General features: G+C 67.1%; 54 protein-coding genes, 1 tRNA gene and 3 pseudogenes (2 of these 58 only partly in view). 36 read left to right on the top strand and 22 right to left on the bottom strand.

The genetic code is table 11. The features are described from left to right. From LPH33_RS14395 to LPH33_RS14330, 14 genes are all read left to right on the top strand, one after another. A protein-coding gene (locus tag LPH33_RS14395) for an NADH-quinone oxidoreductase subunit C (protein WP_160875876.1) crosses the window boundary here: on the top strand, window positions 1-446 show its 3' portion. The gene continues 271 nt to the left of window position 1, outside the view; only the last 446 of its 717 coding nucleotides appear in the window; its start codon lies off the left edge, out of view; the stop codon is at window positions 444-446. Next, a complete protein-coding gene (locus tag LPH33_RS14390) occupies window positions 443-1747 on the top strand; it encodes an NADH-quinone oxidoreductase subunit D (protein WP_229565006.1) in 1305 nt (434 codons plus the stop codon). The genes LPH33_RS14395 and LPH33_RS14390 overlap by 4 nt, the downstream gene beginning before the upstream one ends. Then, complete coding sequence (gene nuoF / locus LPH33_RS14385) at window positions 1744-3930, top strand: NADH-quinone oxidoreductase subunit NuoF (protein WP_229565005.1); 2187 nt, start codon at window positions 1744-1746, stop codon at window positions 3928-3930. The genes LPH33_RS14390 and nuoF overlap by 4 nt, the downstream gene beginning before the upstream one ends. Further along, entirely contained in the window at window positions 3927-6395 is a 2469-nt protein-coding gene (locus LPH33_RS14380) for an NADH-quinone oxidoreductase subunit G (RefSeq protein WP_229565004.1), read from the top strand. Before nuoF ends, LPH33_RS14380 begins: the two co-directional genes overlap by 4 nt. Next, window positions 6392-7696, top strand: a complete 1305-nt coding sequence (gene nuoH, locus LPH33_RS14375; RefSeq protein WP_229565003.1) for an NADH-quinone oxidoreductase subunit NuoH — start codon at window positions 6392-6394, stop codon at window positions 7694-7696. The genes LPH33_RS14380 and nuoH overlap by 4 nt, the downstream gene beginning before the upstream one ends. After that, window positions 7696-8241 (top strand): NADH-quinone oxidoreductase subunit NuoI, encoded by a 546-nt coding sequence (nuoI, locus tag LPH33_RS14370; RefSeq protein WP_016696064.1) that lies wholly within the window; start codon window positions 7696-7698, stop codon window positions 8239-8241. Before nuoH ends, nuoI begins: the two co-directional genes overlap by 1 nt. Then, window positions 8238-9029 (top strand): NADH-quinone oxidoreductase subunit J, encoded by a 792-nt coding sequence (locus LPH33_RS14365; protein WP_229565002.1) that lies wholly within the window; start codon window positions 8238-8240, stop codon window positions 9027-9029. The genes nuoI and LPH33_RS14365 overlap by 4 nt, the downstream gene beginning before the upstream one ends. Next, window positions 9026-9325 carry an NADH-quinone oxidoreductase subunit NuoK gene (gene nuoK, locus LPH33_RS14360; RefSeq protein WP_006554035.1) on the top strand — a complete coding sequence of 100 codons (300 nt, stop codon included), beginning with the start codon at window positions 9026-9028 and terminating at the stop codon, window positions 9323-9325. Before LPH33_RS14365 ends, nuoK begins: the two co-directional genes overlap by 4 nt. Before the next feature lie 57 nt (window positions 9326-9382). Continuing rightward, a complete protein-coding gene (nuoL, locus tag LPH33_RS14355) occupies window positions 9383-11275 on the top strand; it encodes an NADH-quinone oxidoreductase subunit L (RefSeq protein ID WP_229565001.1) in 1893 nt (630 codons plus the stop codon). Window positions 11276-11288: 13 nt separating this feature from the next. Beyond that, a complete protein-coding gene (locus tag LPH33_RS14350) occupies window positions 11289-12989 on the top strand; it encodes an NADH-quinone oxidoreductase subunit M (protein ID WP_229565000.1) in 1701 nt (566 codons plus the stop codon). After that, on the top strand, window positions 12986-14590 hold the full coding sequence (gene nuoN, locus LPH33_RS14345) for an NADH-quinone oxidoreductase subunit NuoN (protein WP_229564999.1): 1605 nt from the start codon (window positions 12986-12988) through the stop codon (window positions 14588-14590). The genes LPH33_RS14350 and nuoN overlap by 4 nt, the downstream gene beginning before the upstream one ends. Window positions 14591-14656: 66 nt before the next feature. Further along, window positions 14657-15178, top strand: coding sequence for a peptide-methionine (S)-S-oxide reductase MsrA (gene msrA, locus LPH33_RS14340; RefSeq protein WP_229564998.1), 522 nt, complete (start codon window positions 14657-14659; stop codon window positions 15176-15178). Between the two features lie 121 nt (window positions 15179-15299). Further along, window positions 15300-15446 (top strand): hypothetical protein, encoded by a 147-nt coding sequence (locus LPH33_RS14335; protein WP_186455093.1) that lies wholly within the window; start codon window positions 15300-15302, stop codon window positions 15444-15446. Window positions 15447-15524: 78 nt separating this feature from the next. Further along, window positions 15525-17120, top strand: coding sequence for an FMN-binding glutamate synthase family protein (locus tag LPH33_RS14330; RefSeq protein ID WP_229564997.1), 1596 nt, complete (start codon window positions 15525-15527; stop codon window positions 17118-17120). A gap of 37 nt (window positions 17121-17157) precedes the next feature. Here LPH33_RS14330 and LPH33_RS14325 read toward each other — a convergent pair whose 3' ends face one another. Together LPH33_RS14325 and LPH33_RS14320 are read right to left on the bottom strand one after the other, a co-directional pair. Then, the gene (locus LPH33_RS14325; protein ID WP_229564996.1) at window positions 17158-18033 is read right to left on the bottom strand and encodes a cyclopropane mycolic acid synthase family methyltransferase; all 876 of its coding nucleotides are present in this window, start codon (window positions 18031-18033) and stop codon (window positions 17158-17160) included. 181 nt (window positions 18034-18214) lie between these two features. Next, a complete protein-coding gene (locus tag LPH33_RS14320) occupies window positions 18215-19627 on the bottom strand; it encodes a WS/DGAT/MGAT family O-acyltransferase (RefSeq protein ID WP_229564995.1) in 1413 nt (470 codons plus the stop codon). Window positions 19628-19971: 344 nt separating this feature from the next. Here LPH33_RS14320 and LPH33_RS14315 point away from each other — a divergent pair. Then, window positions 19972-20712: pseudogene (locus tag LPH33_RS14315) on the top strand (MBL fold metallo-hydrolase); the annotation flags it as partial. Window positions 20713-20716: 4 nt separating this feature from the next. Here LPH33_RS14315 and LPH33_RS14310 read toward each other — a convergent pair. Next, window positions 20717-20863 carry a hypothetical protein gene (locus LPH33_RS14310; protein ID WP_229568531.1) on the bottom strand — a complete coding sequence of 49 codons (147 nt, stop codon included), beginning with the start codon at window positions 20861-20863 and terminating at the stop codon, window positions 20717-20719. A 75-nt stretch (window positions 20864-20938) separates the two neighbouring features. On the opposite strand from LPH33_RS14310, the gene LPH33_RS14305 reads away from it, so the two are divergent. Continuing rightward, window positions 20939-21925, top strand: coding sequence for a helicase-related protein (locus LPH33_RS14305; RefSeq protein WP_324256239.1), 987 nt, complete (start codon window positions 20939-20941; stop codon window positions 21923-21925). A gap of 75 nt (window positions 21926-22000) precedes the next feature. On the opposite strand, the gene LPH33_RS14300 is transcribed toward LPH33_RS14305, so the two are convergent. Beyond that, window positions 22001-22492 carry a hypothetical protein gene (locus tag LPH33_RS14300; protein WP_024100481.1) on the bottom strand — a complete coding sequence of 164 codons (492 nt, stop codon included), beginning with the start codon at window positions 22490-22492 and terminating at the stop codon, window positions 22001-22003. Between the two features lie 858 nt (window positions 22493-23350). Between LPH33_RS14300 and LPH33_RS14295 the strand changes: the two genes are divergently transcribed. From LPH33_RS14295 to LPH33_RS14265, 7 genes are all read left to right on the top strand, one after another. Beyond that, window positions 23351-24154, top strand: a complete 804-nt coding sequence (locus tag LPH33_RS14295; RefSeq protein ID WP_229564993.1) for an IS5 family transposase — start codon at window positions 23351-23353, stop codon at window positions 24152-24154. A 128-nt stretch (window positions 24155-24282) separates the two neighbouring features. Beyond that, complete coding sequence (locus LPH33_RS14290) at window positions 24283-24957, top strand: hypothetical protein (protein ID WP_229564992.1); 675 nt, start codon at window positions 24283-24285, stop codon at window positions 24955-24957. After that, window positions 24954-25799, top strand: coding sequence for a hypothetical protein (locus tag LPH33_RS14285; protein WP_229564991.1), 846 nt, complete (start codon window positions 24954-24956; stop codon window positions 25797-25799). The genes LPH33_RS14290 and LPH33_RS14285 overlap by 4 nt, the downstream gene beginning before the upstream one ends. Window positions 25800-25905: 106 nt before the next feature. Continuing rightward, window positions 25906-26799, top strand: coding sequence for a hypothetical protein (locus tag LPH33_RS14280; protein WP_229564990.1), 894 nt, complete (start codon window positions 25906-25908; stop codon window positions 26797-26799). A gap of 332 nt (window positions 26800-27131) precedes the next feature. Further along, window positions 27132-27338 carry a helix-turn-helix domain-containing protein gene (locus tag LPH33_RS14275; protein WP_229564989.1) on the top strand — a complete coding sequence of 69 codons (207 nt, stop codon included), beginning with the start codon at window positions 27132-27134 and terminating at the stop codon, window positions 27336-27338. Next, window positions 27305-27598: a hypothetical protein gene (locus LPH33_RS14270; RefSeq protein ID WP_229564988.1), complete on the top strand. Its 294-nt coding sequence runs from the start codon at window positions 27305-27307 to the stop codon at window positions 27596-27598. The genes LPH33_RS14275 and LPH33_RS14270 overlap by 34 nt, the downstream gene beginning before the upstream one ends. 128 nt (window positions 27599-27726) lie before the next feature. After that, complete coding sequence (locus LPH33_RS14265) at window positions 27727-28827, top strand: DUF4238 domain-containing protein (RefSeq protein WP_229564987.1); 1101 nt, start codon at window positions 27727-27729, stop codon at window positions 28825-28827. Window positions 28828-28872: 45 nt separating this feature from the next. Here LPH33_RS14265 and LPH33_RS14260 read toward each other — a convergent pair whose 3' ends face one another. Then, the gene (locus LPH33_RS14260; protein ID WP_229568346.1) at window positions 28873-30294 is read right to left on the bottom strand and encodes a HEPN domain-containing protein; all 1422 of its coding nucleotides are present in this window, start codon (window positions 30292-30294) and stop codon (window positions 28873-28875) included. Window positions 30295-30353: 59 nt separating this feature from the next. Between LPH33_RS14260 and LPH33_RS14255 the strand changes: the two genes are divergently transcribed. The 4 genes from LPH33_RS14255 to LPH33_RS14245 all read left to right on the top strand — a co-directional run bounded on the left by LPH33_RS14255 (window position 30354) and on the right by LPH33_RS14245 (window position 33137). Beyond that, window positions 30354-31519 (top strand): IS3 family transposase gene (locus LPH33_RS14255; RefSeq protein ID WP_229564986.1). Its coding sequence is split into 2 segments (ribosomal slippage): window positions 30354-30626 and window positions 30629-31519, totalling 1164 coding nucleotides; the frame shifts between segments, so codons are not numbered across the junction. A gap of 92 nt (window positions 31520-31611) precedes the next feature. Then, on the top strand, window positions 31612-31734 hold the full coding sequence (locus tag LPH33_RS26835) for a hypothetical protein (protein WP_267499165.1): 123 nt from the start codon (window positions 31612-31614) through the stop codon (window positions 31732-31734). After that, the gene (locus LPH33_RS14250) at window positions 31731-31913 is read left to right on the top strand and encodes a hypothetical protein (RefSeq protein WP_229564985.1); all 183 of its coding nucleotides are present in this window, start codon (window positions 31731-31733) and stop codon (window positions 31911-31913) included. The genes LPH33_RS26835 and LPH33_RS14250 overlap by 4 nt, the downstream gene beginning before the upstream one ends. Then, window positions 31882-33137, top strand: a protein-coding gene (locus LPH33_RS14245; protein WP_228287126.1) for an IS3 family transposase whose coding sequence is annotated in 2 segments (ribosomal slippage) — window positions 31882-32155 and window positions 32155-33137 — 1257 coding nt in all. Because the reading frame shifts where the segments join, the coding sequence is not laid out codon by codon here. The genes LPH33_RS14250 and LPH33_RS14245 overlap by 32 nt, the downstream gene beginning before the upstream one ends. Here the strand turns inward: LPH33_RS14245 and LPH33_RS14240 are convergent. Beyond that, window positions 33124-33528 (bottom strand): annotated as a pseudogene (locus LPH33_RS14240) (alpha-hydroxy acid oxidase); the annotation flags it as partial. The gene LPH33_RS14245 and the pseudogene LPH33_RS14240 overlap by 14 nt on opposite strands. A gap of 31 nt (window positions 33529-33559) precedes the next feature. Beyond that, a complete protein-coding gene (locus tag LPH33_RS14235) occupies window positions 33560-33778 on the bottom strand; it encodes a PucR family transcriptional regulator (protein WP_267499164.1) in 219 nt (72 codons plus the stop codon). On the opposite strand from LPH33_RS14235, the pseudogene LPH33_RS14230 reads away from it, so the two are divergent. Further along, a pseudogene (locus LPH33_RS14230) lies at window positions 33771-34073 on the top strand (transposase); the annotation flags it as partial. The gene LPH33_RS14235 and the pseudogene LPH33_RS14230 sit on opposite strands and share 8 nt — an antisense overlap. Window positions 34074-34243: 170 nt before the next feature. Here the strand turns inward: LPH33_RS14230 and LPH33_RS14225 are convergent. Then, window positions 34244-34657: a winged helix-turn-helix transcriptional regulator gene (locus LPH33_RS14225; RefSeq protein ID WP_129976805.1), complete on the bottom strand. Its 414-nt coding sequence runs from the start codon at window positions 34655-34657 to the stop codon at window positions 34244-34246. 189 nt (window positions 34658-34846) lie between these two features. Here LPH33_RS14225 and LPH33_RS14220 point away from each other — a divergent pair, with 189 nt between their 5' ends. After that, window positions 34847-35740, top strand: a complete 894-nt coding sequence (locus LPH33_RS14220; RefSeq protein ID WP_129976806.1) for an NADP-dependent oxidoreductase — start codon at window positions 34847-34849, stop codon at window positions 35738-35740. Window positions 35741-36696: 956 nt separating this feature from the next. Then, entirely contained in the window at window positions 36697-37179 is a 483-nt protein-coding gene (locus tag LPH33_RS14215) for an alkyl sulfatase C-terminal domain-containing protein (protein WP_229564984.1), read from the top strand. An 8-nt stretch (window positions 37180-37187) separates the two neighbouring features. On the opposite strand, the gene LPH33_RS14210 is transcribed toward LPH33_RS14215, so the two are convergent. The 3 genes from LPH33_RS14210 to LPH33_RS14200 all read right to left on the bottom strand — a co-directional run bounded on the left by LPH33_RS14210 (window position 37188) and on the right by LPH33_RS14200 (window position 39582). Next, a complete protein-coding gene (locus LPH33_RS14210; protein WP_016696076.1) occupies window positions 37188-38171 on the bottom strand; it encodes a TIGR00341 family protein in 984 nt (327 codons plus the stop codon). A gap of 73 nt (window positions 38172-38244) precedes the next feature. Beyond that, window positions 38245-38898 (bottom strand): ATP-binding cassette domain-containing protein, encoded by a 654-nt coding sequence (locus tag LPH33_RS14205; RefSeq protein WP_229564983.1) that lies wholly within the window; start codon window positions 38896-38898, stop codon window positions 38245-38247. Window positions 38899-39033: 135 nt separating this feature from the next. Next, window positions 39034-39582 (bottom strand): potassium channel family protein, encoded by a 549-nt coding sequence (locus LPH33_RS14200; protein WP_016696077.1) that lies wholly within the window; start codon window positions 39580-39582, stop codon window positions 39034-39036. A 129-nt stretch (window positions 39583-39711) separates the two neighbouring features. Between LPH33_RS14200 and ppsA the strand changes: the two genes are divergently transcribed. Further along, a complete protein-coding gene (gene ppsA, locus LPH33_RS14195; RefSeq protein WP_229564982.1) occupies window positions 39712-41997 on the top strand; it encodes a phosphoenolpyruvate synthase in 2286 nt (761 codons plus the stop codon). A 34-nt stretch (window positions 41998-42031) separates the two neighbouring features. Here the strand turns inward: ppsA and LPH33_RS14190 are convergent, their stop codons facing one another. Next, window positions 42032-42904, bottom strand: coding sequence for a universal stress protein (locus LPH33_RS14190; RefSeq protein ID WP_174247028.1), 873 nt, complete (start codon window positions 42902-42904; stop codon window positions 42032-42034). A 238-nt stretch (window positions 42905-43142) separates the two neighbouring features. On the opposite strand from LPH33_RS14190, the gene LPH33_RS14185 reads away from it, so the two are divergent. After that, the gene (locus LPH33_RS14185) at window positions 43143-43682 is read left to right on the top strand and encodes a flavodoxin domain-containing protein (RefSeq protein WP_088898391.1); all 540 of its coding nucleotides are present in this window, start codon (window positions 43143-43145) and stop codon (window positions 43680-43682) included. A 199-nt stretch (window positions 43683-43881) separates the two neighbouring features. Here the strand turns inward: LPH33_RS14185 and LPH33_RS14180 are convergent, their stop codons facing one another. Then, window positions 43882-44508 carry a hypothetical protein gene (locus LPH33_RS14180; protein WP_229564981.1) on the bottom strand — a complete coding sequence of 209 codons (627 nt, stop codon included), beginning with the start codon at window positions 44506-44508 and terminating at the stop codon, window positions 43882-43884. Window positions 44509-44640: 132 nt separating this feature from the next. Here LPH33_RS14180 and LPH33_RS14175 point away from each other — a divergent pair, with 132 nt between their 5' ends. Continuing rightward, entirely contained in the window at window positions 44641-45474 is an 834-nt protein-coding gene (locus tag LPH33_RS14175; RefSeq protein WP_229564980.1) for a hypothetical protein, read from the top strand. Window positions 45475-45486: 12 nt separating this feature from the next. On the opposite strand, the gene lexA is transcribed toward LPH33_RS14175, so the two are convergent. From lexA to LPH33_RS14160, 3 genes are all read right to left on the bottom strand, one after another. Further along, complete coding sequence (gene lexA / locus LPH33_RS14170; RefSeq protein WP_229564979.1) at window positions 45487-46149, bottom strand: transcriptional repressor LexA; 663 nt, start codon at window positions 46147-46149, stop codon at window positions 45487-45489. A 14-nt stretch (window positions 46150-46163) separates the two neighbouring features. Then, window positions 46164-46697, bottom strand: a complete 534-nt coding sequence (locus LPH33_RS14165) for a hypothetical protein (RefSeq protein WP_088898388.1) — start codon at window positions 46695-46697, stop codon at window positions 46164-46166. 79 nt (window positions 46698-46776) lie between these two features. Beyond that, window positions 46777-46853 (bottom strand) — tRNA-Leu (locus tag LPH33_RS14160). 107 nt (window positions 46854-46960) lie between these two features. Between LPH33_RS14160 and LPH33_RS14155 the strand changes: the two genes are divergently transcribed. Beyond that, window positions 46961-47575: an ANTAR domain-containing response regulator gene (locus LPH33_RS14155; protein WP_016691452.1), complete on the top strand. Its 615-nt coding sequence runs from the start codon at window positions 46961-46963 to the stop codon at window positions 47573-47575. 186 nt (window positions 47576-47761) lie between these two features. After that, window positions 47762-49093, top strand: coding sequence for an ABC transporter substrate-binding protein (locus LPH33_RS14150; protein ID WP_016691451.1), 1332 nt, complete (start codon window positions 47762-47764; stop codon window positions 49091-49093). Between the two features lie 40 nt (window positions 49094-49133). Here the strand turns inward: LPH33_RS14150 and LPH33_RS14145 are convergent, their stop codons facing one another. From LPH33_RS14145 to LPH33_RS14130, 4 genes are read right to left on the bottom strand one after another with little or no spacing between them, the layout of a single operon-like run. Continuing rightward, window positions 49134-49970: an ABC transporter ATP-binding protein gene (locus tag LPH33_RS14145; RefSeq protein ID WP_160876871.1), complete on the bottom strand. Its 837-nt coding sequence runs from the start codon at window positions 49968-49970 to the stop codon at window positions 49134-49136. Further along, window positions 49967-51028, bottom strand: coding sequence for an ABC transporter ATP-binding protein (locus tag LPH33_RS14140; RefSeq protein ID WP_229564978.1), 1062 nt, complete (start codon window positions 51026-51028; stop codon window positions 49967-49969). Before LPH33_RS14140 ends, LPH33_RS14145 begins: the two co-directional genes overlap by 4 nt. Then, window positions 51021-52010 carry a branched-chain amino acid ABC transporter permease gene (locus LPH33_RS14135; RefSeq protein ID WP_016691448.1) on the bottom strand — a complete coding sequence of 330 codons (990 nt, stop codon included), beginning with the start codon at window positions 52008-52010 and terminating at the stop codon, window positions 51021-51023. Before LPH33_RS14135 ends, LPH33_RS14140 begins: the two co-directional genes overlap by 8 nt. A gap of 3 nt (window positions 52011-52013) precedes the next feature. Next, window positions 52014-53384, bottom strand: a complete 1371-nt coding sequence (locus LPH33_RS14130; RefSeq protein ID WP_229564977.1) for a branched-chain amino acid ABC transporter permease — start codon at window positions 53382-53384, stop codon at window positions 52014-52016. A gap of 255 nt (window positions 53385-53639) precedes the next feature. Here LPH33_RS14130 and polA point away from each other — a divergent pair, with 255 nt between their 5' ends. After that, on the top strand, window positions 53640-56363 hold the full coding sequence (polA, locus tag LPH33_RS14125) for a DNA polymerase I (RefSeq protein ID WP_229564976.1): 2724 nt from the start codon (window positions 53640-53642) through the stop codon (window positions 56361-56363). Between the two features lie 94 nt (window positions 56364-56457). On the opposite strand, the gene trxA is transcribed toward polA, so the two are convergent. Together trxA and LPH33_RS14115 are read right to left on the bottom strand one after the other, a co-directional pair. Beyond that, complete coding sequence (gene trxA / locus LPH33_RS14120; RefSeq protein WP_016691445.1) at window positions 56458-56829, bottom strand: thioredoxin; 372 nt, start codon at window positions 56827-56829, stop codon at window positions 56458-56460. A gap of 163 nt (window positions 56830-56992) precedes the next feature. After that, a protein-coding gene (locus tag LPH33_RS14115; protein WP_229564975.1) for a GlxA family transcriptional regulator crosses the window boundary here: on the bottom strand, window positions 56993-57500 show its 3' end. Its footprint extends 572 nt past the window's final position; 508 of the gene's 1080 nt are visible here — the last part of the coding sequence; its start codon lies off the right edge, out of view — the gene reads right to left on this strand; it ends in the stop codon at window positions 56993-56995.

The following is a 57500-nucleotide window of genomic DNA, read 5'->3' as shown; positions in this document are numbered from 1 at the left end:
GCCACCAGCTGACCGTCTTCGTCCGCCGCGACCATCTGCCGCTCGTGGCCCGCACCCTGCGCGACCATGCGGATCTGCGCTTCGAGCTGTGCCTCGGGGTCAGTGGGGTGCACTACCCGCAGGAGTCGGGACGCGAACTGCACGCGGTGTATCCGCTCGTCTCGATCACCCACAACCGCCGGATGCGGCTCGAGGTCGCGATCCCCGACAGCGACCCGCACGTCCCGTCGCTCTACCGCATCTACCCGACGAACGACTGGCACGAGCGCGAGACCTACGACTTCTTCGGGATCGTCTTCGACGGGCACCCCGCGCTCACCCGCATCGAGATGCCCGACGACTGGCGCGGACATCCCCAACGCAAGGACTACCCTCTCGGCGGAATCCCGGTGGAGTACAAGGGCGCCCGGATCCCGCCACCCGACGAACGGAGGGCGTACACGTGACGAGCGAACCCGCGACCGAGACCGTCTTCGACGCCGTCGGACGCGACTGGGACGACATCACCGCTGCCGTACGCGACAGCGGTGAGGACCACATCGTCGTCAACATGGGACCCCAGCACCCGTCCACCCACGGAGTACTGCGCCTGATCCTCGAGATCGACGGCGAGACCGTCACCGAGGCCCGCTGCGGAATCGGCTATCTCCACACCGGGATCGAGAAGAACCTCGAATTCCGCAACTGGACCCAGGGCGTCACCTTCGTCACCCGCATGGACTACCTCGCCCCGTTCCACAACGAGACGGCCTACTGCCTCGGCGTCGAGAAACTGCTCGGCATCGAGGATCTCGTCCCCGACCGCGCGCAGGTCGTGCGGGTGATGCTCATGGAACTCAACCGCATCTCCTCGCACCTGGTGGCGCTGGCCACCGGCGGCATGGAACTCGGTGCGACCACGCCCATGCTGTTCGGCTTCCGCGAACGCGAACTGATCCTCGACGTCTTCGAGACGATCACCGGACTGCGGATGAACCACTCCTACATCCGGCCCGGCGGACTGTCCCAGGACCTGCCCGACGAGGCCGTGCCGATGATCCGCGACCTGCTCGTCCTGCTGCCCGGCCGCCTCGCCGACCTCGAGGCCCTGTTCACAGACAACCCCATCTTCATCTCACGCACCCGCGACATCGGCTGCCTCGATCTCACCGGCTGCATGGCCCTCGGCGTCACCGGACCGATCCTGCGATCCACGGGCCTGCCCTACGACCTGCGCCGAGCCGAACCCTACTGCGGGTACGAGACCTACGAGTTCGACGTCGTCACCGCCGAGGGATCCGACTGCTACGCGCGTTATCTCGTCCGGATCGGGGAGATGCGCGAATCGTTGAAGATCGTCGAACAGTGCCTCGACCGGCTCCGTCCCGGACCGGTGACGGTGCAGGACGGCAAGATCGCCTGGCCGTCGAAACTGCAGCTCGGACCGGACGGACTCGGCAACTCGCCCGACCACATCCGTCACATCATGGGCGAGTCGATGGAGGGCCTGATCCACCACTTCAAGCTCGTCACCGAGGGCATCCGCGTCCCGGCGGGACAGGTCTACATCGGCGTCGAATCGCCACGCGGCGAGCTCGGCGTCCACATGGTCAGCGACGGCGGCACACGCCCCTACCGCGTGCACTACCGCGACCCGTCGTTCACGAATCTGCAGGCCGTCGCGGCGATGTGCGAAGGCGGCATGGTCTCCGACGTGATCGCCGCCGTCGCCAGCATCGACCCGGTGATGGGGGGAGTGGACCGATGAGCACCGAATTCGTGCGCGCCGCGGGTGCGGAGACCACCGGCACCGCGGCCACGAGCGAGACCTCCGCCGCCGTGCCGATGACCGAACCGGCCGGACGCGAACCCGTCCTCGTCCCGCTCGGGCCGCGACCCGACGAGGACACCTATCTCACCCCACCCGACGCACCGCGCCGCTATCCCCACGACGTGCGTGCCCGCCTCGACGCCGACGCCGACCGGATCGTCGCGCGCTACCCGCAGCCCCGATCGGCGCTGCTGCCGCTGCTGCACCTCGTGCAGGCGGAGGACGGGTACATCACGCCGGCCGGCATCGAGTTCTGCGCCCGGCGGCTCGGACTCACCGGCGCCGAGGTCGCCGCCGTCTCGACCTTCTACACCATGTACCGCCGCTCGCCGACCGGCCGCCACCACGTCGGGGTGTGCACGAACGCGCTGTGCGCGACGATGGGCGGCGACGAGATCTTCTCCGCCCTGTGCACCCGGCTCGGCATCGGACACGACGAAACCACCGCCGACGGCGCGATCACCCTCGAACACATCGAATGCAACGCGGCGTGCGACTACGCCCCGGTGATGACCGTCGACTGGGAACTGTTCGACAACCGCACCGTCGACTCCGCGATCGAACTCGTCGACGACCTGCTCGCCGGCGGCACACCCACACCGACGCGCGGCGCCCCGCTGCGTAACTTCCGCGACACCGCGCGCCTGCTCGCGGGGATCCCCGACGACCGGCCCGGTGCGCTCGAGGCCTCCGGTACCGCCGGACCGGCCTCCCGCGCCGGGCTCGAGGTCGCCCGCAAGCACGACATGCGGGCACCGGAACCACCGGAGAAGGACGAGGTCGTCGTCGCCGTCGGGAAACCACCGACGGGTCTGACCCCCGTACTCACCCGCTACTGGGACGAGGACCAGGCGTGGACCCTCGACGCCTACCGGCGGCACGGCGGATACGAAGCCCTGCCCATCGCCCTCGGGATGGACCCGGATACGGTCATCGCCGCGGTGAAGGACTCCGGGATCCGCGGTCGCGGCGGCGCCGGATTCTCCACCGGCACCAAGTGGTCGTTCATCCCCCAGGGCGACGACAAGCCGCACTATCTCGTCGTCAACGCCGACGAATCCGAACCGGGCACCTGCAAGGACATCCCGTTCATGCTGGCCACCCCGCACGCCCTCGTCGAAGGCGTGATCATCGCCGCCTACGCGATCCGCGCCCGGCACGCGTTCATCTACTTGCGGGGGGAGGCCGTCCCGGTGCTGCGGCGCCTGCACGCCGCGGTCGCGGAGGCCTACGAGGCCGGCTATCTCGGACGCGACATCCTCGGCTCCGGATACGACCTCGAACTCGTCGTCCACGCCGGTGCGGGCGCGTACATCTGCGGTGAGGAGACGGCGCTGCTCGACTCCCTCGAGGGCCGCCGCGGCCAACCACGCCTGCGCCCACCCTTTCCCGCCGTCGCCGGACTGTACGCGTGCCCGACCGTGGTCAACAACGTCGAATCCATCGCGAACGTCCCGCTCGTCATCCGCAACGGTGTGGACTGGTACCGCTCGATGGGCACCGAGAAATCACCGGGCTTCGCGATGTTCTCGCTCTCCGGGCACGTCACCACCCCCGGCCAGTACGAGGCCCCGCTCGGCATCACCCTGCGCGAGCTGCTCGGCTACGCCGGTGGTGTGCGCGCCGGCCACCGACTCAAGTTCTGGACACCCGGTGGCTCGTCGACCCCGATCTTCACCGACGAACACCTCGACGTCCCCCTGGACTACGAGAACGTCGCCGCCGCCGGGTCGATGCTCGGGACCCGGGCCCTGCAGATCTTCGACGAGACCACCTGCGTCGTCCGCACGGTGCTGCGCTGGACCGAGTTCTACGCGCACGAATCGTGCGGCAAGTGCACCCCCTGCCGCGAGGGCACCTGGTGGCTCGTGCAGATCCTCGAGCGGCTCGAACACGGCCGGGGCACCGAAGCCGACCTGGAGAAGCTGCTCGACATCTCCGACAACATCCTCGGCCGGGCGTTCTGCGCGCTCGGGGACGGCGCGACCAGCCCGATCACATCGTCGCTGAAGTACTTCCGCGACGAATACGTCGCCCACTTCGAGCACGGCGGCTGCCCGTTCGACCCGCACCTGTCGACGCTCGCCGCCGACGCCCCCGCGGAAGGAGGCGAGCGATGACCGCAGTGTCCGGTGCCGGAGCGGAGAAGTCCGAGACCACCGACCTCGTGAACGTCACCATCGACGACACCGAGATCGCCGTGCCCAAGGGCACTCTCGTGATCCGCGCTGCCGAACTGATCGGGGTCCAGATCCCGCGGTTCTGCGACCACCCGCTGCTCGAACCGGTCGGTGCGTGCCGCCAATGCCTCGTCGAAGTCGAGGGGCAGCGCAAACCGCTCGCCTCGTGCACCTCGGTGGTCACCGACGGGATGGTCGTGCGCACCCAGTTCACCTCACCGGTGGCCGACAAGGCCCAGCGCGGCGTGATGGAACTGCTGCTCATCAACCATCCGCTCGACTGCCCGGTGTGCGACAAGGGCGGCGAGTGCCCACTGCAGAACCAGGCGATGTCCAACGGACGCGCCGAATCCCGTTTCGAGGACACCAAACGCACCTACCCGAAACCCATCGCGATCTCCTCGCAGGTGCTCCTCGACCGCGAACGCTGCGTGCTGTGCGCGCGGTGCACCCGCTTCGCCGACCAGGTCGCGGGCGACCGGTTCGTCGACATGCTCGACCGCGGGGCGCTGCAGCAGGTCGGCATCTACACCGAGGAACCGTTCGAGTCGTACTTCTCCGGCAACACCGTCCAGATCTGCCCGGTCGGCGCGCTCACCGGCGCCGCCTACCGGTTCCGCGCCCGCCCGTTCGATCTCGTCTCCACGCCGAGCGTGTGCGAGCACTGCGCGAGCGGTTGCGCCCAACGCACCGACCACCGTCGCGGAGTCGTGCTGCGCCGACTCGCCGGGGACGACCCCGAGGTCAACGAGGAATGGAACTGCGACAAGGGACGCTGGGCGTTCACCTACGCCACCGCCGACGACCGCCTCACGACGCCCCTCGTCCGCGACGACACCGGAGCACTCGTCCCCGCCTCGTGGATCGAGGCGCTCGGCGTCGCCGCCCGCGGCTTGGCGGCGGCGCGCGGCAGGGCCGCAGTCCTCACCGGTGGCCGGCTCACCGTCGAGGACGCCTACGCGTACGCGAAGTTCGCGCGAACGGCGCTCGGCACCAACGACATCGACTTCCGCAGTCGAGCCCTGTCGGAGGAGGAGACGGACTTCCTCGCCTCGCGGGTCGCCGGACGACGCCTCGACGTCACCTACCGCGACCTCGACCGCGCGCCGGCGGTGCTCCTCGTCGGATTCGAGCCGGAGGAGGAAGCGCCGATCGTGTTCCTGCGGCTGCGCAAGGCGGTCCGGCGGAACAGGTTGCAGGTCTTCACGATCGCCCCGTTCGCCTCGCGCGGCGTCCACAAGCTGTCGGGGTGGGTCGAACAGTGCGTCCCGGGCGACGAGGCGCGCGCACTCGACGCGATCCGCACCGGCGCATCCGCCGACGCCGCGGCTGCGCTCCGGGCTCCCGGTGCGATCGTGCTGGTAGGGGAGCGGGCCGCAGCCTCGCCCGGCACGCTGTCCGCCGCCGCGACCCTCGCCGACGAGACCGGAGCCCGCCTCGCGTGGATCCCCCGCCGCGCCGGTGATCGCGGAGCCCTCGAAGCCGGCGCCTTCCCGACACTGCTGCCCGGCGGTCGCCCGATCGGCGATCCGCAGGCCCGGCGCGACGTCGAGTCGGCGTGGGGTCTACCGGCCGACACCCTGCCGTCGGAGCCGGGCCGCGACACCGACGCCATCCTCGCCGCGGCCGCCGAAGGTGATGTGGCTGCGCTCGTGGTCGCCGGCGTCGACCCCGCCGACCTGCCCGACCCCGATGCCGCACTCGCGGGTCTCGACGGTGCCGGCTTCGTCGTGAGTCTGGAAGTGCGACGCAGCGCGGTGACCGACCGCGCCGACGTCGTCTTCCCCGTCGCGCCGGTGGTCGAGAAGGCCGGGAGCTTCCTCGACTGGGAGGGGCGCGAACGTGCCTTCCCGATCGCCCTCCGCGACACCGGAGCACTGCCCGACCACCGGGTGCTCGCGGCGATCGCTGACGCGATGGACCTCGACGGAGGCCTCGACGATCCCGGTCCCCACGACGTCGAGACCCTGCGCCACGAACTCGCGGAACTCGGACGATGGACGGGCACCGTCCCCGAGTCGCCGGGAGTGTCCCCGCGGCCTCCGCGACGTCCCGTTCTCGGGGAAGCGGTCCTCGCCACCTGGCGGATGCTCCTCGACGCGGGCCGGTTGCAGGACGACGAACCGCACCTCGCCGGAACGGCGCACGAACCCGTCGCCCGTCTGTCGGCCGCGACGGCCGCGGAGATCGGCGCCGCCGACCATCATTCGCTCACGGTCTCCACCGAGCGCGGCTCGATCACGCTGCCGCTGGTGGTCGACGACCTGCCCGACCGTGTCGTCTGGCTGCCCACCGCCTCCCCGGGATCGATGGTGCACGGCGATCTCGGTGTCACCGCCGGTGATGTGGTGCGGATCCGGGCCGCCACGACGGGTTCCGGATCGGCCGAGGAGGATCCGCGATGAGCGTCACCGCCCAGCAGCCCGTGGACCTGTCGATGTTCGGCATCGACCCGTGGTGGCTCGTCGTCGTCAAGGCCGTGGCCATCTTCGCGTTCCTCGTCCTGACCACCCTCGTGATGATCCTCGCCGAACGCAAGATCATGGCCTGGATGCAGATGCGGGTCGGACCCGACCGGGTGGGACCGAAGGGACTGTTCCAGACCGTCGCCGACGGCCTGAAACTCGCGCTCAAGGAAGGCATCATCCCGACCGGGGTGGACAAGCCGATCTACATGCTCGCCCCGATCATCGCGACGGCTCCGGCGTTCATGGCGTTCGCGGTCGTTCCCTTCGGGCCGGAGGTGTCGATCCTCGGGAACCGGACGCCGTTGCAGCTCACCGATCTTCCCGTCGCGGTGCTCTACGTCCTGGCGATCACCTCCGTCGGCGTCTACGGGATCGTGCTCGCCGGCTGGGCCTCCGGTTCGACCTATCCGCTGCTCGGTGGTCTCCGCTCGACCGCGCAGGTCATCTCCTACGAGATCGCGATGGGACTCGCGTTCGCCGCGGTCTTCCTGCAGGCGGGCACGATGTCGACCTCGGGCATCGTCGCCGCGCAGAACGACCTGTGGTTCGTCGTGCTGCTACTGCCGTCCTTCCTGGTGTACTCGGTGTCGATGGTGGGGGAGACCAACCGCGCGCCCTTCGACCTGCCCGAGGCCGAGGGTGAACTGGTGGGCGGATTCCACACCGAGTACTCGTCGCTGCGATTCGCGATGTTCATGCTCGCGGAGTACGTCAACATGGTCACCGTCTCCGCGCTCGCGACCACCCTGTTCCTCGGCGGCTGGCACGCGCCGTGGCCGCTGACGCCGTGGAGCGGCGCGAACTCGGGCTGGTGGCCGCTGCTGTGGTTCGTGATCAAGGTGTGGGTCGTGCTGTTCGTCTTCGTGTGGCTGCGCAGCACCCTGCCGCGACTGCGCTACGACCAGTTCATGGCCCTGGGCTGGAAACTGCTCATCCCCGTCTCGGTGGTGTGGGTGATGATCGTGGCCGCGCTGCGCATCCTCGACACCGACGACGTCCTGCCCGGCACCGCGAGCCTCATCGTCGCCGGGGTGCTGTCCACCGCCCTGCTGTTCGCCTACCTCACCCTGCAGGGGCGGCGGACCCGGCGCATCGCACAGGCGACGGAACCACCCGCCGACGTCGACGAGGAATTCGACGCCATGGCCGGGGGCTTCCCCGTGCCGCCACTACCTGCTCGGTCGAGCACCCGATCGAGTCCGCCCGCCCCGGCGGGTCGTCTCCCAGGAGGATCGTGATGGTCGAATTCCGCGGCCCGCTCGCCGGTTTCGGTGTGACGCTCACGACGATGTTCAAGAAGCCCAACACCGAGCAGTATCCGGAGCAGAAGAGACCCACCGCACCCCGCTATCACGGACGCCACCAGCTCAACCGGTATCCGGACGGACTCGAGAAGTGCATCGGCTGCGAACTGTGCGCGTGGGCGTGCCCGGCCGACGCCATCCACGTCGAGGGCGCCGACAACACCGACGAGGAGCGGTACTCGCCCGGCGAACGGTACGGGCGCGTCTACCAGATCAACTACCTGCGGTGCATCGGCTGCGGACTGTGCATCGAGGCGTGCCCGACCCGCGCGCTGACGATGACGAACGAGTACGAGATGGCCGCCGACAACCGTACCGACATGATCTACGAGAAGGACCGCCTGCTCGCCCCCCTCGAACCCGGGATGCAGCCACCGCCGCATCCCATGGCACCCGGCGCCACCGACGAGGACTACTACCGGGGCACGATCCCCGTCCCGGAACACGCGTCCGCCGCCGACGGGGAGGAACGCCGGTGACCACCGCCCTGCTCGCCGCCGAACTCACCACGACCTCCACCGGGGAGGCCGTGCAGTTCTGGATCCTCGGCGCCGTCGCGGTACTCGGGGCGCTCGGCGTCGTCATCGCACCGAAAGCCGTGTACTCGGCGCTGTTCCTCGCCATGACGATGATCGTGCTCGCCGTCTTCTACATCGCGCAGGACGCATTGTTCCTCGGTGTGGTGCAGGTCGTCGTCTACACCGGTGCCGTGATGATGCTGTTCCTGTTCGTGCTCATGCTCGTCGGAATCGACTCCGCCGACTCCCTCGTCGAAACCATCAAGGGACAGCGCGTTCTCGCGATCGTCGTGGCGATCGGCTTCGCGGCTATGCTCATCGGTGGCATCGGGAACACCGCGGTCTCCGGCTTCGCGGGACTCGACGCGGCCAACGCCGGCGGCAACGTCGAGGGCCTGGCGGTGCTGCTGTTCATCGACTACGTCTGGGCGTTCGAACTCACCGGAGCCCTGCTCATCACCGCCACCGTCGGTGCGATGGTGCTCGCCCACCGGGAACGTCTGCAGCCGAGGCAGACCCAACGCGAACTCGCCGCACGCCGGTTCCGCGAAGGGGAGCGGGTCACACCGCTGCCGGCCGCGGGTGTCTATGCCCGCCACAACGCCGCCGACGTCCCGGCCCTGCTCCCGGACGGATCGTTCTCCGAACTGTCGGTCGGCGAGTTGCTCGGCCGCATCGGACGCGACTGGGACCACACCGAACTCGGCCTGCGTGAACCCGGCGACGACGCGAGGAAGGATCGGCGATGAACCCCGAGAACTACCTCTACCTGTCGGCACTGCTGTTCACCATCGGTGCGGTGGGAGTTCTCCTGCGCCGCAACGCCATCGTCGTGTTCATGTGCGTCGAGTTGATGCTCAACGCCGCCAACCTGGCCTTCGTCACCTTCGCGCGCATGCACGGCAATCTCCACGGACAGGTGTTCGCCTTCTTCACGATGGTCGTCGCGGCCGCCGAGGTCGTCGTCGGCCTCGCGATCATCGTGACCATCTTCCGGACGAGGCGATCCGCCTCCGTCGACAACGCCGACCTGCTCAAGTACTGACTACCCCACGAGGACGGTGAGTGTGAGAGCCCACGACGAACCGAGAGGACACGCGGCATGACTTCGTTCCTGAACTCGGCGCTGTGGACGATACCGGCACTGCCCCTGGCCGGCGCGTTCGTTCTGCTGCTCCTCGGGCGTCGCAGCGACCGCTGGGGACATCTGCTCGGATGTGCCACGGCGATCGCCTCGTTCGTCCTCGGCGCCGTCATGTTCGCCGGACTGCTCGGACTCGACGCGCGCGATCGGCTGGCCCAGCAGACCGTGTTCACCTGGGTGCCGGTCGGAGAACTGCAGGTCGATCTCGGACTCCGGCTCGACGCGCTGTCGATCTGCTTCGTACTGCTCATCACCGGCGTGGGTTCGCTGATCCACCTCTATTCGGTCGGCTACATGGCGCACGATCCGGAGCGCCGGAAGTTCTTCGCCTATCTCAACCTGTTCCTCGCGGCGATGCTGGTGCTCGTCCTCGCCGACAACTTCCTCGTCCTGTATCTCGGATGGGAGGGCGTCGGTCTCGCCTCGTACCTGCTCATCGGTTTCTGGCAGTACAAGCCCACCGCCGCGACCGCCGCGAAGAAGGCGTTCGTCGTCAACCGCGTCGGCGACATGGGGCTGCTCGTCGCCCTGATGATCATGTTCGCGACCTTCGGCAGCCTCGACTACGACACGGTCTTCGCCGCGGTGCCCGCGGCGAGCGAGGGCACCGTGACCGCGATCGGCCTGTGCCTGCTCCTGGCCGCGTGCGCGAAATCCGCCCAGCTGCCACTGCAGTCGTGGCTCGGCGACGCCATGGAGGGCCCCACCCCGGTCTCCGCGCTCATCCACGCCGCCACGATGGTCACCGCCGGTGTGTACCTCGTCGTCCGCGCGAACGCGATCTTCGACGCCGCACCGGCCGCGCGACTCGCGGTGGTGATCGTCGGCGCCGCGACCTTGCTCTTCGGCGCGATCATCGGCTGCGCCAAGGACGACATCAAGAAGGCGCTCGCGGCGTCGACGATGAGCCAGATCGGCTACATGGTGCTCGCCGCCGGGCTCGGGCCCGCCGGGTACGCCTTCGCGATCCTGCACCTGCTCACCCATGGCTTCTTCAAGGCCGGACTGTTCCTCGGTGCCGGCTCGGTGATGCATGCGATGAACGACGAGACCGACATGCGCCGCTACGGCGGACTGTGCGCGGTCATGCCGATCACCTTCGCCACCTTCGGGCTGGGGTATCTCGCGATCATCGGGATCCCGCCGTTCGCCGGGTTCTTCTCCAAGGACAAGATCATCGAGGTGGCCTTCGCGGCCGGCGGTGTCGAAGGCATCGTGCTCGGTGGCGTCGCGCTGCTCGGTGCGGGGCTGACTGCCTTCTACATGACCCGCGTGATGATCCTGACCTTCTTCGGCGACCGGCGATGGGCGGCCGACGCCACCCCGCACGAGTCGCCGGCCTCGATGACCTGGCCGATGATCGCCCTCGCCGTGGGCTCGGTCGGTGCCGGCGGTCTGCTGGTGCTCGGTGGCGCGTTGCAGCACTGGCTCGAACCCGTCGTCGGCTACGACCATCACGAAGCCGGTCTGCCCGTCTGGCTGGTCACCATCGTCACGCTGGCGGTCGTGCTCGCCGGTGTCGCCGTCGCCTACCGGCAGTACGTGCGCGCACCGGTCCCGGAGACGGCACCCGAAGCAGTGTCTGCGCTGACCGTCGCCGCACGCCGCGACCTCTACGGCGACGCCGTGAACGAAGCGGTGTTCATGCGTCCCGGTCAAGGCCTCGTGCGTGCGCTCGACGCCGTGGAGTCCACCGGCATCGACGGCTCGGTCACCGGTGCCGCCACCGGGATCGGTGCGCTCTCGCGCGGACTGCGCCGGCTGCAGACCGGCTTCGTCCGCTCGTACGCGTTGTACATGTTCGCCGGCGCGACCGTCGTGGTCGGTGCGCTCGTCCTGGTGACGCTGTGATGGGGGTGTACTGGTGACCACCGTTCCCTGGTTGACGATCCTGTGGGTGCTCCCGCTGCTCGGCGCCGCCGTGATCATGGCTCTGCCCGCTCGCCTCGGTTCCGCCGTTCGCTCGATCGCCCTGGCGGTGTCGATCGCCGTTCTGGTGGTCGCGGTGATCGTCGCCGTCGGATTCGACCGCGGGGGAGAGCGTTTCCAGTTCGTCGAATCGCACGACTGGATCCCCTCGTTCGGCGCCGGCTACCGGCTCGGCGTCGACGGCATCGCGCTGGTGCTGGTCCTGTTGACCGCCGCGCTCGTGCCGTTGCTCCTGGCCGCCGGGTGGCACGATCACCGCGCCGCCGACGAGGAGGCCGGCGCGGCCCGCCCGCGTTCCGCGCACACCTATGTGGCACTGATCCTGCTCGTCGAGTCGATGGTGCTCGTGTCGTTCACCTCCCTCGACATCCTGCTGTTCTACGTCTTCTTCGAAGCGATGCTCGTCCCGATGTACTTCCTCATCGGCGGGTTCGGTTCGCCGGGGACACCGCGCGCCGACCGGGCCCGCGCCGCCGTGAAGTTCCTGCTGTACAACCTGCTCGGTGGCCTGGTGATGCTCGCCGCGTTGATCGGCCTGTACGTGGTCACCGCCCGATCCGGGCTGGGGGAGACGGCGGGAGTGGGCACCTTCGACGTCCGCACCGTCACCGCGGCCGCCGTCTCGGGGGATCTCGACGCGACCCCCGCCGTGCTCGGCGCACTGTGTTTCGGCTTTCTCGTCGCCTTCGCGGTGAAGGCCCCGCTGTGGCCGCTGCACGGCTGGCTGCCCGACGCGGCGGTGCGGACCACGCCGGTCGCGGCGGTGCTCATGATGGCCGTGGTCGACAAGGTCGGCACCTTCGGCATGCTGCGGTACTGCCTGCAGCTCTTCCCCGACGCCTCGGTGACCTTCGCGCCGGTCGTGGTGGCCCTGGCCGTCATCGGCATCGTCTACGGCGCCGTGCTCGCGATCGGTCAGACCGACATGATGCGCCTGATCGCCTACACGTCCATCTCGCACTTCGGGTTCATCGTCCTCGGCATCTTCGCCCTGACCGCGCAGGGGCAGGCCGGTTCGACCCTGTACATGGTCAACCACGGGATCTCCACGGCCGCACTGTTCCTCATCGCAGGTTTCCTCGTCTCGCGGCGCGGCGACCGCACCATTGCGGCCTACGGCGGGGTGCAGAAGGTCGCCCCGGTCCTCGCCGGGACCTTCCTCGTCGCCGGACTGGCGACCCTGTCCCTGCCCGGACTCGCACCGTTCGTCAGCGAGTTCCTCGTCTTCGTCGGCACCTATCCGCGCTACCAGGTCGCGGCGGTGATCGCGACGCTCGCGCTCGTGCTGTCCGCGCTCTACGTGCTGTGGCTCTACCAACGCATGATGGGCGGGCCCGTGCGCCTGCCCGGCGGGGACGACGGTGACGACGGGAACGACAGTGCCGACGGTGCCGACCACACCCGCAGGCTCTCCGATCTCGTGCCTCGTGAGGTCGCGGTGGTCGCGCCGCTGATCGCCCTGCTGCTCGTCCTGGGGATCTATCCGAAACCCGCGCTCGACGTCATCACCCCCGCGGTCGACGACACGCTCGTCTCGATCGACATCTCCCGGCCCGAACCGGTGGTGCCCGCCGAGCGTCCCGTCGCCGAGAGTGGTGTTCCCACACGCGGTTCCGAGGAAGGTGAAGCCGAATGAACTCCTCTGAGGGTATCGCCGTTCTTGCCGCGTCCCTTCCCGCCCCGGCGATCGACTACGGACTGATCGCACCGATCCTCATCGTCTTCGCCGCGGCCGTCGTCGGTGTGCTGGTCGAGTCCTTCGTGCCGGCCTCGGCACGCTATCTCGCCCACGTGGTCCTGACGACGGTCGCGCTGGTGGCGGCCATCGTCGCCGTGGTGATGCTCGCGGGAACCCGCGCGACCACCCTGTCGGGGGCGGTCGTGATCGACGGTCCCGCGCTGTTCCTGCAGGGGTCGGTCCTGATCATGGCGTTGCTGTCGGTCGCGCTCGTCGCGGAACGGAGTATCGAACAGGTTCGCACGCAATCAGTGTCCCGCGCCGCGGTCGGTGCGCATCTCGACGCGTTCGCACCCCAGGCGTCGGCGATCCCGGGCACCGCCGCCGAGCGGCAGGCGCTCGCGGCGGGTGGCGCACGGACCGAGGTCTTCCCGCTCCTGCTGTTCGCGGTGGGCGGGATGCTCGTGTTCCCGGCCTCGAACGACCTGCTGACGATGTTCGTCGCGCTCGAAGTGCTGTCGCTGCCGCTGTACCTACTGTGCGGTCTGGCGCGGCGCCGCCGCTTGCTCTCCCAGGAAGCAGCGCTGAAGTACTTCCTGCTGGGCGCGTTCTCGTCGGCGTTCTTCCTGTACGGAGTGGCGATGCTCTACGGCTACGCCGGGACCGTCCACCTCGGCGGGATCGACCTGGCCATCGACACCGGTGCGAGCAACGAGACCACCGCGCTCGTCGGGGTGGGTCTGCTGGCCGTCGGGTTGCTCTTCAAGATCGGGGCGGTGCCCTTCCATTCGTGGACACCGGACGTCTACCAGGGTGCGCCGACGCCCGTGACGGCGTTCATGGCCGCCGCGACGAAGATCGCCGCATTCGGCGCACTGCTGCGCGTGCTCTACGTCGCGGTCCCCGGTTCCGCCGACCAGTGGCGCCCGATCCTGTGGGCCGTCGCGATCGCGACGATGATCGTCGGTGCGGTTCTGGCGGTGACGCAGAACGACATCAAGCGCATGCTCGCGTACTCGGCGATCAGCCATACCGGATTCGTGCTCACCGGTGTCGTGGCCGGCACCGCCTCCGGGGTGTCGTCGACGCTGTTCTATCTGCTCGTCTACGGGATCGGGACGGTCGGTGTGTTCGCCGTGGTGACGCTGGTGCGCGACCCGGACGGCGAGGCGTGGGAGCTGTCGCGCTGGGCCGGTGTCGGGCGGCGCTCACCGTTGCTCGGCGGGGCGTTCGCGCTGTTCCTGCTGTCGCTGGCGGGCATTCCGCTCACCAGCGGGTTCATCGCGAAGTTCGCGGTCTTCGGTGCGGCGATCGAGGGCGGTGCGGCTCCGCTCGTGATCGTCGGTGTGCTGGTCAGTGCGGTCGCCGCCTACTTCTACGTGCGGGTGATCGTGCTGATGTTCTTCACCGACCCGACCGACGACGCCCCGCGGCTCGCGACCTCGACCGTGGCGACGAGCGCGGCGATCGCGTTCGCGGCGGTGGCGACGGTGCTGCTCGGCATCCTGCCGCAACCCGTCCTCGACCTCGCCGAGCGGGCGGCGGTGTTCGTGCTCTGACCACGAGCGGGCGCGGGCCGGGAATGCCGCGACCCTCGTCTCGGTTCCACCTCCCGAGGAGGCGTAATGACCGATACACGCAAGGCGATTCTGGCAGGCGGATGCTTCTGGGGTATGGAGGAGCTGATCCGGAGGCAGCCCGGGGTGGTGTCGACGCGGGTCGGCTACACCGGTGGGCAGAACGATCACCCCACCTACCGCAACCATCCGGGGCACGCGGAGTCCGTCGAGATCGTCTACGACCCCGCACGGACCGACTACCGGGCGCTGCTCGAGTTCTTCTTCCAGATCCACGATCCGACCACCCTGAACCGGCAGGGCAACGACGTCGGGGCGTCCTACCGCTCTGCGATCTTCTACCTCGACGACGAGCAGAAGCAGGTCGCGGTGGACACCATCACCGACGTCGAGGCGTCCGGTCTGTGGCCCGGCACGGTGGTCACCGAGGTGACTCCCGCGAGCACCTTCTGGGAGGCCGAACCCGAGCACCAGGATTATCTCCAGCGCTACCGGAACGGGTACACCTGCCACTTCCCACGGCCGGGCTGGAAGCTGCCGAACAGTCGCATCGCCGACGCGGCGAACTGAGTTGCGCGCACGGGCAGTTCCACGGGGACTGCCCGTGCCGCCGGCAGCGGCTGCTCGTCGGTGTTTCCGCGCGTCCGTATCGTGGAAGTACGGTTCGGAACGACACGCGGAGGAGTGCTCGATGGGAATGTTCGGCAAGGCGATGAAGAGCGCCGCCGCGGTGAAGGCGATCCAGATCGTCCGACGTGAGGCGGCCAAGCCGGAGAACCAGCGCAAGGCCAAGGAGATGCTCGCCAAGTTGCAGCAGAAGCGCCGCGGTTCCCACTGATCTGCCGGTCGGGCGGCGAGTGTGGTCGCCGCTGTCCGACATGTGTGTCCCGCCGGGTAGGCGGAGAGAAGGTGAACCGTGCTGCGGTTCTTCCTCGTCGGTTTCCTGGGCCTGACCCTGGTTCTGGTCGGCGTGATCGCCGCCGTCGGAGGGTGGGTCTGGTGGGTGCTGGTCGTCCTCCTGACGTTCCTGCTGCTGGTCGGAATCTACGATCTCGTGCAGCGCCGGCATTCGGTGCTGCGCAACTATCCGGTGCTCGGCCACATGCGATATCTGCTCGAGAGCGTACGGCCGGAATTGCAGCAGTACTTCGTCGAGCGGAACTTCGACGGACGACCCTTCGACAGGGACGTGCGCACCGTCGTCTACGAACGCGCCAAGGGCATCCACGGCGAACTGTCGTTCGGCACCGAACGTGACATCTACGAGGTCGGCTACGAATACCTCGTGCACTCGACCGCGCCGGTGCCCGAACCCGACGAACCGCCGCGGGTGAGCATCGGAGGACCCGACTGCACGCGGCCGTACTCGATGTCGCTGCTGAACGTCTCGTCGATGAGTTTCGGTGCGCTGTCCGCCAACGCGATCCGGGCGTTGAACCGTGGAGCGGCTCGAGGCGGGTTCGCCCACGACACCGGAGAGGGTGGCCTGACGCCGTATCACCTCGAGGGCGGCGGCGACCTGGTCTGGGAGATCGGATCCGGCTACTTCGGGACGCGCGACCGCGACGGCAGATTCGACCCGACGGAATTCGCCGACAAGTCGGCCCACGACCACGGCAAGGCGATCTCCCTCAAACTCAGTCAGGGTGCGAAGCCGGGCGTGGGCGGTGTTCTCCCGGCAGCGAAGGTGAGCGAGGAGATCGCACGCTATCGAGGTGTGCCGGCCCACGAGAAATGCATCAGTCCCGCAGCGCACACGGTCTTCACCACGCCGCGCGAACTGGTCCGTTTCCTCGCCGGTCTCCGCGAGCTGTCCGGAGGGAAGCCCGTCGGTTTCAAGCTCTGTGTCGGATCCCGCATCGACGTGCTCGCGATCTGCAAGGCCATGCTCGCCGAAGGGACGACCCCCGATTTCGTCATCGTCGACGGAGCGGAGGGTGGCACCGCCGCAGCACCCCTCGAATACGAGGACAACGTGGGTCTGCCGCTCACCGACGGACTGATGACCGTCCACAACGCACTTGTGGGTACCGGATTGCGCGACCGGATCAGGATCGGCGCGAGCGGCAAGGTCGCGACCGGAAACGACATGGTGAAGCGGCTGATCCAAGGTGCGGACTACACCAACTCGGCGCGGGCGATGATGATGGCGCTCGGATGCATCCAGGCGCAGCGGTGTCACACGAACAGGTGCCCGGTCGGTGTGACGACCCAGGATCCGAAACGAGCACGGGCGCTCGATGTGGCGGACAAGGCCTTACGGGTGCAGCGGTACCACGCGAGCACGGTGCGGCAGGCGATGCAACTCATGGCGTCGATGGGCGTCGGTGAACCGAGCGGACTCACGACGGACATGCTCCGGAAGAAGGTGTCGCCCACCGTCGTCCGCTCCTACACGGAGCTCTACGAGTGGCTCGCTCCGGGCGAACTGCTGGCAGATCCGCCGTCGACGTGGGCGGCGGACTGGCGTACCGCCTCGCCGGATTCGTTCCGTCCCCGGTCCCACCTGTGACGAGCTCCTGCTCGCGACGACCTGGTGCAGGTCCTCATCATCGGGGTCGCTGCTTCACGAGCGTGAACTGCTGGACGTCGATGAGACGCCGTCGGAAGTTCGCGGCGCAACCGGTCAGATACCGGATGTGTCGCTGGTAGACCTCCTCGGAGGCCATCCGGACCGCGTCGTCGCGACGTGCCTCGAGGGCCTGCGCCCACAGATCGAGTGTGTGGGCGTAGTGGGGCTGCAAGGACTCGATGTTCTGCACCCAAAAACTGTTTCGCTGTGCGCCGGTGATGACCAGGTCCCGGTCGGGGAGCTGCCCTCCGGGGAAGATCTCCCTCATGATGAACCGCAGGAACAGAGCGTCCTCGCGGGTGACCGTCACCTTCATCGCCTCGAGCTGGGCACGGGAATGCCCGACGATGGTGTGCAGCAGCATCCGGCCGTCGGCGGGCAGGATGCGGGAGGCGCGTTCGAAGAAGGTGTCGTACCGCTGTCGGCGGAAATGCTCGAACGCTCCGATGCTGACGATGCGGTCCACCGGCTCGTCGAACTCCTCCCAGCCCTGCAGGCGAACCTCCGCGGTACGGCCACCGGACGACATCGCCGAGAGCAGACCGGACACGTGTTCGTACTGGTTGCGGCTCAACGTCAGACCGATGACGTGCACGTCGTATCGCTCAGCCGCCCGCATCATCGTCGAGCCCCACCCGCAGCCGATGTCCAACAAGGTCATTCCGGGCCGGAGATCGCACTTGCGGAGAGCAAGATCGACCTTTGCGATCTGGGCCTCCTCGAGGCTCATGTCGTCGCGCTCGAAGTAGGCGCAACTGTACGTGCGCGTGGGGTCGAGGAACAGTTCGAAGAAGTCGTCGGACAGGTCGTAGTGGGTCTGGACCTTCTCGTAGAACGGCGTCAGCTTCTGCATTCGGACCTACTCTCCGCGAGGAGTGGGACGCGAGTTCCTGTGTCGGAATTCACGCTTCCCGTGGGGCACACCGCTATCGGTCGATAGTGCTCCGGCAGAGTGCCTTCTCACACGAGAACGGCGATTCCTGGGGGAGTTGTCCGACTCGGGCACACGAGTGCCTGGCGGCTACCCCGCGGCGTCAGCCCGCACGGACGGATGCCCCGTCGGTGACCGGCACGATGTCGAAGGCGTCCTCGAGCGCGTCGAGGGCCGCGTCGAAGTGATCGAGCAGGGGCTGCAGTTGCGGCAGGCTGCGACTGCACGAGGTGAGCCCGAAAGCGATGGCGTCGTCGGTGCTCGTGCACGTGATGTTCAGTGCCTGACCGTCGACGGGTACGGACAGCGGATACACAGCATCCACACGAGCACCGTTCCAGTACAACGGATCCGGCGAACCCGGCACGTTCGAGACGATGACGTTGAAGGGTGGTCGCGGAAGCGCGCGATTGCGCGTGAGGATCCCCACCGCCAGCGGCGCGACGCCGAGTGCACTGGCCGCCAGCCGGGACAGGGAGGACATCCCCTGCATGGAGGCCTTGCCCTCCGTCGTCGATGCCGACACCCTGGCCAGCTGGTCGGCCGGATCGGCGAGATCCGTGCCCATGTCCGCCATCAGGACACCGAGTTCGTTTCCGGCGCAATCCTTGTCGGGTCGCAGGCACACCGGGACCATGGCCACGAGCGACTTGTCGGGCAACGCCTCCTGCTCGATCAGGAAGGCGCGCAGTGCTCCCGACGACATGGCCAGAACGACATCGTTGACGGTCGCGTCGGCCGCTCTCGCGACGGCACGCAGGCGGGCCAGCGGCCACGAGCGGGCGGCGAACCGGCGCGTCCCCGAGATGGGCACGTTGATCACGGTGTTCGGTGCGGCCAGCGACAGTGATCCGCCTCCGCCGCGCAGCGCCCTGTTCACGGTGCCGGCCAGTGCAGGCACGAAGCCGGTGACGTCGGCCGTCGCCGTCCGCACCGCCTGCATCGCGGCCTCGGGAAGATCGAGCGCGGTCCCGGAGGAGTGGGAGCGGCTCGGCGCGTCGAAGGGTGCCCACGGTGCCGGCATGCCGGTCCGTTCGGAGTCCGGGCTCAGGGCGCGGCGCAGCAACTTCATGGCGCCGACACCGTCGGCGAGGGCGTGGTGGATCTTGGTGTAGACGGCGAGCCTGCCGTCCGCGAGACCTTCGATCACGTGCATCTGCCACAGCGGCCGGCTCCGATCGAGCAGCGTGCTGTGCAGCCGGGAGACGAGATCCCAGAGTTCGTCGAGCCCGCCGGGCTGCGGCAACGCGTTGCGTCGTACGTGGTAGCTCAGGTCGAAGTTCGCATCCTCCTCCCAGGCCCACTGACCGAAGGTGCCCAGGGAACGGACCGCGCGCTTGCGCCACAGCGGCGCGACCTCGCCGTCCTCCGCGGCAGCGGTGAACAGTGCCCCCAGATCCGCGGCGGTCGTGCCTTCGCGTGGCCGGAGAAGGATCAGTCCGCCCACATGCATCGGATGATCGCGGGACTCCCCGAGGAGAAACATCGAATCGGCGGGCGACATGGGTGGACGCATCGGCACATTTCCTCCGCCCGGATCGCCGGGCAGTTCGTGACGAGGCCCCCTGCTGCCCCGTCGACATGTGCGTCAAACCATGACCCCCGTCACAGGTTTATGACGCGACACAACTAATACGCGATGCCGGGTCGTATCGCCAAGTCCGGACGCCCGATTTCCGGCCGAAACGAGAATTGTTGTCCGATTTTCGAACTCCGGGAGGTCTCGCTACCGCCGATCGATCTGGACGGAAGCCGTGATCCGGGAGCGCGTACGGAAATACAGTCGAGGACAGGAACGGAAATCACGAACTCGACACTCCCTGCTGTGCCGGGTCCCGCAGATCACCCGGAAGGATCGCGATGTCCGACCCATCGGCCGACATGCCCGCCGCAGTCCGGAACACGCAGGTGGATCGATCACTGCCCTTCTCGGACGTCCAGGATTTCGACGACGTCGATCGCGGTTTCATCGCGGCTCTCGAACCCGGGATCGTGAGGAACACCGATGGCCACGTCGTGTGGGACAGCGATTCGTACGCATTCCTCGACGACGACTGCCCTCCGACGGTGAATCCGAGCCTCTGGCGGCAGTCGCGACTCTGCGCGCGGCAGGGATTGTTCGAGGTCACGGAGCGTATCTACCAGGTGCGCGGTCTGGACCTGTCGAACATGACGCTCGTCGAGGGCGATACCGGCGTGATCGTCATCGATCCACTGATCTCCGCGGAGACCGCTGCGGCGGGTCTCGCGCTGTATCGGGCGCATCGCGGTGACCGCCCGGTCACCGCGGTGATCTACACCCACAGCCACATCGATCACTTCGGTGGCGTCAAGGGTGTCACGACGGTCGAGGACGTCGCAGCCGGGCGATGCCCGGTCCTGGCGCCGGCCGGCTTCGTCGAGCACGCCGTCGCAGAGAACGTGTACGCGGGCACGGCGATGGGACGCCGCGCCGCCTACATGTACGGAGCGGCGTTGCCACGAGGTCCTCGCGGTGCCGTCGGTGCGGGATTGGGACCGACGACCTCGACCGGAACGCCGACCCTGATCGCTCCGACGATCGACATCGAGCACACGGGGCAGACGGAGACGGTCGACGGGGAAATCACTGACCCGCCGTCTCGACGTCCTCGAGAACGGTCTGAGCCTGGCCGAGTTGCTCGCCGAAGACGACAACGCCGACGTCGAGGACGCGCTGTTCGACCCGGAAACATTCGATGCATCCTCCGCGCTCCTGCACGGCGAGTTGCACGAGCTGCGCCTGTTCCTGGCGGAGCTGAACAAGATCACCGGTGAGGACACCAAAGCAACACGGTTGGTCACCGACGTGAACGAATCCCTGCTCACCTACGACAGCGTCGTGGTGTTCACGCAGTACACCGACACCATGGACTACATCCGCGAACGCCTCATCGCCGCCGGCATCACCAGGATCGGCTGCTACTCCGGGCGCGGCGGTCAGATCTACGACCCCGCCACCATCAGCTGGCAGGAGGTCAGCAAAGCCGAGATCAAGGAACGGTTCCGCAATCGGGACCTGACCGTGCTCATCGGCACCGATTCGATGAGCGAGGGCCTGAACCTGCAAACCTGCGGTCGGTTGATCAACTACGACATGCCGTGGAACCTCATGCGCGTCGAACAGCGCATCGGTCGCGTCGACCGGATCGGAGCCAGCTACGAGCACATCCAGGTCACCAACTATTTCTACGCCGACACCGTCGAGCAACGCGTCTACGAAGGTATCGCCGAAGACTACGGCGACTTCACCGACATCGTCGGTGACGCCGCCCCGGTCCTGGGCAACATCGAAAAGGCCATCGAACAACTCGCGTTGGGCGACGGCAGCGACGAAGCCGTCGCCGACCAGGTCGACGCACTCAAGGACGAAGTGGAACAGCTCCACACTCGCGCGGTGCAGGTGACCGATCTCGGCACCGCCCCGGACTCGGCCGACGAGGTAGAACCTCCCCCCATGCTGCAGGGGGATCTCGGACTGTCCGATCTGGAACAAATCCTGACCACGAATCCGTTGACCGCACCATTGTTGGAGCCGGTCGAGGAGAAGCCCGGCGTGTACCGGCTCACCACGCCCACACCGGTACCCACCCATTCGTTCTCGAGCCAAGCCGGGACAACCTCTGCCGGCGCCTACCGCACCTCAGAGCGCCCTGAAGACACGCGCGCTGTGACCTTCGACCGCGACGTGAGTGAGCACAGCACGGAAGACATTGCACTGCTCACCTATGGAACTCCCGAGCTGGAAGCGCTTCTTCCCAGAAGGATCGACACCCGGGCTGGCTCATTCGGTTAGACGGTATGAGGGGTTGGGGACCTCACCCACCTGTGTACGTGGGTCGGTGCGATGTGGGCACTTGCCGCGGGCGTACTAACGGTAGGTTCGGCCGGTCCACTCCGACGTTTCGCCTTCGTGTAGGACACCGACGATCGTCCTGGCCAGCTCGACCCAAGCCTGCGGTTCATACAGTGCATCCTCTGGATGTTCGCCTTCTTCCCCTGGCGCACCGCCGGGGACGTGCGCCCATCCGTCGATGGAGACTTCGGGCCAGGTGTAGGCCAGGAGCAGATCGGATCCATTGCTCCACGAGGCCCAACCATGCACCGGGGAACTCGAGCCGGCGGACAGTCCGCCTTCGTGTTCGGAGATGTCCTGGGACCAGGTGAGCCACGCGACACCCTCCCAGTCGAACGTGATGTCTTGTGCAGAGAATCCGTCTCCGGTGTCGAACATGAAGGTGAACGCGACCTGTCCTAGCTCGACCTTGTCGGGAAGACCGAGGGTGGCGGATCCTTCGTCGCCCGCGGCGGCGATAGCTTCCTCGAGTGCGATAGTGCGCCCGCTGGCGGCTCGCTTCGGCATTCTGTCCTCCGGAGTCGGGCTTTGCTCCACGGTATCGAGGACCGGCGTCCCAGTGCCAACGATCCGCCATCACGATCCGGGTTTGATGGTGATGGCGGAATCTCGAACTGGTGTGCGGCAACACCGGCCGAGCCGGATCGTCGATTGCGGCGGTCCGAATCTGGAGATGCTGTCGGACTTTCTGCGCCTGCTGGAGCGGGTCATCCAGGAGTCATCGTGGAGCGGGGAGGTCGATCTGTCGGATGTGGTGTGCTGGCCGGGGTGTGAGCCGTATTCGTGTCATCGCGGCCCCTCCCCTCACTGGCGGCAGCGTCCCATCTGTTAGCCGGAGAATGATTGGCCCGACGATATGACACGCCTCAGAACCCGGCTTTGGCGGTCGGCGTCCATTCGCGACACCTGCGGTCTCGAGCAACGCAGGGAGGCCAGCTTCTGATCCGAGAGAGCCTGCGGGTAGATCAGATATGGCCGCCATATCCGCCTCAGCCACGACTGTCACTCCAGTCGATGCAAAATCGTTATATTTCACTGTCGCAACGAGCATCCCCGCCCCTCTTTGCGGTCGGGCGGATGCTGCCGAGACGAGGCGCATCGGAGAGCATTGCCGCTGGTCGTCGAATTTTCTTTATATTTCCAGCTTTTTGGCGGCAAAGCCTATAAATAGTCACCGTCCCCGCCTCGCTTCTATGCCTTCTATGAAGAAAATGGACCGCAAACAAACTTTTCATTGAGGTTTTCTCACCAGAGAGTCACCGACGACAGCAAAGACATCCGAACGGTGTGGCGTGAAAAGAGGACGTGGGGTCCTGCCTGGTAGGGATTGTTTCGAGCAAGAAGCAACCCGGAGCAGGACCCCACGTGATTACCTATCGTGCCACGCTCGACGTGCCCGAGCACACCCTGACCTTCGTCGCCCGTATCCTCGCTGCCCACCGCCGCAGGACCGATCGCCGGCCGTGGCAGCGGGCCGCGACCGTCTACGTCCAGGCTCTGATGGTGCTGCGGTGGTTCCGCGACGGCACCGACGTCGCCACCCTGGCGCGCGATGCCCGCATCTCGCAGGCCACCGCCTACCGGTATCTCCACGAAGGTATCGACGTGATCGCTGCGCACGCCCCGGACCTGCACGAGGTGCTCGAACGTGGGATCGAGTCCGGCTGGGAGCATGTCTGTCTCGACGGCACCCTCATCGCCTCGACTCGCTGCCGGGAGCGTTCCGAGTCCGGGCACGACGTGTGGTACTCGGGTAAACATCGCCGCCATGGCGGCAACGTCCAGGTCCTGACCGATCCGACCGGCTATCCGGTGTGGGTGTCCGAGGTTGCACCCGGTTCGGTGCACGACCTCACCGCTGCTCGTCGGGGCGGGATCCTCGGCGCCCTCTACCACGCTGCCGCCGGCGGGATGCCCACCCTCGCCGACAAGGGGTACACCGGTGCCGGGATCGGCGTCCACGTCCCGACGAAAGGCCGTGATCTCGATATCGGCACTCGTTGCCGCAACACGCTGCTGTCTGCGATGCGTGCTCCGGCCGAACGCGCGAACGCGCTGCTGAAGACCCGGTGGAAGGCGCTGCAGCGAATCAGTCTATGTCCGTGGAGGATCGGCTCGATCGCTGCTGCGGCTCTCGTTCTTCTTCACCTGCAAGCACCGGCCTGGTGAGAAAACCTCATTGAAGTATTGCGGCGCAGTCGATTTCGCGCGTGCGGCCTGCCCCTCGGGTGCGCTAACGTCGTGTCTGCCGGCACCGAAACCACCAAGTTCCCACACCATTCGGATCGAGGATCACCATGAGCATTTCCCCGTTGTCCCATCCTGTCCGCACCATCCGGCCTCAGCTGCGCCTGGTGCCCACCCCGGACCCGCAGGATCGGTCGATCGGATCCATCTCCGGTGTCCCGGACCGTGTCGATGTGTTCCTCGACATGGGGTACGTGATCCGTTCGGCACGTACAGCCTTCGGTTGGCGCGTGGGCTCTCGCACCCCCGATCCTCTCGCCACCGCCTGCGAGATCCTGGCGTTGCGCCACCGGTCCAGCGAACTCGGTACCGTGCACGTCTTCGACGGCCTCCACGACCCGGACCGCCGACCGCTCGACCACCACCGAATGCTCGCCTGGAAACACCAGGTCGAAGCTTCCGGCGAGGTGATCGTTCACCTGCGACCGCTGCAGTACCTGCCCGACGGCGGGTTCCGGCAGAAGGAAGTCGATACCAGTCTGGCGTTCGCCATGGACGATGCGGCCCGCTCCGGACGCGCCGAGGCGATCGTGGCGTTCACCGGTGATCGGGACCTGCTTCCCGCGGCACGACGAGTGATCGCCGCCGATGTCCGCTTCGAGTCCGCATGTTGGGGGCAGCGCGGCGGGATCTTTTTGCCGGAGGAACGCACCTGGACGCATAGGCTTGGCCGAGCTGCCTACCAGCGCTGTACCGCGACGGGGGAATTCGGAGACGCCGCGTGAGCGTCTCGCACCGACCGGTGGGGGAGCTGCTCGACGCGTTCGTCGCGCAGCTCCCCCGCGCGCGCACCGCTGACCGCCGCATCGACCGCACCGCCCGTATCGTCGCCGCCACCGTCACCACCGTGCAGGCATCCTTGGACGCTCCGCTCGAGGCGCTGCGCAGCGAAGCACGTACCCGACTGGCCGGCCACACCGCGCCGCTGCTGCCCGAACCCGATCTGGAGGTCACTTGCAGCACCGCCCTGTTCGGCCGGGTCTGCATCACCGTGTCCGACGCCGCCGCCTTGATGACCCACTGCCACCACAGATCGACATGGGCGGTCCTGACCGCCGCCGCGGCGGACCTGCGCACCTTGACCCGGTTGGCGACCTCCCCGCTCGTCGACGCCGGCAGCATGGTGGCCCTCGACTCGCGACGTGCCGAGAGCATGCTCAGCGATCACATCGCGCAGATCCTCGGCGTGGACACAGCTCCACCCACCCCACCGATCGAGTACCCGATGGTGGACACCCGGCCCGGCAGCGGATGTTTCATCGTCGACGAGCTGATCCGGTCCGTGTACGCAGCAGTCGACATCGAGGCCGGCCGACTGCCTGCCTCAGCGGTCGATGTGCACGCCGTTCCGGACCGGATCGACTACCCCGACGATGAGCCCGTCATCGTTGCCCAAGCGTGCCTGGCTTTCGACCTGCTCACGCACGCCACCACCGTGCTGTGCGCGCAGCTGGCCGAGCTCTACTGCGACGTCTGGTGGACCACCAGGGCAGAGGAGATCGCCGACGCCATCGACGCCATGAAAAAGCAGGTGTGCCCCCGGGCTGTCCCTCCACTTCGAAACTGACCGCCCCGCTTCACCCCTCGAGCGGTGACAGCAGATCTGCGATTCTCGTCGGTTGGATATGGCACGCTTTGTCCACTCCGGCCCACTGGTAGGAAAGGGAGTCGCCATGAGCAACGGGATTCACCACACCACTGCCGTGCGGCACCGAGAAGTCAACATCGTGATGAAGAAGGCCCAGGCAATCGCAGACCGATATCGGACACTCGGGATCAAAGACAAGCGGCTACCGCAGATCGAGACAGCCATCGCGACGGCGAACGAGATGCAGTGCTCGCGTAACCGGGAGATTCTGCGCCCACGCGCATTCCGCCATGCTGTGGTCGCGCTCAACCTCGCCGAGGAACTCGAGGACCACCTCGGGACCACCGCGTCTTCGAGCTACGCTGCCAGCGAAGTGATCGGGCTGATCAGCCGCACACTGCGCATCGAGGTGCCACTGGACCAGCTGTCTGTTCAGGCGCGTGTACGCCTCGATGAACGGAATGCTGCACTGCTGCAGGCGCAACGATGCACGCTAGGCAACTCGGACCCACGCCAGCGCCGGCGGGCGATTCGGGCGGCGCGCTACGCGTTGGCTATCACCCATGAGCTGCGAGCAGACGGGATGCGCCCCGCATCGGCCAGCACGCCGAAAACGTCGGCCTCTGTGAACGCATCACGAGCTTCTTCGGGTGAACCGCAACGCAGGAAACCTCAGAAGCAAAACGCGCAGAGAAAATCGAAGAACGTTCACCGCGGCTCGCGTAGCACGAACCGTGCTGGTCGGGGCGTGGATGCTGCAGGGCGCCGTAAAGGGGCGCGTACCGACGACATGCAGCGCGACACATTCGGGCTTCGAGCCGGGGAAGTAGAACGTCTGCGGAAGAATGCACGCGAGCAGTTGCCTGCCGCGGCGCCGGCCTCGGGTGCTGTTCACCGTAACCCGCGGGCGGTCAAGGCTGCGAACGGTGTCGGCCGTGTGGTCTCCGGAGGGCTCCCTGGGACCGCGAAAGGGCACTAGACCGGACAGGTGGAAATAATGGGAACATGCTCATCCCGGCCGAGCACTGCTCTACGAATCCACCGCAGCGCGGCTTGGGTGTTGCTCGGGCATGTGGATCACGGCGTTCACAGGTAGAGGGGACCTTCTCCAGGAATGCCAGCGTTGGCAGTTCGCATGAACTGCGACGAACGACGCCACGAACTCGAAAAAATTCGTGACGTCGTTCGTCATAGATCCCGCCGGACGGTCCAGAACCAGGGGACATGCCGTGTTCCCTCCGCGTGAAGCAGCCAGTCCTACGAGCGGGCGACACCGATGCTTGGTCGGTCCTGGCCGGTACGGTGCCGTCCATGACGGGCACCGAGACCGATCCGAAGAACAACCCGGAGTATCTGACGCTGTCGCAGGCGTCGAAGGAGTGCGGTGTCAGCGTGCCGGTTCTTCAGGAGATGGTCCGCGCACGCAAGATTATGTCGGGATTGCTCGGACGAAGAACGGCCACGCCTATCTGCACCGGGACCATGTGCCGAGTTGGTCGCAAGTCGAAGACATCCTGACCGAGATGTACCGTCGGCAACTCGAACAAATCGACAGCATCGTCACCCGCCTCGAAAAGGAAGTCGAAGCGGTACGCATGGATCTGAACGAAGCGTTCGACGACCCGGACGCTGCGCTCGGGGACGATCTGCTCGCTGCCGGCGAAGGCGGCCGCAACACTCCCCGAACGTTGTCCTTGGCGGTAGGTGACCTCCAGTCGGGAGTGCTGGCATTGACATTCATCAAGCGTCACTTGTCCGAAGTCCGGTTGCGGGTTTAACTCCGTCGACAGAGTGACCGAGTACGGGGGGACGTGTCATCGTCACTGGTCAACGGCAAAATGTGGTCGGCAGCGTGGACGGAGTCGGGTGTGGTCGATCGGTTGCAGAGACGGATCAGGGGGTAGCGGTGACCGGTGAGGAACTGATGCAGATGATGGCCGCGTTGCGGTTCGAGCATCAGTGGCTGGGGGACGATTTCGTCGCGGAATCGATCCGGCTGGGGAAAGCGGAAAACGGCAAGGAACACCACTACGTGCCCCAGATGTACCTCAAGCGGTGGACGGTGGGCCAGAAGGTGCAGCCGGTCCTCGTCGACCGCCGGAAGGTATTGCCGACTCAGCGGCCTAGGGAGGTCGCGAAGAAGACGAACTTCTACTCGTTGCCGGCGCCGGGCGGAACGATGGACGCGCCGTTGCGGTGGGTGGAAAAGCACCTGTCCCGTATCGAGGACGAGTGCGCGCACCGGCTCGATCAGCTCCAGCGCCTCGGCTCAGGAGAGGTGACCGACGACGAACTCAAACGGGACTTGTCGGTGTTCCTCGGACTTCAGGTCACCCGTACCCGCGCTCAACGCACCCGCTACCTGCTGTTGATCAAGGGCCCTGTAGCGGCCAAGCGCGAGTTCTATCGACTCATGGCCCCGAACATGACCGACGCCGATTTCCGGGCCATGCTCGCCCGAACGCACGCCGATCCGCAGGCAGAGGCGATCACGCTGATGTTCTCCGATGTCAGGTGTCCGGTCGCGGCCAGGCTGCACATGCGGCAGTGGGCCGTCTACCGGACCGAAACTCCGCTGGTTACCTGTGACGACCCGGTGGTGCTTCTCGCCGGCCCCCCGGTCGGACGTGAAGTCACACTCGGAGTCGGGTTCAGCGCGGTGGTGCTCTATCCAATCGGCCCGCACCAGTTGCTGGTCATGCTCCGGCCCGGCCTGCGGCACCGTGGTGGGTATGTGCTCGACGAAGAGGAGACCCGCAGCATCAACCACGAGATGGTCGCTGCGGCAGAGTCGATGGTGTTCGAGCGTCCCGGCGACGACATCGCCGCCGATCTCGAGGTCCCGGCCCGTGCCGACGTCGTCGAGCCGAGCGACGAGCAGGCCGCGGACTTCGTCGACCCTGCCGAGGCGTTGAGGGTGATGCTGCTCGGGGCTACTGCCCGCAGCCGCTGGGCCGGGGTGCCGGAAGCGCCGGCATGGCCGATTCCGCGCTGGTACGGCCTGTAGCCGGATCAGTAGTGGAGCATAAGAGCCGTATTACCCCACTGTCGGTTACGGCTTTGGTACCCAGATCGTGGGCCAGTGCTTGCGCCAATACCTACGATCGCTCTTGAAGCGCTCGGAGCGATCTATTGCTGGGGCCAAGACATCGGCAGGTACGCCACTTTCGAGTAGTAGCCGCAGCGTCAGCATCCAGCGAATCGATCGATTGAGGCTGTCCATTTTGAGAAAGGCGTCGGATTTCAGGGACATGCCGTGGGCGAGGCTGATTCTTTGGTCTACGACTGCTTTCCTCCATTTGTTGACTTTTCCGAGAGAACCCGGGACGGCGGCGGCAACGGGTTCAGCCAAGTCCTGAACGCGTTGGGGATAGCTCTTTTCCCACCAGTGCTGTTTGAGAGCGCTTCGCAGGGACTCGTTCAGCTTGGGGTCCATGGAGTCCTCCCCAAGTCCTTTTATGGCGACGACAGCGTTGGTGATTTGGTTCTCGTCGAAGCGTCGGTCACCCGGGTGCAGGATTCGGTGCAGGGCCTCGATGGCTGTGACGAGTGAGAGCGCTTCGGACTCGATTGTGTGGAACTCGTTGCTCACGGCTGCGGCCACGATCTGCGGAACAGGTGAAGTCCGTTCGTGCATTTCCATCCACTGACCGAGCAGTTTGGGGCCTGTATCTCGAACTGTGAGTAGGAGAGAGTCGGTTCGCTCGGGAGAGTCTGGTTCGAGCCATCGACCGTGCACCGAGAGCCATTCCGAGCCGTCCCAGACCGAGAGTTTCCGCAATCCACAGCGCTCTCCGGCGAGAAGGGTAAAAAGACTCGTTACGGGTGTAGCAAGCCTTGAGAAGGCGTCGGTGAGTGTCCATCCGTGATCATCGTTGAGTTCGACTTCCAGCTTGGTATCGGTGGTGATGGTGGTACCCCGGATCGTGAGCGGTTCGATCAGACCGGTGGGTTGCAGCGTGAGGTATCCGCGATTATCGGGAAGCGCTTCGTCGTAGCCATCGGGCAAGGAAAACCGCCAGATGGCTTCTTTCTTGTACGGATATCTCGTTGAAGAGAGGGATTGAAGAAGCGCCCATTCTGCGAGGTTGGTGACGTCGATCTGGACTCCGAGAAATCGTGTATCAGGGTCCTTAATGTGTCCGCCGGTAAGGCACCAGGTGGCTCGGAGCGTCTGGTGTGTTGTGGGGGCCTCTTCGGACTCGGACGCGAAGAAGCCTATTTCGCTACGAGAAATCGTTCTGGTTCCCACTAGAGTGATCTTCTGAGGTTTGGTGACGAGGGTGCCTAGTACGACAAAGTTCGATTGTTCCTTGGCAGGAACACCTACAATTTCCCCCTCTCGCACCTTCTGGTACTCCCACATGGGCGTGAGTTCAGGGCTGACCTTCAGAGTGACTTGACTGCCGGCTACCTCAACAACGCCGGGCTGCCTGGAGTCAGGGGATTCAGGAACCCAGAAAACGGGACTGATGTAGGAGCAGGTGACATCTGAACTGTGGTGCCGTCAGGCACTGCTGGAAGGATGGACCCGTGCCCAAGCCCTATCCGAAAGAGTTCCGCGACGACGTCGTCCGGGTGGCCCGAAACCGCGAACCAGGCCAGCACCTGCGGCAGATCGCTGCGGACTTCGGCATCAGCGAATCCTGCCTGACCAACTGGATGCGAAAGGCCGACGTCGAAGACGGCATCACACCCGGCACCACCGCCAGCGAGAACGCCGAACTGCGCGAAGCCCGCAAACGCATCCGCCTGCTCGAGCAAGAGAACGAGGTGCTGCGCCGGGCTGCCGCCTACTTGTCGCAGGCGAATCTTCCGGGAAAAGGCTCTACCCGCTCGTGAAGCAGCTCGCCGCGGACGGGATTCCCGTCGCGGTGTCGTGCCGGGTCCTCGAGCTTGCCCGTCAGCCCTACTACCGGTGGCTCGAGCGCCCGGTTACCGATGCCGAGCTCGAGGAGGCGTACCGGGCGAACGCACTGTTCGACGCTCACCGCGAAGACCCCGAGTTCGGCTATCGGTTCCTCGCCGACGAAGCCCGCGACGCGGGCGAGTCGATGTCGGACCGCACCGCGTGGCGGATCTGCTCGACCAACAAATGGTGGAGCGTCTTCGGGAAGAAACGCGGCTCGAAGAAAGGCCGTTCCGGGCCACCAGTGCACGACGATCTCGTCGGCCGCATCTTCACCGCGGACGAGCCGAACCGATTGTGGCTCACCGACATCACCGAACACCGCACCGACGAAGGCAAGCTCTATCTGTGTGCGATCAAGGATGTCTACTCGAACCGGATCGTCGGCTACTCCATCAGTGATCGGATGAAGTCTCGCCTCGCCGTGGCCGCTCTCGAATCCGCAGTGGCCCGGCGAGGTTCGGTCGCCGGATGCGTGGTCCACTCCGATCGCGGCTCGCAATTTCGTAGCCGGAAATTCGTCCGCGCCCTCGGTCGCCACGACCTGGTCGGGTCGATGGGTCGGGTCGGGGCGGCCGGCGACAACGCCGCAATGGAATCGTTCTTTGCGCTGCTCCAACGCAACGTCCTCGACCGGCAGCGTTGGGGCACTCGCGAGCAGTTACGCATCGCGATCGTCACCTGGATCGAGCGGACCTACCATCGCCGGCGACGTCAGCTCAGACTCGGCCGGTTGACGCCGGTTGAGTTCGAGACAATCATGACCACACCAGCCGCACAGGCTGCGTGACCGTATCTGTCACCGGATCGTGCAGCAGTCCCAACGACCGAGGCTGTCGGGTTGGGTGTCAGGGAAGGTTCGGGGTGCCATGCAGAGATCGTATGTTCCCCGTACGGGGGCAGAGCCTGCGTGAGGGGCAGGTGGAGGCGTTGCTGACGACGGCGTGTGTGGGTGGTGCGGTCGTGGTGGATGCGACGGTGGACGAGGCGGAGGTGGGGGCGTGATGCGTTCGGTGGTGATCGAGTGGACCGAGGTGTCGTCGCACTGTGCGGTGGTGAATGTGCCTGCGGATTTCGATCCGGAGGTTGTGGAGTTGGGTGTGAACCGTCTCGGGTTTGATGCCGCCTCCTTTCTTGAGGAGGATGCACATCATGTCCAAGCGTTACCCCGCCGAGCAGCGTGAACGAGCGGTGAAGATGGTCCTCGACCACCTCGACGAATATTCTTCGCCGTTCGCGGCGTGCAAAGCCATCGCCCCGAAGCTCGGCGTCGGTGTCGAGTCGCTGCGCACCTGGACCCGCCAGGCTCTGATCGATGCCGACAAGACACCCGGCGTGACCACCGCTGAACAGCAACGAATCAAAGAGCTCGAACGCGAAGTCCGAGACCTCCGTGAGGCCAACGAGATCTTGAAATCGGCCTCGATTTTCTTCGCGAGGGAGCTCGACCCTCGCCGCCGCTGATCTGCCAGTTCATCGACCAGATGCGTGCACAAGGACACCGGGTCGAGTCGATCTGCGCCGTGCTCACCGAGCGTGGCGTCAAGGTCGCCCCACGCACGTATCGGAACTGGAAAACTGCTTCTCCATCCCGCCGGACCGTCGCCGATGCACATCTGACGAACGCTCTGCGTGAGACCGTCGGCACCGCCGAAGGTCTCTACGGTCGCCGAAAGATGACCGTGCACCTGCGCAGACACGGCCACGACGTCGCGGCATGCACCGTCGACCGGTTGATGCGCGACGAAGGGCTGTCCGGAGCGGTCCGGGGCCGTCGGCACCGCACCACCGTGCCCGGCGGCTCGGACAGCCGCCGCGCCCCTGACCTGGTCGATCGTGATTTCACCGCCGAGGTCCCGAATCGGAAGTGGGTCACCGACTTCACCTATTGCCGCACCTGGGCGGGGTTCGTCTATGTCGCGTTCGTGATCGACTGCTTCTCGCGGGCGATCGTCGGCTGGCATGCCGCCACCGTCAAGGACACCGCGATGGTCACCACCGCCTTGAAGATGGCACTGTGGCGACGTGACCACACGGGCCACCCGGTCGGCACGGGGTTGATCCACCATAGCGATGCCGGCAGTCAGTACACTTCCATTGCTTTCGCGGAAACCCTTGTGCTGGAGGGTATTGCCGCGTCGATCGGCAGCGTCGGAGACGCATACGACAACGCTCTGGCCGAGAGCACGATCGGGTTGTTCAAGACCGAAGTGATCGCCAAGGGAAACCCGTTCCATCCGGGTCCCTACAAGTCCGTCGAGGACGTCGAGTACGCCACGATGGAGTGGGTCGACTGGTTCAATCGCAGTCGCCTGCACAGCCGTCTCGGATACGTCCCGCCGGATGAATTCGAGGCGGCGTACTACGCTCACCTGTCGACTCCACAACCGGAGCCGTCACCGATATAGGAGCGGCAAGAAACCCGAGACGGTTCAATCCGGCGTATTCGCCCTCGGTCTGCATCATCCTGGTGAAGCCGGTGGGTGCGATGCCGAACGGCAGTTCCGAGCGCCCGCCGAGGATCGTGCACGAGGTGTCGACCTTGGACACGTCGCGCAGGATCGCCGGGTGGAACTCCATGTCGCGGAACGCTTGGCGGGCGCGTTCGAGGGACAGCTCCGCCTCGGCCGAGCCGTCGGTGTAGTCGAACGCGGCTTTGGGTGTTCGACGTTGCGCGATGGTGCGCAGGTCCTCGATGGTCAGCGCCGCATCGAGCCGCCGCTTCGTCGCATTGAACTGTGGCTTCTTGAACTGCATCAGCGGCGTGAGGTCGTGTGCTCGGGGTATGCGGCGCTTCATAGGAAACTTTTCAAGGTGGATCGGGTGGTGGTCAGAGGTAGCCGCAGACCTTGGCGGCTTTGATGGCCAGGTGCAGGGTGAGGCGGTCGAGGCCGTCTTGCAGGTCGAGGCCGGTGGTTTCGGTGATGCGGGAGAGCCGGTAGTAGAGGGTGGTGCGGTGTACGTGCAGGTGTGCTGCGGCGATGCTGGCGACGCCGCCGGCGTCGAGGAACACTTCGGCTGTGCGCAGGAGGTCTTTGGAGGGCGACAACGGGAGCCAATACGCCTCGACCGACTTCGCCGACGTGTGTCGTGAATTGGGGGTGACCCGCTCGCGAGGTGCGGTCGGAACGTCGGCGGACAATGCTGCGGCGGAGTCGTTCAACGCGACGTTGAAACGGGAGACGTTGCAGGGTCGGAAGCGTTGGAACAGTGCAGGTGAAGCGCGTGTCGACGTGTTCCGCTGGGTCACGCGCTACAACACGAGAAGAAGACATTCCGCTCTCGGTCAGAGCTGTCCGATCGAATTCGAGAAGCGATCGGCTACGCTGGCCGCTGCCGCATAGGAACTGGTGTCCATATCTCCGGGGGAACGCCCCAGCGTGCTTACTGGTGTCGCGCAGCAGTAGCTGCTTAGCGGCCTTCGCATAGAGTGTGACGCCTGCGAGCAACTCGACATCGTTCCGGAACGGAATCGACGGTTCATTGTTGCTCGAGAAGAACAGCCTGCCCAGAGTCAGACGGCGGCCTCTGTCTCATCGAATCGGGCACGGTTCTCCTGGATCTCGTCATGATGGGTGCCAGCCCAGTCGATCAGGGTCGTGATCGCGATGAGCAGGGTCTCACCCAGATCGGTCAGCGCGTACTCCACCCTCGGAGGCACCTCCGGATAGGCGGTTCTGGTGACGAGCCCGTCACGCCGCAACTGGCGCAGGGTGTGCGTGAGCATGCGCTGGGAGACACCGGGAATCGAGCGCAGCAAGTCGGTGTATCGAAGGGGCCCAGCGTGCAGCGAACCGACAACGAGCACCGCCCACTTGTTGCCCGCTCGATCGATGATCTGCCGGATGGTCTCCCCTTGCTCCGCCGGCCAGCGGGAGCACGGCCCGGGGAGGGCCGCGGTCCGCCCGGTGCTCGGTTCGGGTTCCATGACGAACGTGATCCTTCCGGTTCCGCACACGCGTGTGCCTTTTGTATCGACTTCGATACTGCCCCATCATGGGGTCACACACCATTGGTAAGAAGCCAGGTCAGGTCCGTGGTACCCGCGGCCCGACGTCTGACAGAGCCCGCACGGTGGATATCGTCGCCGCGGGCACAGGGAAGGAAGACCATGTTCATGCGCGCCGCAACCGTTTCCCGCTTCGGTGGACCCGAGGCGGTCGAAATCACCGAGGTTTCGATGCCTGCACCCGGCCCCGGCCAGGTGCGAATCAAGGTCGGTGCGGCTGCGCTGAATCCTGTGGACGCTGCCATGCGCGCGGGGGTGTTCGGCGGAGGGGAACGGATCGGTCTGGGCTGGGATGTCGCCGGCACGATCGAGGCCCTCGGTACGGGGGTCGACCGGAAGGTCGGGGACCGCGTCATCGGCCTGGCCGCGGGGCACCGCGAGCCGCTGGGCACCCACGCCGACTACGTCGTGCTCGACGCGGAAGCCGTCGCCCCCGCCCCGACCTCTCTGGACGACGTGCATGCCGCGGTGCTGCCCCTCAACTCGCTGTCCGCCGCGCAGGCGCTGGACATGATGGCGTTGCGGGCCGGGCAGCACCTGCTCGTCACGGGCGCGGCCGGCGCGGTTGGTGGGCACGCGGTGGAGCTGGCACACCGGCACGGACTGAAGGTCACCGCGTTCGCCTCCGCCGGCGACGAGCCGTTCCTGCTTTCCCGCGGAGCCGACCGTGTCCTTACCCGCGGGGCGACCCTGGAAGCGGCCGGTTTCGACGGGGTGCTCGACGCTGCTGGTTTGGGGCATGGGGCGATCGTCACGGTCCGCGACGGCGGCTCCTACCTCGGTCTGTGGCCGGGGCGGGAACCCGAGGCGGAGCGCGGTGTCCGAGTCGAAGTTCTGGACGTGCGGGCCGACGGTGTCCAGCTCGCCGAACTCTCCCGACTTGCGGACCGAGGGGTGCTCGTGGCCCGCGTCTCAGGGACCTACCCGCTTGAGCGGGCAGCAGCGGCCCACGTAAAGCTGGCCGAAGGTGGCCTGCGCGGACGGATCGTCCTGATCCCCTGACGATCACTCGCGCCGAACGGGCCTGTTCCTGTCGATGGCCATCGCGGAAACTCGACCGCGACGGTCCGATTACCGTCGCCGCCGAGCCTCAGAATCGCCAGTGCGCGGATTTCGGTTTTTCCTGCATTCCACAGTCGACGCCTGCGAACAGGTTGACGTACAGCTGTTCGATCGATTTGTCGCAACTGCTCGTCTCGCCGAGACAGGTAGGGGAGAAGCGTCTTTCGGGGCTGCACCGCTATTGACGGGCATCTCCGACACACCCAGCTTCTGGCCAAAGCGCGATGGTGTGTCCCGCCAATATTCGCTGCATCTCGACAGCGGTGGGTTGTGTGAACTATTGGGATAGGCGGATGCCGGCAGCGTCGACCATGCCGGTGTCGCCGGTGCGTCGAAGTCTCACTCGCGGAGGAGCGCAAGGGTGGGCGACCCGACGACGAGCGCTTGGTGCGAGCGCGACGATGTCGGGTTCGGCTGGTAGCTGCACGCCGGGAGGCGCTGGCCAGTGCATCGCGGACCGGTCAGCCATGGCCGCTACGTGGGAACAATTTGATCAATCGGAGTGAGTGGCGTTCGGCGGCGCTGGGGGTGTGGGGTCGGGTGGTGGTTGGTTGCGGTGTGGTGTCGGTGGTGGTGGGTGTTGTGGGGTTGTGACCTGGGGTGATGGCATGTCCCGGGTGGGGGCCGGCGCTTGGTGGTGGTGGGGGCCGGCGGGTTGGTGGGGTGGGTGTGTGCGGGGTGGGTTGGGGGCGGTGGGGACGCCGGTTTTGGGCTTTTTCGAATTGTGTTGTGGCGCAATGTATGTGGTGAAAGTGTTTGGTGTGTAGTGGAACCGACGTACTTTGCGCATGCTGCTTCGACTGTTTGACGTATTTCTGTTGTAGGAGTGTGTATTTCGGTTATGTGTGATCCGTGTCGCGTTCGGTGGTGCCGGGGCGGTGGGGTAGGATGAAGGCATGACATCGGGACGGGTTGAGAGCGACGAGGCGGGTCGGACTGTGGCGCGCGCAGCGCGTCCCCGTCTCTCGTTCGGGCACGGTGCGATCGGCACGCCGACCGTCACCGCCGCCCCGGACATCGTCGGTGCGCTCTCGATCGAGCAGCTCTTCGACGCGCTCGCACTGCGTGTGGACGGTCCGCGGGCATGGTCGACGACGTTGACGATCGACTGGAACCTCACCGACGAGAACATCGTGCATCGCACTCAACTGCGAAACGGGCTCCTGGTGCACTTCGACACCGACAGCTCGTTGCCCGCGCCGGACACCACCATCACGCTGACCCGATCGCTGCTCGTCGCGGTGCTGCTCGGCGGCGCCGACCCGACGCCGCTCGTGGCGGACGGCAGCATCACCGTCGACGGGGTGGACGGCGTACTTGCGACGCTGGTGAGCGTGCTGGACGAACCCGATCCGGACTTCGCGATCGTCACTCCCTGACCATTCGCTCACTCCGGTTCGACCCGTTCGATGTTCGCGCCCACGGTATGGACGAGCTGCAGGGTGGGATCCCAGGGCAGGACCGCATCGACCGCGGCGTCGAGCTCGTCCAGGGGCGGTAGCTCGGCCGGGCCGAGCACGGAGACGACCACCGTGGTGCCGTGCCAGTCCACCCCGGTGACCTCCGCGTCGGGTGTCCCGTCGAGCCACCGCGTGGCCTGCGCGGAGATCTGCCGTGCCCACAACGACGCCATCGAATTGACGACCATCGGCACCGCGACGACGACCAGTGCCACCGCGAGGACGGCGTAGGCCCGTCGCCACCGGGGCCGGACGGTCTCCGCCGCCTCCCGGGAGTAACCTGCGGCGACGAGAACCGCTGTGGCCGTGATGATCAGCGCGACCACGTTGGATGCGAACAGCACGAACGCGCCGAGCGCGAGTGTCGGTGCGCCGGAGCCGAGGCAGACACCGACCACCGCGAGCGGAGGCACCAGCGAGATCGCGATCGCGACCCCGGGCAGGACGTCCCCGACGTCGCGGCGTGTCACCGCGATCGCCCCGACCAGTCCTGTCGCCATGGCCGCCGTCAGATCCATCAACGTCGGCGACGTGCGACCGAGGACCTGCGAGTTCGACAGGACATTGCCCGGGTTCGCGAGCACCTGGGCGAAGACGACCCCGAGGAGGACAACCAGGACGATGCCGCCGAGGATCCGGGCGACGCTGCGCGCGATCAACACACCGCGTCCGACCGCGATCCCCAGGCCGACCCCCAGGATCGGGGTGGACAACGGCGCGACGATCATCGCCCCGATCACGGTGGCCGTCGAATCACTGACCACCCCCGCCACGGCGATGACCGCCGAGAGGGTGAGCATCGTCCAGAACGCCGACCGCTTCGCCTGCCGATCACCGACCGACAGATCCAGACGCTCGTCGAGTTCCGTCAGGCTGCGTCGCTGGGACTCGGGCACAAGAGTGTCGAACATTCACGCACCTCCCGGAAGAGTCGTCGGGTCCGGCCGGATCCGACACCGCGGCACCGACGGTCGATGGCGGGGATCATCGCGACTTCTCCAGGTCGGAGACCACCCAGCGTCCTTCGCCGCGGAGTTCGAGGACGCGGTCGTGGAAGGCGTCGAGAGTGCTCCGATGCCCGACGCTGACGATCACGGCGTCCGGCAGCGCTTCCCGCATCGTCCGGTACAGCGCGTGTTCGAGACCTTCGTCGACCGCGGCGGTGGCCTCGTCCAGGAACACGATCGCCGGGGACGACAACAGGATGCGCGCGAATCCGAGCCGTTGCTGTTCGCCGGGGGAGAGGGTGCGCGCCCAGTCGGTCTCGGTGTCGAGTCGTTCGGCGAGATGCCCGAGCGCAACGGTCTCGAGCGCCGTGCGTAGCGCGGCGTCGTCGTGATCCGCCGCGCGGGGATAGGTGACGGCATCGCGCAGGGTGCCCAGCGGGAGGTAAGGGTGCTGGGACAGGAACAATCCGTCCCCGGTCGGTCGGTCGACCTCACCGCGCGCGGCCAGGACGAGACCGCCGGCGCCGTTGCGCGGGTCGAAGAAGGACGTGGCGATGCGCCACCACTGGCGACCCCAACGTGTGAACCGCACGAGCGCGGCGATCACGGCGACGAAGACCAGGGCAGTGATCGCAAACGCTTTCGCCGTCCACACGATGCTGTCGACGACGACGGTTCCCCAATCCAACATGTCGGCCTCCGACAGGCGTCAGTGGAGTCGCATCCCTACAGTCGCATCCCTACAGTCGCATCCCTACAAGGATCACCCCGCAGCCTGCAGTGGGAATGCGAAGTCGTGGAATCCGGTGGACCGAACCCGGATCTTTCACCCCTCGTCGTCACCGCGGCTGCGCCGCCGCCGCCGCCACTGCACCGCGGCCGCGAGCAACCGGATCCCGACCGCGAAGAAGATCAGATTCGCGACCATCTGCACCGACACCACGGCGCGCGCTGCCTCGGACTCGGCGGAGATGTCCCCGAAACCCACCGTGGCGAAGACCGTCAGGCAGAAGTAGATCGCATCGATGCGGGACAGCGGCTCGGAGAAGTTGTCCGGAGCGACGATCGACATCCGCAGATAGACGGTCGCGAACAGCACGAGATGCAGGGACACGACGCTGATGAGCGCCTCGATCGCCTGCACCGCCGGATACTCCGCGGCGAGAATCCTGTGGACCTGCCACCCGCCGACGAGCAGGACCACGACACCGCCCCCGACGAGGAGCAGAACGTCGGACAAGCCCGTGACCTGATCCAGGGGAACGGAGAAATACACGCTGACCAGCACGAGCGCGGTGAGCGCGGGTCGCGCCAGCGCAAACAGGATCAACCGTCTCCGCTCCCGCGGATCAGGTGTGCGCGGAGGATCGGTCACGGTCGTCCCCGTCCCGGAATGATGACCTTTGCCCCTACGGTATCGATCGGGCCGGGGCGACGATGGGAAGACCGAGTAACCGATCCGGCCCGAAAGGTCGATGCGGGGCGGGAGTGTGGGGAGTCGTCGATGACCGAACACGAACTGTGGGTCCGACCGATCGCGGAGGTGGGTGCCGCCGACGCACCGACGGTCGGTGGCAAGTCCGCGAACCTCGGAGAACTCACCCGCGCAGGCTTTCCGGTACCGCCGGCCTTCGCCGTCACCACCGACGCCTATCTCGACGCCATGGCGGCGGCCGGCGTCCGATCCCGGTTGGCGGCCGAGGCGGTACCCGCCCCCGACATCGACGACGCCACCCTGATACGCACCTCCGCCGAACTCGCCGCTCTGGTGACGGGTTCGACCGTCCCGGACAAGATGTGCGCGGCGATCGTCTCCGCCTACGAGAGTCTCGGTCCCGATGTGCCGGTCGCGGTGCGGTCGTCCGCCCCTGCGGAGGACGCCTCCGACACGTCGTTCGCCGGGATCCACGAGTCCTACACGAACATCATCGGTGCCGACGCGGTGATCCGCGCGGTGCAGGCGTGCTGGGCCTCACTGTGGTCCGAACGTGCCCGCACCTACCGAGGGCTGCGCGGGGTGACCGACGAACCGTCCATCGCCGTGGTGGTCCAGGTGATGGTGAAGTCCGAGTCGTCGGGTGTCGCGTTCACGGCCGACCCGCGCACAGGCGAACTCGATCGCATCGTCGTCGAAGCAGCGCTCGGTCTCGGTGAGGTCGTCGTCGGCGGACAGGTCGAACCCGACACCTACGTCGTGGCGAAGGACGGTTTCGAGGTGCTCGACGTGCACCTCGGTCATCAGGAATTCCGCATCACCTCCACCGACAGCGGGGACAGTCGCGTCGCCGTCGACCCCACGCGCCGCACCCGGGTCCTCGACGACGAGCAACTCCTGCGCGTCGCACGGCTGGCCGCCGGAGTCGAAGAACACTACGGGCACCCCCAGGACCTCGAGTTCGCGTGCGCCGACGACGAGTTGTGGATCGTGCAGACCCGCCCCATCACCACACTCGACCAACCGGCGGCTCCCGCCCCGTCCGGCAACGGCGAGGCACGACCGTTGCTGACCGGTCTCGGCGCGGGCCCCGGGACGGTGACCGGCCGCGTGCGGGTGCTGCACGAACTCGTCGACGGGAAGCGCCTGAGCGACGGCGAGATCATCGTGGCACCGATGACCCGGCCGGACTGGCTGCCGATCCTGCGCCGCGCCGGCGGCATCGTCACCGACGGCGGTGGCATCACCTGCCACGCGGCCATCGTCGGACGGGAACTCGGCAAGCCCGTCGTGGTCGGTGCACGTACCGCCACCACCGATCTGCACGACGGGCAGCTGATCACCGTGGACGGCAACGTCGGTGTGGTATTCGACGGGGCGGTCCACACCGCCGAGCGGCCCGCGGCGACGACCTCCGCGCCGGCGACATCGACTCTCTCCGCCGAGACTGTCACGGCCACAGCGGTCTACGTCAATCTCGCCACCCCCGACGCCGCGGAGGCGGTCGCCGCGACCGATGTCGACGGCGTCGGTCTGCTGCGCGCCGAGTTCATGATCACCGAAGCGCTCGCGGGGGAACATCCCTCGCACATGATCGCGCAGGGCCGTCGCAACGAATATGTGGAGAAGATGGCGGGTGGCCTCGCGCGGATCGCGGCGGCGTTCGCACCGCGTCCGGTCGTGTACCGCGCGATCGACCTGCGCAGCAACGAGTTCGCCGACCTCGAGGGCGGTGAGGTCGAACCCCACGAAGAGAACCCGATGATCGGCTACCGCGGATGCTTCCGGTACATTCGGGATCCGGAACTGTTCTCCCTGGATCTCGATGTGCTGCACCGGGTTCGGAGCGCGCACCCGAACGTGCACCTGATGATCCCGTTCGTGCGCACCCGCTGGGAACTGCGGGACTGCCTCGCCCAACTCGACCGGCATCCGCTCGGCTCCGACCAGCGCTTGCAGCGCTGGATCATGGCCGAAGTCCCGTCGGTCATCTACTGGTTGCCGGAATACGCGAAGCTCGGCATCCACGGTGTGTCCATCGGAACCAATGACCTCACGCAGTTGATGCTCGGGGTGGACCGGGACTCGGAGGTGTGCAAGGACCTGTTCGACACCCTCGACCCCGCGGTGCTCGACGCGATCGATCACATCATCGAGCGGGCCTCGGCCGCGGGACTGACGACGTCGCTGTGCGGTCAGGCCGTGTCGACGAGCACCGAACTCGCGGAACATCTCGTCCGGCGCGGTATCACCTCCGTGTCGGTCGCGCCCGACGCCGCGGCGCAGACGAGACGGACGGTGGCGCGAGCGGAACAACGCATCCTGCTCGACCGCGCCCGGAGCGACGGGACGTGACCGGCGGGGATCACCGCCGACTGTAGGTCGCGCACTACGGGACGACCATCACGGGGCAGGTCACCGTGTGCAGCAGCGCCCATGTGGTGGATCCCAGCATCAGGCTCGGAAACCCGCCTCGACCGCGACGGCCGAGAACGAGCAACTGCGCATCGGCAGCGTGCGACGCAAGATAGTGGGAGGGCTGGTCCAGCACCACCACCGGGTACACCCGCACATCCGGGAACGCCTCGCCGTGCCCGGCGAGACTCTCCGACAACAACGCCCGCTCCTTGTTCTCCACGCTGTCCCAGTCGATCCGGAATCGGAACGGGCCGCGCACATCGAGGTCCGACCACGCGTGGACGGCCACCACGTCGGTGCCGCGCAGCGAAGCCTCCTCGAACGCCGCGGACACCGCGCGCACACTGTGCTCCGAACCGTCGACGCCGACGACCACAGGACCGGAGATGTCGTTGACGTCGACGTGCGGCAGTTTGCGGACCACCACGGCAGGGGCGTGCGTGTGCGTCACCACCGCTCGGCTGACCGAACCGAATCGCTCCCAGCCGAACCGGTTGTCTCCGGCTCCGACCACCACCATCGACGCCGACTTCGACCGGTCCACCAGTTCGAGCGACGGGGAACCGGTGCACAGGTGGGTCTCGATGTCCAGCTCACCCTCGGGCGCCGCGCGGCGCGCGTATTCGGCGGCGTCGAGGAGCATGTCGCGTCCCTCGGACTCCTCCTGCTCGAAGAATCCTGCGGGCATGCCGATCGGGACACCGAAGGTGTTGCGGACCGACACTATGGTGACCAACGACAACGGGAGCCGGCGACGTTCCGCTTCGCGAGCTGCCCAGCCCACGGCCTGCAGGGACGCTCTCGATCCGTCCACTCCGGCGACGATGGGGTGGTGTGCTGTCATCACGATCACCTCGCTGCCTGTCCGAGCTGCGGGCACGGCCGTTTCGGGACACTGCTGTTTCCGGGATCCTGCCGTTCCGGGACCCTGCCAGTACACGCTCGGACCGGTCGGTCGCACAAGAGTCGACGGTCCCGACCTGCCCGCAGGAAGTGACCGAAGACTCTCGTGTGCCGCGCACGCCGTTCCTCACACTGGAGACTGCACCCGGCGCCGTCACCCACTGCCGAAAGGCTCCGCCATGTCCGTCCTGATCGGCTACGCGACCGCCCGAGGGTCGACGCGGGGAATCGCCGAACGCATCGCTGCGGGACTGGAAAGCCGCGGTGCCGTGGAACTCCGCGCGCTCGGCGATATCGCGTCGGTGCGAACGTACGAGGCGCTGGTCGTCGGAAGCGCGATCCACAACGGCCAGTGGCTCCCCGAGGCTTCCGATGCGATCCATCGGCTATGCGCCGAGCCGGTAGGACGACCGGTGTGGGCGTTCTCCGTCTCGTCGGTCGGAGCGACCAGCACGATCCTCTCGCCCCGGGTGGCCGCATATCTGCGGCGGGTCACCCCGGAACCTCGGGCGGTGCAGAACCTCCGTTCGGTCGCCGACGTGCGTGATCACCGTTTCTTCGCCGGTGTCATCGCTTCGGGCGACTGGGCCGGAATCGGGCGGATCGTCTTCCGGCTGATGGGCGGACACTACGGCGATGCCCGGGACTGGGTCGACGTCGACGCGTGGACGGAACGGATCCGGGAAGGTCTCGTCGAAACACCGCGTGATCAGGGTTGATCGCGTGCGTCCGAGTCCGGAGGGTCCCCTCGGGATCGGTGATGAAACTGGCGGCGCGTTGGACGACGAAGAACCACCCCAGGACGAATGCGCCGATCGCGGCGGTTCGATCAGTTTTTTCGGCGTCGATCGAGCACTGCCGGGTGTCGATCGAGTACTGCCGGGTGTCGATCGAGTACTCCCTCGGCCGATCGAGCGATCATCGGAGGCCGAAGGACGGTCTCTCCTCGTGCCGTCGCGCGACGATGTCGTCGAACGCGTCGATCAGCCCCTCGGGATACCAGCGGGGATTCGTGTCGGCGGTGGTGGCGACTAGCAGCAACTGGTGCTCGCGTGCGTCCGCGGCGACCCGGGCGAGCCGGGTGCGCCCCTCGTCGTCGAGTGCCGCGACCGTCGCGGCGAGGTCGGCGACGAGCAGCACGCGCGGCGGCCCGACGACCGGGGAGTCGAGTTCGGCGACCACGCCGGTGATCTGGTCGGCGGTGGTGGCCCAGCAACACGGTCCCGTGGGAAGTGAGGCGGATCCACCGAGCCAGCGATGACGACGGTGCGGATCGACGACCACCAGGTCGTGGGTGCCGCCGGTCAGTGTCGTCATCGCGATCAGGTCGAGCGACACACTGGGTGACGAGCGGCGCTCGTCGCGTCGGATCAACAGGTGTCGGCCGGCGGACAGATCCCACGAGACGGGCGTGCCGTCGTTGTCGCGCCCGAACGGGATCGTCGTCCGGCACGCGATCACCCGGGCGCTCGGTCCGCGAGCGGGACGCACCGGGACGGACGGCCGGCACGGTCGACGAGTGGGCGGAGTGGCAGGCATCGACATGGTGGATCCGTTTCGTGTCGCTGGGTCCGGAGCGATCCCCGGACGGCCGAACTGTAGTGGCGAGCACCGACAGGAACGGCCGGGTGCAGGTCGCGGCCGTTACGGTGCGTCCGGTTCGGGGTAACCGTCCGCATGCGCCCGATTGCGACAGCCCTCGCCGTAGCCACCTTCACCGCCCTCGGCGGTCACATCGCCTCCGCAGTGCCCGCGCCGATCGTGGACGACACCGGCGCGATCGCTGCTCCGAGCAGTACCCAGATCTCGTTCGCGCACACCCCGACCGGTGTGCGCGCCGGCACCGCGAACGAACACGAGTCCCGCGCCGGTGTGTCGATCGTCAAGATGTATCTGGCCGAGTACGTCCTCACCTACGGCGACCCCGCGGACCACGCCGACGCGACCGAGATGATCCGGTCGTCGAACGATGCGATCGCCGACCGCCTGCACGCGAAGTACCCGCAGGCGATCTCGTCGACCGCGGCGGAGTTCGGGCTCACCGACACCCACGTGCCCGGCTACTGGGGTGTGGGCACCACGTCGACGCACGACATGGTCACCTATCTCGAGACGAAGAAGCGCACCGATCCCGGTTCGCCGGTGCTCGCCGCGATGGCCACCGCATACGACACCGCGGCCGACGGCTACCCGCAGGACTACGGCACGGCCCTGATCGCCGGTGTCATCGGCACGAAGTGGGGATGGAGCGACGACCGCTCGTTCCACGCCTCCGCCTCGTTCGGTCCCGATTTCTCGGTCGCGGCGTCGACCTACGGATCGGCAGGACAGCTCTCCGAGCACGTCCTCGGCGCGTTCACCGAAGGGGCCCCGCCCGCACCGGAGACCGGCCCTTCTCTGCAGGACTGCCCGCCGCTGGGCTGGCTCGCCGGCGATCCGCTTCTCGGGCCGCCCGCGCAGGACCTCCTCGACGGGCTCCCGCCGGTCGTCACCGATCCGATCTGCGGCTGATCCCGACCGGGATCAGATGCGGCGCATGACGGACACCACGGTGCCCAGCACCACCGCCTCGTCGCCGTCGAGGACGGGATAGGCGGAGTTCCGCGGTTCGAGGTGGACGTGGCCGCCTCGGCGCCGATACACCTTGACAGTCGCCTCGCCGTCGATCATCGCCGCGACGATCTGACCGGAATGGGCCTCGTGCTGGCGCCGCACCACCACGGTGTCGCCGTCGCAGATCGCCGCGTCGACCATCGAGTCACCGCGCACGCGCAGTGCGAAGACGGTGCCGGAGCCGACCAGATCGCGGGGGAGCGTGAGCATGTCGTCAATGTGCTCCTCGGCGAGAATCGGTGCGCCCGCGGCGATGTCGCCCACGACCGGCACGGTCACGGTGTCGTCGGACGCCCGTTCACCACCGGAGGCGCCGAGGAAGGGGCGCACGTCGAGCTGTCGGGCCACACCGGTGCCGCGGCGGAGGAAACCCTTGTCCTCGAGGCTCTTCAGATGCTTCGAGACCGTCGACGTCGACCGCAGACCCACCGATTCGGCGATCTGCCGGGTGCTCGGCGACGACCCCTCCGCGACGATCCAGTCGCGGATCGCGGCCAGGATCTGCTGCTGGCGCAGCGGCAGGGACGCGGGGTCGAGGCCCCCGAACATGTCGAACTCGTCGTAACCGGTCACCCGGAGAATCGTAGCTACGCGGTCTCCGCCAGGTCCGGGGGAGTGCCGGTGGAGGAACTCTGCCCGTTCTGCAGCTGCTCCATGGCCCGTCGCTCCCGCAACGCCCGGATGAGCTGCCGCTCCTGCAACTCCGCCGGATCGGCGGACAGACCGGGTATCGAGAACCCGACCACGGCGCCGGCCAGCAGCGCGAGCGCCATCCGGGCCGAGTCGTCCTCCCGGATGCCCAGGACGAGTTCGAGGAAGACGAGCGCTCCGACGGCGACGAGTACCACTGCGATCAGTGCCAGGATCCTGCGGATCCGGGGTTTCGGGCGCGATCCCGGCGCCAACGGCATCGACTGGGCCGCGAGCTGCCACAGCCGGGCGTCGACGCTCTCCCGCAGGGGACGCTTCCGGAATTCGTCGCCGAGTCCGTTGTAGATGGCCAGATCGGCTGCGATCCGGGTCCGGAGGTTTCGGCGGGACAGCTCGCGTGACAGGCGCACGACGGCCCACGACACCACCCCGGTGACGAGTGCAACGACGACAGGAACCCAGATGCTCACGCCGGAACATTACGACAGCGGAGCGGGAATCGGCGGGATGCGGAACGCGTGCTCCGACCGTGTGGCGTGAGCCGAAAAGTGGTGCCCCCGGTGAGACTCGAACTCACACTGGACGGGTTTTGAATCCGTTTCCTCTGCCAATTGGGATACGGGGGCATTGCGGACACCACTGTAGAGGATCGGGCGAAGCGGGCGCGCACCGGTACCCTTCTTACGTTCCACCCTGCACCGGGGACCGCCAGTACCGAGGGGAAGGCCCGACCATGACCTCCGCGCCGCACGACAGCACACCAACTCCTCGTCGGGTCGTCGTAGCGGAAGACGAGGCCCTGATCAGGCTCGATCTCGTCGAGATGCTGCGCGAGGAGGGCTACGAAGTGGTCGGCGAGGCCGGCGACGGGCAGCGTGCCGTCGAACTCGCCGAGGAGCTCCGGCCCGACCTGGTGATCATGGACGTCAAGATGCCGCGCCGCGACGGCATCGACGCCGCCTCCGAGATCGCGCAGCGTCGTATCGCCCCTGTGGTTATTCTCACAGCCTTCAGTCAGCGCGAACTCGTCGAACGCGCCCGCGATGCAGGTGCCATGGCCTATCTCGTCAAGCCGTTCTCGAAGAGCGATCTCGTGCCCGCCATCGAGGTGGCCGTCAGCCGCTTCTCCGAGCTGCGCGAGCTCGAACGCGAGGTGCAGGGGCTCAACGAGCGCTTCGAGACCCGAAAGCTCGTCGACCGGGCCAAGGGACTGCTCATGGAGAAGCACGCCATGACCGAACCGGAGGCGTTCCGCTGGATCCAGCGCGCCGCCATGGACCGCCGCACCACCATGAAACAGGTCGCGGTGGTCGTCCTCGAGACCCTCGGAGACGACACCTCCGGCTAGGCGCGCGAACCGGTTTCGCGTGCTCACGGCGTCCCGTCGCGTTACCGCCACATCAAATCTCCGCCCTGCAGATAACGGTCGTATCACAAGGATTTCGGCCCGGTTCGCGGGGTGCTTCGGACCGCTATGTTTCGACCACATCCGGAATCCGCCGGATGCGGTGTCAGGCGTTCGAAGGAGAGTTGAATGGCAAGACGGACTCTGGTCCGCGCCGTAGCGGTACTCGGTGCTGCGACGCTCGCCCTCGCCGGGTGTGGTTCGGACAGCGACGATTCGGCATCCGGTACGTCGGCCGGTGACGAGGGGTCGGCGGCTGCGACGACCGTCGAGACCGACTGCGAACCACAGCAGGCCACAGCAGGGGCGACTCCCGCCACGGGACCGCTGAAGATCGGCACGATTCTCCCCGAGACCGGCAGTCTCGCTTTCCTCGGACCGCCGGAGGTCGCTGCCGTCCGGCTCGCCGTCGACGACATCAACGCCGCGGGCGGCGTTCTCGACCAGCCGGTCGAACTGTTCCCGGGCGATTCCGGGGACACGACGACCGACACCGCGAACACCACCGTCGATCGGCATCTCGCCAACGGCACCCAGGTGATCGTCGGTGCCGCCTCGTCGTCGGTCTCGCTCAAGGTGATCGACAAGATCGTCAGTGCCGGTGTGGTGCAGTTCTCGCCGGCGAACACCTCCGACCAGTTCGTCTGCTACGCCGACCGCGGGTTGTACTTCCGCACCGCCCCGACCGACGTGCTCCAGGCGCAGGCCCTTGCGCAGCTGATCGCCGAGGACGGGGCGCAGCGCGTGTCGATCCTGGCGCTGAACGACCCGTACGGCACCGGTCTCGCCGAGAACACCGTGAACAACCTCGTCGACGCCGGTATCCCGGAGGACCAGATCCAGAAGATCATCTACGACCCCAACGCGCAGTCGTTCAACGCGGAGGTCGACCAGGTGGCCAACTTCGCACCGGATGCCGTGGCGCTCATCGGCTTCGAGGAGTCGGCGAAGATCATCACCCGCATGCACGAGGTGGGCATCGGCCCGTCCGACGGCATGGCGGTCTTCGGCGTCGACGGCAACATGGGGAACGCGCTGGGCGAGAACGTCGCCGAAGGGCTGCTCGACGGCATGGCCGGCACCACGCCGCTGACCGACACCGGCGAGGAGTTCCAGCAGCGACTGCTCGGCGTCGACCCGGGCCTGATCGACTTCAACTACGCCGGTGAGTCCTACGACGCCGTGATCGTCTCGGCGCTGGCGGCGGAACAGGCAGGGTCGACCGCCGGGGTGGACATCGCCGCGAACATCAACTCGGTGACCCGTGACGGGGAGAAGTGCACCAGCTACCAGCAGTGCCTCGACCTTCTCCGCGCGGATCAGGACATCGACTACGACGGTGCCACCGGCGAACTCACCTTCGTGGACGCGGGCGAACCCGGCGTGGGCTCGTACGGCCGACTCGTGTTCGGCCCCGACAACACCCTGACCACCGAGGACTACATCGTGGTGGGGGAGTGACCCGCAGGTCGTGAGCGAAGGGGTGATCGCCGGTGGGCGGTCACCCCTTCCGCTTCTCCCGGCTGCCGGCGAGGGTACCGAGATACAGTTCCACGACCTTCGGGTCGTGCATGAGATTGCTGCCGGTGTCGGTGTACGCGTTGCGGCCCTGGTCGAGGACGTATCCGCGATCGCAGATCTGCAGGCAGCGACGAGCATTCTGCTCGACCATGATGATCGACACCCCCGCCGCGTTGATCTTCTTGCAGCGGATGAAGACCTCGTCCTGGAACATCGGCGACAGTCCCGCGGACGGCTCGTCGAGGAGCAGCACCGACGGCTCCATCATCAGTGCGCGGCCCATCGCGACCATCTGCCGCTCCCCACCGGAGAGCGCCCCCGCCTTGACCTTCCGGCGCTCGGCCAGTAAGGGGAACAACGACGCCACCCGCTCGAACTGCTTCTCGAAGTCCTTCGGGCGCAGATAGATTCCCATCTCGAGGTTCTCCTCGATGGTCAGTGAGGGGAACACGTTCTGCGTCTGCGGCACGTAGCCGATACCCTTGCGCACCAGGATGTGCGCGGGCGCCGAGGTGATCGCGTCCCCGCCGAGCGTGACGGTACCGCTGCGGATGGGGATGAGGCCGAACAGCGCCTTGAGCAGGGTCGACTTGCCGGCTCCGTTCGGGCCGATGATGCCCACGATCTCACCGTCGCGCAGGTAGAAATTGCAGCCGCGCAGGATGTCGACGCCGGGGAAGTAACCGGCCACGAGATCGTCGGCGCGCAGGAGGGCGCCGGTCGCGAGGCGGGCATGTTCTTCCGGGGTCGCGGCACGTTCCGCCGGCGTCGTCCCCGTGGTCGTCGTGGTGGACGCGGGAGGGATGTTGTCGCTCACGGCTTCTCCAGTCTCGTGGCCGTCGCGTCCGTGGACGTGGCAGTGCGATCGGACGGATCGCCTCCGGCTTCGGGGTCGGACAGATCACCGCCGGCCTCGAGGGTCTGTGCCTCCGCGTCCGCGAGGGCGTCGGCGAGTTCGGCGGTCGCGCCCACGGGATTGCCCTCGTCGTCGAACTCGAGTGCCTGGTCGTGGTGACTGCCGAGATAGGCGTCGACCACGGCGGGATCGGACGACAGCGCGTCCGGCGGTGCCTCCGCGATCACCGAACCCTGCGCCATCACCACTACCCAGTCTGAGATGTCGCGGATGACGTCCATGTCGTGCTCGACGAACACCACCGTCGTCCCGTCGTCGCGCAGGGTCTTGATGTGTCCCAGCAGATTCTGCGTGAGCGCCGGATTGACGCCGGCCATCGGCTCGTCGAGCATGACGACGGTCGGCTCGGTCATCAGCGCACGGGCCATCTCGAGCAGCTTGCGTTGACCGCCGGACAGTGAACCGGCGAAGTCGTCGGCCTTCGTGGCCAGACCGAAACGGTCGAGCAGCTCGTGTGCGCGCGTGGTGATCTCGCGTTCCTGGCGGCGCCATGTCCACGGCAGCAGTGCGCCGGCCATGCGCTCGCCGGTCTGGTGCCGGGCGCCGAGACGGACGTTGTCGAGGACCGTCATCTTCGACAGGGCCTTGGTGAGCTGGAAGGTGCGCACGATCCCGCGCCGCGCCACCTGATGGGGGTGGAGGCGGCCGAGCGGGACGCCGTCCATCGCCCAGGTGCCCGTGTAGGGCCGGTCGAAGCCCGTGAGGAGATTGAACAAGGTGGTCTTGCCGGCACCGTTCGGGCCGATCAGGCCGGTGATGCACGAGCGCTGGATCTCGAGATGGCCCACGTCCACGGCCTTGAGGCCGCCGAACGTGCGGCACAGATCGTCGACGACGAGGATCGGGTCGGGTTTGGCGGCGCCGGGGGTGCGGTCGACACCGGCGAACAGTGCGGCGCGTTCGTCGGTGCCGAGGACCGTGCGCGGTGGTGTCGGGTCGGGTCGGATCGTGTCAGGCATCGAGTTGCACCTTCCGCTTGCTTCCCAGGATGCCTTGTGGCCGGAAGACCATCATCACCGCGATGAGAATGCCGAGCAGCACGTACCGCATCGCGCCGACCTGTTGTTCGGTGAGGGGGAGCAGCGGGTCGGGTCCGGCGATCGCCTGGCGGAGGAAGGCGTCCGGGAGGGTGAGCAGGAACCAGAACACCATGGCGCCGAGCACCGGTCCGAAGACCGTTCCCGCACCCCCGAGGATCAGCGCGCCGAACGCGAAGAAGGTCTGCGCGGTCGAGTAGAAGTCGGGGTTGATCGATTTGGTCTGCAGGGCGTTGAAGACGCCGCCGAGACCGCCGATCATGCCGCCGAGCACCAGGGCCTGCATCTTGTAGGCGAAGACGTTCTTGCCGAGTGCTCGGGCGGCGTCCTCGTCCTCGCGCACCGCCTCGAGGACCCGCCCCCACGGACTGTGGGAGAGGAGGTAGACCAGCCCGCACAACAACAGCACGAGGGTCCAGCCGACGACCATCGCCCACAGGTCGTCGCCGTAGAACCGCATACCGAGCAGGTTGTACTGGCGACTCGAATCGAACGGGCTCAGCGAGGTGAACGGGTCGGCGAATCCCCACAGGCCGCGGGTGGATCCGGTCACCGAGTCGGACGCGGTCGAGCGGAACACCAGGCGCAGGATCTCCGCCGCGGCGATCGTCGCGATGGCGAGATAGTCGGCCCGCAAACGCAGGGTGGGGATGCCGAGGACGAGCGCGAGCACGCCTGCCAGCGCGAGGCCGACGAGGATGCCCACCCACAACGGCTGGTCGTAGGTGACGGTCATGATGCCCACGCCGTAGGCGCCCAGCAGCGCGAACCCGATCTGGCCGAAGTTCAGCAGACCGGCGTAGCCGTAGTGCAGGTTCAGGCCGATCGCGAGCAGCGCGTAGAAGATCGCCGACGGGCCTATGAGCTGGGCGAAGGAAACCTGGAGTACCGCAACGATATCCATGGGTCACCCGATCCTTGTCCGACTGCCGAGGATGCCCTGGGGGCGGATGACCAGGATGACGATGAGGACGAGCAGACCGCCGATGTACTTCAGGTCCGGGTTGATGACGAGGGTGGACAGCTGGACCAGCAGACCCACCACGACGCAGCCGACCAGCGCGCCGTAGGCGGTGCCGAGGCCGCCGAGGATGATGCCGGCGAACATGAGCAGGAGCAGCTTGAATCCCATCTCCCACTGCACGCGGCCGCCGAGCTCCGACAGGCCGAACAGCACCCCACCGAGCGCGGCGAGCCCACCCCCGAGCCCCCACACGAACCGGATGACGTGTTCGACGTCGATTCCCGACGACGCCGCGAGGTCGCGGTTGTCGGCCACGGCACGCATCGCCTTGCCGATCCGGGTGCGCTGCAGCAGCAGGGCGACGCCGACGAGCACCACCAGGCTGATCACGATGCATGCGAGATTGACCGGGGTGATCGCGATCGGCCCCCACACGAGCTGCTGTTGTGCCTGGTAGTCGTCGAACGGCTGGGTGCGGTCGGAGTAGAAGGCCAGGATGAGATAGCGCAACGAGATCGCGAGCCCGATCGACACCACCAGCTGGGCGATCAGGCCGGTGCGGCGCCGCCGCAGCGGGGCCCAGATGAGGGCGTTGTTGAGCAGGCCGATGACGACGCCGACGATCACTGCCAGGATCGTCGCCGGTATCAGCTGGACACCGAGGGTGACGTTGAAGATCCACGCCGCGACCGCGCCGAGGGTCACCAGCTCGCCGTGGGCGAAGTTCGTCAGGCCCGTCGTGCCGAAGATGAGGCTCAGGCCCACCCCGGCGATCGCGATGACCAGACCGAAACGCAGACCGTCGACGATGGTGCGCACCAGTGTCTCGCCCCATGCCACGGTCGATCCGGTGCGCGCCTCCCCGAACGAGAAGATCACGGTGTTCGCCCGTCCCGGCGCCACGTCGCGGGTCACCGATGTCTGGACGGTGACGTCGTCGGGCAGGCTCTCGGTGTCGACCTCGAAGACGTAGGTGCCCGGCGGAACGGTGAGCTCCCAGCGCCCACCGTCGGCCGATTCGGTTTCCGCGACCACCTCGCCGCCCTCGGTGGTCGCACGGACGACGACACCGTCGAGTCGTTCGCCGGCATTGTTGAGCGTTCCGCGGACGGTCACCCCCTCCGCGGATTCCTCGTCGGGTGCGGCCGGTGCCGTGTTCGCGGGCGGTGAGGGTGGGTCGGGTGGGTCCTGGGCGGAGGAGAGGCCGGCGCCGACGAGGACGAACAGAACACTCGCGAGCGTGACGAGTGCGGCGCGGACCGATCGGTGGAGGGTCGAGGTCGGTCGTCGCCGACATCCCGAGATAGGGGCCACGCAGGTCCTCCCGGTTGGTGCGCTGTCATCGAGCGCGGCACTGCGCCCGGGGCATCATCGTCAACTGCGATGACGCCGGACTACGGTGTCGTGACAGGGGACTCTAGCGGCTGGATCGCACGTCCACGGGAAAAATTGGATCACCCGGACGTTTCGGTCTCGTTTCTTCGGACAACGAGTGTTCGCACATACCGGAGAGGCAATGGTCGGGCGGTGTGGCCGACGCTGTCGTCCTCGGTCCCTAGACTGGCACGCGTGACCCGTGCATCCACTTCCGCGACGTCCACCGCGGCCACCGACGACCGCCCGACCCTGCTGCTCCTCGACGGCCATTCCCTCGCGTTCCGCGCGTTCTACGCGCTGCCCGCCGAGAACTTCAAGACCCACAGCGGGCAGACCACGAACGCGGTCTACGGGTTCACCTCCATGCTCATCAACCTGCTGCGCGACGAGCAGCCCACCCACGTCGCGGCGGCATTCGACGTCAGCCGCAAGACCTTCCGCGCCGAACTGTTCGCCGCCTACAAGGCCCAGCGCAGCGCCGCACCCGACGACTTCAAGGGGCAGATCGACCTCACCAAGGACGTCCTCGGCGCGATGGGGATCCCGGTCATGGCGATCGAGGGCTACGAGGCCGACGACATCATCGCCACGCTCGCGACGCAGGCGCACGCCCAGGGATTCAGGGTGCTCGTGGTGACCGGCGACCGCGACGCGCTCCAACTCGTCAACGGCGACATCACGGTGCTGTATCCGCGGCGCGGTGTCTCCGACCTGACGCGCTTCACCCCCGAGGCGGTCGAGGAGAAGTACGGACTCACCCCCGAACAGTATCCGGACTTCGCGGCGCTGCGCGGCGACCCGAGCGACAACCTGCCCGGCATCCCCGGCGTCGGCGAGAAGACCGCGGCGAAATGGATCCGCGAGTACGGAAGTCTGAGCGGACTCGTCGACCGCGTCGACGAGGTGCGCGGCAAGACCGGCGACGCGCTGCGCGAGAACCTGTCCAACGTGTTGCTCAACCGCCAGCTCACCGAGATGGTGCGCGACGTGGCCGTGCCGTACACCCCCGAACAACTCGCCCTCGCACCGTGGGACCGCGACCGCATCCACCGCCTGTTCGACGACCTCGAGTTCAAGGTGCTGCGCGACCGGCTGTTCGAGACGCTCTCGTCGGCCGAACCCGAGGCCGAGGAGGGCTTCGAGGTGCGCGGCGGGATCGTCGAGCCGGGTGCCCTCGGCGACTGGCTCGCCGAACACGCCCCGTCGGGCCGACGCCACGGCCTCGCCGTGGTGGGCACCGGCACTCCTTACGGGGGCGACGCGACCGCGATCGCCGTCGCCGGGGCCGACGGTGAGGGCGCCTATGTGAGCACGGTGGCGCTCACGCCCGAGGACGAGAACGCCCTCGCCGCATGGCTCGCGAACCCCGCCGTGGAGAAGGCCGTACACGAGGCGAAGTTCGCCATCCACGCGCTGCGCGGACGCGGCTGGACGCTCGCCGGCATCACCAGCGACACCGCGCTCGCCGCCTATCTGGTGCGGCCCGGGCAGCGCTCGTTCAAGCTCGACGACCTGTCGCTGCGCTACCTCAAGCGTGAGCTGCGGGTGGAAGACACCGGCGCGCAACAACTCTCGCTGCTCGACGACGAGGACGCCGCCGACGCGCAGGCGGCCGAGGCGCAGATCCTCGCGGCGCGCGCCGTCGTCGACCTCGCCGCGGCCCTCGACACCGAACTCGGCGAGATCGAGTCGGTGCGTCTGCTCACCGAAATGGAACTGCCGCTGCTCGAGGTCCTCGCCGATCTCGAAGCCACCGGCATCGCCGTCGACTCGACGCACCTGCACGACCTGCAGTCCGAATTCGCGGCCCAGGTCGCCGCCGCCGCGAACGCCGCCTACGAGGTGATCGGCAAGCAGATCAACCTCGGTTCGCCGAAGCAGCTGCAGGTGGTGCTCTTCGACGAGCTCGAGATGCCGAAGACGAAGAAGACCAAGACCGGCTACACCACCGACGCCGACGCCCTGCAGAACCTGTTCGACAAGACGGGCCACCCCTTCCTCGAACACCTCCTCGCGCACCGCGAGCACACCAAGATGAAGACCACCGTCGACGGACTCATCAAGTCCATCGCCGACGACGGTCGCATCCACACCACCTTCAACCAGACCGTCGCGGCGACGGGCCGGCTCTCGTCGACCGAGCCGAATCTGCAGAACATCCCGGTGCGGACCGAGGCCGGTCGCCGGATCCGCGACGGTTTCGTGGTGGGCGACGGTTTCGACGTGCTGCTCACCGCCGACTACAGCCAGATCGAGATGCGCATCATGGCGCACCTGTCGGCCGACGAGGGGCTCATCGAGGCCTTCCGTACGGGCGAGGACCTGCACACCTTCGTGGCGTCGCGGGCGTTCGGGCTGCCGCTCGAGGAGGTCACCCCCGAGCTGCGTCGCCGCGTCAAGGCGATGTCCTACGGTCTCGCCTACGGATTGAGCGCCTACGGACTCGCCCAGCAGCTGAAGATCTCCACCGACGAGGCCCGCGAGCAGATGGAGGCCTACTTCACCCGCTTCGGCGGCGTGCGCGACTACCTCTACAACGTGGTCGAGGAGGCCCGCAAAGTCGGCTACACGTCCACCCTCTACGGCCGCCGCCGGTACCTGCCCGACCTCAACAGCGACAACCGGCAGCGCCGGGAGATCGCCGAGCGCGCTGCGCTCAACGCCCCCATCCAGGGCACGGCCGCCGACATCATCAAGGTCGCGATGATCGACGTGCAGAAGGCCCTGAACGAGGCCGGACTACGGTCGCGGATGCTGCTGCAGGTGCACGACGAACTCGTGCTCGAAGTGGTCGAGGCCGAGCGCGAACAGGTCGAGGCGCTCGTGCGCGACAAGATGGACTCCGTCATCGAACTGTCGGTGCCGCTCGAGGTCTCGGTCGGTTACGGCCGCAGCTGGGACGCCGCAGCGCACTGAGTCGCAGGCACACCGGCGGCAAGTACACGGAGCTGTACAGACGACGGCGCCCGCCCCCGGAACACCGGGGACGGGTGCCGTCGACGCGAGTGGGTCAGCCCTGCTCGGCGCGAGCCTCCGCGATCTGCTTGCGTACATCGTCCATGTCGAGGTTCTTGACCTGCGAGACGAGATCCTCGAGAGCGGCGGGCGGAAGAGCGCCGGCCTGGTTGTAGACGAGGATTCCTTCGCGGAACGCCATGATCGTGGGGATCGAGCGGATGTTCGCCGCCGCCGCGATGGCCTGCTCGGCCTCGGTGTCGACCTTCGCGTGCACGACGTCGGGGTGCTTGTCCGACGATGCTTCGAAGGTGGGGGCGAACTGCTTGCAGGGACCGCACCAGTCGGCCCAGAAGTCCACGAGCACGATGTCGTTGCTCGTGACGACCTCGTCGAAGTCCTGCTGGGTGAGAGCCTTGGTTGCCACGGAAATCCTTTCGGTCGGGCGTGTCGACGGGTCCAACATCCGGCCGCCGTTGTTTCTTCCCGTTCGTTCCCTCCGCCACGCGGCGTGACGGGGTTCCTTCCGCCACGCTACGTGACGCGCCCGCTCCGGGGGTGCCGTCGGGACGTGTCGATCGAGGGATACGTCACACGCCGGCCGGTTCGTGGTGTCCCACACCGGCGGGCCCGTGGTGTCCCACGCCGATCCGCTCGGGGCGTCCCACGCCGGCGGGTTCGACGGACCGCCGGAAGGTCCGTCGGTAGGCCTGCGGAGTGGTCTGCCGCAGGCGCAGGAAATGCTGGCGAAGCACCGCAGCGGTGCCGAAGCCGACGCGGTCGGCCACCACGTCGATCGGGAGGTCGGTCTCCTCGAGCAGGCGCTGCGCGGCCAGGACCCGCTGGTCGCGGAGCCAGCGCGCGGGCGTGACCCCGACCTCGGCGACGAAACGCCGCGCGAAGGTCCGCGCCGACATGTGCGCCTTCTGCGCCAGTGCGGCCACAGGGAGTTCCCGGTCGAGGTGCTCGCTCATCCAGTCGAGCAACGGTGCGAGCGACTCGTCCTTGCATTCGGGCAGCGGCATCGCGACGTACTGGGCCTGCCCACCGTCGCGGTGCGGTGGCACCACCATGCGCCGGGCGATCGTGTTGGCGACC

It is taken from the genome of Rhodococcus sp. RDE2, from assembly GCF_020885655.1.
GTDB classification, from domain to species: Bacteria; Actinomycetota; Actinomycetes; order Mycobacteriales; family Mycobacteriaceae; genus Rhodococcus; species Rhodococcus pyridinivorans.
Note: the sequence above shows the minus strand (reverse complement) of the source record. Positions and strands in the feature narration are given on the sequence as shown.

What these genes read in the sequence shown, in the direction of transcription:
- nuoF (WP_229565005.1), top strand. Translation starts at nt 1,744, where the DNA reads ATGAGCACCGAATTCGTGCGCGCCGCGGGTGCGGAGACCACCGGCACC.
- LPH33_RS14380 (WP_229565004.1), top strand. Translation starts at nt 3,927, where the DNA reads ATGACCGCAGTGTCCGGTGCCGGAGCGGAGAAGTCCGAGACCACCGAC.
- nuoH (WP_229565003.1), top strand. Translation starts at nt 6,392, where the DNA reads ATGAGCGTCACCGCCCAGCAGCCCGTGGACCTGTCGATGTTCGGCATC.
- nuoI (WP_016696064.1), top strand. Translation starts at nt 7,696, where the DNA reads ATGGTCGAATTCCGCGGCCCGCTCGCCGGTTTCGGTGTGACGCTCACG.
- nuoK (WP_006554035.1), top strand. Translation starts at nt 9,026, where the DNA reads ATGAACCCCGAGAACTACCTCTACCTGTCGGCACTGCTGTTCACCATC.
- nuoL (WP_229565001.1), top strand. Translation starts at nt 9,383, where the DNA reads ATGACTTCGTTCCTGAACTCGGCGCTGTGGACGATACCGGCACTGCCC.
- nuoN (WP_229564999.1), top strand. Translation starts at nt 12,986, where the DNA reads ATGAACTCCTCTGAGGGTATCGCCGTTCTTGCCGCGTCCCTTCCCGCC.
- msrA (WP_229564998.1), top strand. Translation starts at nt 14,657, where the DNA reads ATGACCGATACACGCAAGGCGATTCTGGCAGGCGGATGCTTCTGGGGT.
- LPH33_RS14335 (WP_186455093.1), top strand. Translation starts at nt 15,300, where the DNA reads ATGGGAATGTTCGGCAAGGCGATGAAGAGCGCCGCCGCGGTGAAGGCG.
- LPH33_RS14325 (WP_229564996.1), bottom strand. Translation starts at nt 18,033, where the DNA reads ATGCAGAAGCTGACGCCGTTCTACGAGAAGGTCCAGACCCACTACGAC.
- LPH33_RS14320 (WP_229564995.1), bottom strand. Translation starts at nt 19,627, where the DNA reads ATGCGTCCACCCATGTCGCCCGCCGATTCGATGTTTCTCCTCGGGGAG.
- LPH33_RS14300 (WP_024100481.1), bottom strand. Translation starts at nt 22,492, where the DNA reads ATGCCGAAGCGAGCCGCCAGCGGGCGCACTATCGCACTCGAGGAAGCT.
- LPH33_RS14290 (WP_229564992.1), top strand. Translation starts at nt 24,283, where the DNA reads ATGAGCATTTCCCCGTTGTCCCATCCTGTCCGCACCATCCGGCCTCAG.
- LPH33_RS14280 (WP_229564990.1), top strand. Translation starts at nt 25,906, where the DNA reads ATGAGCAACGGGATTCACCACACCACTGCCGTGCGGCACCGAGAAGTC.
- LPH33_RS14275 (WP_229564989.1), top strand. Translation starts at nt 27,132, where the DNA reads ATGACGGGCACCGAGACCGATCCGAAGAACAACCCGGAGTATCTGACG.
- LPH33_RS26835 (WP_267499165.1), top strand. Translation starts at nt 31,612, where the DNA reads ATGTTCCCCGTACGGGGGCAGAGCCTGCGTGAGGGGCAGGTGGAGGCG.
- LPH33_RS14225 (WP_129976805.1), bottom strand. Translation starts at nt 34,657, where the DNA reads ATGGAACCCGAACCGAGCACCGGGCGGACCGCGGCCCTCCCCGGGCCG.
- LPH33_RS14220 (WP_129976806.1), top strand. Translation starts at nt 34,847, where the DNA reads ATGCGCGCCGCAACCGTTTCCCGCTTCGGTGGACCCGAGGCGGTCGAA.
- LPH33_RS14215 (WP_229564984.1), top strand. Translation starts at nt 36,697, where the DNA reads ATGACATCGGGACGGGTTGAGAGCGACGAGGCGGGTCGGACTGTGGCG.
- LPH33_RS14210 (WP_016696076.1), bottom strand. Translation starts at nt 38,171, where the DNA reads ATGTTCGACACTCTTGTGCCCGAGTCCCAGCGACGCAGCCTGACGGAA.
- LPH33_RS14205 (WP_229564983.1), bottom strand. Translation starts at nt 38,898, where the DNA reads ATGTTGGATTGGGGAACCGTCGTCGTCGACAGCATCGTGTGGACGGCG.
- ppsA (WP_229564982.1), top strand. Translation starts at nt 39,712, where the DNA reads ATGACCGAACACGAACTGTGGGTCCGACCGATCGCGGAGGTGGGTGCC.
- LPH33_RS14190 (WP_174247028.1), bottom strand. Translation starts at nt 42,904, where the DNA reads ATGACAGCACACCACCCCATCGTCGCCGGAGTGGACGGATCGAGAGCG.
- LPH33_RS14185 (WP_088898391.1), top strand. Translation starts at nt 43,143, where the DNA reads ATGTCCGTCCTGATCGGCTACGCGACCGCCCGAGGGTCGACGCGGGGA.
- LPH33_RS14180 (WP_229564981.1), bottom strand. Translation starts at nt 44,508, where the DNA reads ATGTCGATGCCTGCCACTCCGCCCACTCGTCGACCGTGCCGGCCGTCC.
- LPH33_RS14175 (WP_229564980.1), top strand. Translation starts at nt 44,641, where the DNA reads ATGCGCCCGATTGCGACAGCCCTCGCCGTAGCCACCTTCACCGCCCTC.
- LPH33_RS14155 (WP_016691452.1), top strand. Translation starts at nt 46,961, where the DNA reads ATGACCTCCGCGCCGCACGACAGCACACCAACTCCTCGTCGGGTCGTC.
- LPH33_RS14150 (WP_016691451.1), top strand. Translation starts at nt 47,762, where the DNA reads ATGGCAAGACGGACTCTGGTCCGCGCCGTAGCGGTACTCGGTGCTGCG.
- LPH33_RS14140 (WP_229564978.1), bottom strand. Translation starts at nt 51,028, where the DNA reads ATGCCTGACACGATCCGACCCGACCCGACACCACCGCGCACGGTCCTC.
- LPH33_RS14135 (WP_016691448.1), bottom strand. Translation starts at nt 52,010, where the DNA reads ATGGATATCGTTGCGGTACTCCAGGTTTCCTTCGCCCAGCTCATAGGC.